The sequence below is a fragment of the Roseovarius sp. MBR-79 genome (assembly GCF_053628555.1).
In genome coordinates this window covers 1-57534 of the sequence record NZ_JBRJGP010000014.1, presented here as the reverse complement: position 1 = coordinate 57534, position 57534 = coordinate 1, and the positions used below count along the sequence as shown (strand labels likewise).

The window sequence follows — 57534 nt, the reverse complement described above, 5'->3', positions numbered from 1 at the left end:
CGCTATTCCTGCGCAGATCGCCGCGCGCGGCATCCGGCGCTACGGCTTTCACGGCATCTCCTTCGCCGCGCTCACCGAGGCGCTGCCGCGCCTTTCGGGTGCGCCGTTGCCCGCCCGCCTTCTGGCGCTGCATCTGGGTAACGGCTGCTCGCTCTGCGCCATCCGCGACGGGCAGTCGGTCGCCACCACCATGGGCTATTCGCCGCTCAGCGGGCTGACCATGGGCACCCGCGCGGGCGAGATCGACGGCAACGCGGTGCTGCGGCTGGCCGAGGAGGACGGCATCGACGCCACCCGCCACCTGCTCAACCACGAGAGCGGGTTGCGCGGCCTCTCGGGCGGGCCATCGGATATGCGCGCCCTCATCGAGGCGAACACCGCCGAGAGCCGCTTTGCCATCGACCATTTCTGCTACTGGGCCACGCGCCACGCCGGATCGCTCATCGCCGCCATGGGCGGCGTCGATGCGATAGCCTTCACCGGCGGCATCGGCGAGAACGCGGCCCCTATACGCGCGCGTATCGCCAACGGCCTGGCCTGGCTTGGCGCGCGGCTCGACGAGGCCGCGAACGCCGCAGGCGCGCCGCGCCTTCACGCGGCGGGCTCCCTGCCCATCTGGATCGTCCCCGCCGCCGAGGAGGCCCGCATCGCCGCAGATGCGCTGGCCCTGCTGGAGGCCCCGAAGTAGAACATGACACCTGCCATTTTCGAATTTTAAAAACATATGTTCGGGAATGGGGAATTTAGCGGAATACGGGTCGCAAGCCCCGCGATCCTGTCCTAATCTCCCGCCCAAGGAGGCGCGCACGCATGACACACCAACCCCGGCTCGATACTTCGCCCCATGTCTCGGACGAGGTGCGCCGCACGACATGCTACATGTGCGCCTGCCGCTGCGGCATCAACGTGCACATGAAGGGCGGACAGGTCGCCTATATCGAGGGCAACCGCGACCACCCGGTGAACCGCGGCGTGCTCTGCGCCAAGGGCTCGGCGGGGATCATGCAGCACAACGCGCCGTCGCGGCTGCGCGCGCCCTTGAAGCGTGTGGGCCCGCGCGGTTCGGGCGAGTTCGAGGAAATCTCCTGGGACGAGGCATTGCAGATAGCCTGCGACTGGCTGGAACCCATTCGCCGCGACGACCCGTCGAAACTCGCCTTCTTCACCGGGCGCGACCAGTCTCAGAGCTTCACCAGCTATTGGGCACAGAATTTCGGCACGCCCAACTATGCCGCGCATGGCGGTTTCTGCTCGGTCAACATGGCGGCGGCTGGCATATACACGATGGGCGGCGCGTTCTGGGAGTTCGGGCAGCCCGATTGGGACCACACCAAGCTATTCATCCTCTTCGGCGTGGCCGAGGATCACGATTCGAACCCGATCAAGATGGGGATTGGCCGCATCAAGGCGCGCGGCGCAAAGGTGATCGGCGTCAACCCCATTCGCACCGGCTACAACGCCGTGGCCGATGACTGGGTGGCCATCACGCCGGGCACCGATGGCCTGTTCATCCTCTCGCTCATCCACGAGCTGATGGCGGCGGGCAAGATCGACCTCGATTACCTCGCCCGCTACACCAACGCGCCGGTGCTCATCAACGGCGATCCCGCCTCGCCCGAGCACGGGCTTTTCCTGCGCGACGAGGGCGGCAAGCCGCTGGTCATCGACCGCAGCACCGGCAAACCCACCGCGTTCGACAAACCGGGCGTGCGCCCCGATCTCAGCGCCACCCATGAGGCAGATGGCATCACCCACCGTCCGGTCATGCACCTGATGGCCGAACGCTATCTCGATCCGCAATACGCCCCCGAGGCGGTGGCCGCGCGTTGCGGCATCAGCCCCGACAAGATCCGCCGCATCGCCGCCGAGATCGCCCGCGTGGCCTTTGACGAGGAAATCACCCTCGATCACGCATGGACCGATTTTCGCGGCGAGACGCATCAGACGATGGTGGGTCGCCCGGTGAGTTTTCACGCCATGCGCGGCATCTCGGCCCATTCCAACGGCTTTCAGACCGCCCGCGCGCTGCATGTGCTGCAAATCCTGCTGGGCACGGTCGAGGTGCCCGGCGGTTTCCGGTTCAAGCCGCCCTATCCCAGACCGGTCAGCGCCCACCCCACGCCGCATTGCAAAACCACGCCCGGCCAGCCGCTCGATGGCCCGCATCTGGGCTATCCGCGCGGCCCCGAAGATCTCGCCCTCAAGGAAGACGGCAGCGCCGCGCGCATCGACAAGGCGTTCACCTGGGAAAACCCGATGTCGGCGCATGGGCTGATGCATATGGTCATCTCCAATGCCCATGCGGGCGATCCCTACAGGATCGACACGCTCTTCATGTATATGGCCAACATGGCGTGGAATTCCTCGATGAACACGGCCCGAGTGATGGAGATGCTCACCGACCGGGATGCAAACGGCGATTATGTCATTCCCCATATCATCTACTCGGACGCCTACAGTTCCGAAATGGTCGCCTATGCCGACCTGATCCTGCCCGATACCACCTATCTGGAGCGGCACGACTGCATTTCCCTGCTCGACCGCCCGATTTGCGAGGCGGACGCGGCGGCGGATGCGATCCGCTGGCCGGTGGTCACGCCCGACCGCGACGTGCGCGGCTTCCAGACGGTGCTTGTGCAGCTTGCCAACAAGCTGAAACTGCCCGGTTTCACCACCGAGGACGGCACCGCGCGCTACACCGATTACGCCGATTACATGGTCAACCACGAACGCAAGCCGGGCATCGGCCCGCTCATTGGCTTTCGCGGCGACGGGTCTGATACGGGGCGCGGCGCGCCCAACCCCGCGCAGATCGACCGTTATATCGAGAACGGCGGCTTTTTCGTCAGCCACATTCCCGAGGCGGCGCAGTATTACAAACCCTGGAACAGGGCCTATCAGGACTGGGCCGTGGGCATCGGCATTTTCGACAAACCCCAGCCCTACATCTTCGACCTCTACGCCGAGCCGATGCGCAGGTTCCAACTGGCCGCCGAGGGGCATGGCGAGCGTCAGCCCCCGGATCACCTGCGCGACCGCATCAAATCCACGATGGACCCGCTGCCGATCTGGTATCCGCCCTTCGAGGATACGGCCATCGATACCGACGAATTCCCCATCCACGCGCTCACGCAACGCCCGATGGCGATGTATCATTCCTGGGGCACGCAAAACGCCTGGCTGCGGCAGATCCACGGGCACAACCCGCTCTACCTGCCGACAAAGCTGTGGCAGAAGCACGGCTTTGCGACGGGCGATTGGGCGCGCGTCACCTCGCCCCATGGCGAGATCACCGTGCCCGTGGCCCATATGGCGGCGCTGAATGAGAACACCGTCTGGACATGGAACGCCATCGGCAAGCGCAAGGGGGCCTGGGCGCTCTCCGAGGACGCGCCGGAGGCGACACGCGGCTTCCTGCTCAACCACCTCATCCACGAGCTTTTGCCGCCCAAGGGCGACGGCCTCAGATGGTCCAACTCCGATCCGATCACCGGGCAGGCGGCATGGTTCGACCTGCGTGTGAAGATCGAGAAGACACAAGCCCCGTCAGAGGCGCAACCCGGCTTCGCGCCGATCAAATCGCCGGTCGGGCAAGGCCCCGATCACCTCGCATGGACGGTGGGAAAATGACCCGGTTTCTTCTGGCCCGAAATATCCCGGGGTCTGGGGCAGCGCCCCAGTCCACCCCCAACCACCAGAGCGAGGGCTGACCATGACCACGCTTCCCGAAGCCACCACCCGCAAACTCGGCCTCGTGATCGACCTTGACACCTGCGTCGGCTGTCATGCCTGTGTTATCGCCTGCAAAGGCTGGAACACCGAGAATTACGGCGCGCCCCTCAGCGATCAGGACCCCTACGGTGCCGCCCCCTCCGGCACTTTCCTCAACCGCATCCACAGCTACGAGGTGCAGCCCGCGACCGGCACCGCGCAACTCGTGCATTTCCCCAAATCCTGCCTGCATTGCGAGGATGCGCCTTGCGTCACCGTCTGCCCCACGGGCGCGAGCTACAAGCGCGTGGAGGACGGGATCGTTCTGGTCAACGAGAGCGATTGCATCGGCTGCGGCCTCTGTGCCTGGGCCTGCCCCTACGGCGCACGCGAGATGGATCAGGCCGAGGGCGTGATGAAGAAATGCACGCTCTGCGTGGACCGCATCTATAACGAGAACCTGCCGGAGGTGGACCGGGTGCCCGCCTGCGTGCGCACCTGCCCTGCGGGTGCGCGCCATTTCGGCGATCTGGGCGACCCCGAGAGCGATGTCTCGAAGCTTGTGGCGACACGCGGCGGCATGGACCTCATGCCCGAACAGGGCACGAAGCCCGTGAACAAATACCTGCCGCCGCGCCCGCGCGACCGGCTGGACGAGGTGGACGTGCTCGCCCCCTTGCTGGCCCCCGTGGCGGCAGAGCCCACGGGCTTTCTCGGCTGGCTCGACCGCGCGCTGGAAAGGCTCTGACATGCACCCGGCCCCGTCCGTCATCGCCTTTACCACTCTCTCCGGCGCGGGCTTCGGCCTGCTCTTCTGGCTGGGTCTCGGCCTGCCTGCCGTCACCGGCTGGGTGGCCTTCGTCTTTTTCGCCATCGCCTTCGCGCTCGCGGCGGGCGGTCTCATGGCCTCGACCTTCCATCTCGGCCACCCCGAACGCGCGTGGAAGGCGTTCAGCCAGTGGCGGTCAAGCTGGCTCAGCCGCGAAGGCGTCTGCGCGGTGGCGGCCCTTCTGAGCATGGGGGCCTATGGCGCGGGGCTGGTGTTTTTCGGCACGCGGCTGGCACCGCTTGGGTGGCTTGGGGCGGCCCTCAGCCTCGGCACCGTCTTCACCACCTCGATGATCTATGCGCAGTTGCGCACGATGCCGCGCTGGCAAAGCCCGCTCACCCCGGCCCTCTTCATCACCATCGCGCTCGGCGGCGGGGCGCTGCTGGCGGGACAGGTCACGGCAGCGATGGCGCTATTGGCGCTCGCGGGGCTGGTGCAACTCATCTGGTGGCGGCGGGGCGACCGGGCCCTGGCCGAGAGCGCGACCGACATGGCAAGCGCCACGGGGCTGGGGCGCATCGGCACCGTGCGCAGCTTTGCGCCGCCCCATACCGGCACGAACTACCTTCTGCGCGAGATGGTCCACGAGGTCGGGCGCAAACATGCCGCACGCCTGCGTGTGATCGCGCTGGCGCTTGGGTATGCGGTGCCGGTGGTGTTGCTCGCCCTGCCTTTCGGCCATGCGCTTGCTGCCCTTGCCGTGGTCAGTCATCTTGCGGGCATCGCCGCCTCACGCTGGCTGTTCTTCGCCGAGGCCGAGCATGTGGTCGGCCTCTATTACGGCAAGAGGTAGCGCCCGGATCCCTGCCCCGGTCCTGCATCATAGAAGGCCGGGGCAAGCCGGTCAGGCATTGGCCCCCGTCAGCTTGGGGTCCTTCGGATCAAGGCGGGCCGCGGCCGCGTCGCCCACATTGTCGATGCCACGCTCTTCCAGCAGCGTGGTCAGCCAGTTGGGGTCCATCTCGGGCACCGAACTCAGCAGAAGGTCGGTATAGGGATGGTGCGGCGGCGTGAACATGTCGTCCTTGGGCCCCTGCTCCACCACCTTGCCATGCTGCATCACCACCACCTCGTCGGCGATGGAACGCACGGTCGCAAGATCGTGCGTGATGAACATGTAAGCGAGGTTCAGGTCCCGTTGCAGCCGGTCGAGCAGGCGCAAAATGCCCTCGGCGACAAGCTGATCGAGCGCCGATGTCACCTCGTCGCAGACGATGAAGCTGGGCTCGGCGGCGAGCGCGCGGGCGATGCCGATGCGCTGTTTCTGCCCGCCCGAAAGCTCGGTCGGATAGCGGTTGTAATATTGCGACGGCTCAAGCTCGATCATGTCAAGAAGGGCATCCACCCGGTTCTTGAGAGCGACACCCTTCAGCCCGCCATAGAACTGCGCCGGCCGCCCGATAAGTTCCGAGATCCTGAGCTTCGGATTGAGCGCGGTATCGGCCATCTGATAGATCATCTGGCACTGGCGCAACTGGTCCTTGGTGCGGTTGCGATAATCCGGCGGGAACGGCGTGCCCTTGAACAGCACCTCGCCCTTCATCGGTGGCAACAGCCCGGTGATCACACGCGCGGTGGTGGATTTGCCCGAGCCGGATTCGCCCACCACGGCCACGGTCATGCCCTCGTAAATGTCGAAACTCACATCATCGAGGATCTTCTCGCCCTTGGTATAGGCCGCATCGACATGGCGCACGGAAATGAGCGGCACGCCGTCCTTGGGGCGATGTTTCTGCGGGCTTTCAAAGCTGCGGACCGCCCAGAGGGATTTGGTATATTCCTCCTGCGGGTTGTCGAGCATCTCCTTGGTCGGGGCCTCCTCGACCTCTTCGCCCTTGAGCAGCACCTTGATCGTGTCGGCCATCTGCGCCACGACCGCCAGATCGTGGGTGATGTAGATCGCCGCTGTGTTGAACTCGTCGACGATATCGCGGATCGCGGCCAGAACCTCGATCTGCGTGGTCACGTCCAGCGCGGTCGTCGGCTCGTCGAAGATGATGAGATCGGGGCGGCACGACATCGCCATCGCGGTCATCGCGCGCTGCAACTGCCCGCCCGAGACCTGATGCGGATAGCGAAAGCCGATTTCCTGCGGATTGGGCAGGCGCAGCTTTTCATAAAGCTCCATCGCGTCTTCCTGCGCCTCCAGCCGTTTCTTGAGCCGGTATTGCAGCGGCGCCTCGGTGTGCTGGTCGATGATCTTGTGCGCCGGGTTGAACGAGGCTGCCGCCGATTGCGCGACATAGGCGATGCGCGAACCGCGCAGCATCCGCCGGTCGGCCTCGGTTGCGGTGGTCAACTCCATCCCGTCGAACTCGATCGACCCGTTCGAGATGCGCGTACCGTCACGGGCATAGCCCATGCAGGCCGCCCCGATGGTGGACTTGCCCGCCCCCGACTCGCCGATGAGGCCCATCACCTCGCCCCGGTGGAGCGTCAGATCCACCCCCTTGATGATCGGCACCCAGGTCTCGTCCGAATAGCCCTCGATCTTCAGGTCACGGATTTTGAGAAGAACGTCTTTTTTCTTGATCATGGGTTCACACCTTCAGGCCGGAGGAGCGGTAGAGCATCCAGTCCACCACGAAGTTGACCGCCACCGTCAAAAGCGCGATGGCCGCGGCCGGGATGAGCGGGGTCAGTTCGCCGAACGAAATCAGCGTCGCATTCTCGCGCACCATCGAGCCCCAATCCGCCGTTGGCGGCTGAATCCCGAGGCCGAGGAACGAAAGCCCCGCGATGAGCAGGAACACGAAGCAGAATTCAAGGCCGAATTCCGCCACCAGCGGCGCGGCCGAGTTGGGCAGGATCTCGCGGCGGATCAGATACCAGCGCCGCTCGCCCCGCAGCTTGGCCGCCTCGATATAATCCATCACCACCACGTTGCCCGCGACCGCCCGCGTCAGTCGGAACACGCGCGGGCTGTAGATCACCGCCACGACCAGCACGAGGATGATCTCGGAGGGGTTGAAGATGACCAACATCCCCCCGGCAAAGGCCACCGCCACCCCGACCATGATCGCAAGCCCGATGACCCAGGACAGGATATTGCCCTCCGCCACCGCCGTGACGAACAAGAGCCCCACCAGCACCGCGAACCCGGTCAGGAGCCAGAAGCTCGTGGTGTCGTTGGCCAATTCGCCGCCAAAGATCGACAGCATCAAGAGCGCGAAGATCAAGGACGGGATCGACATGATCACGTCGGACATGCGCCCGAGGAACTGATCGAAATAACCCCCCGTGGTCGCCGCCAGAAGCCCCGCCATCGCCCCCAGCGTGAAGGCCAGAACCGTCCCCGCCAGCGCCAGTGCCACCGTGTTGCGCGCGCCATAGATGATGCGGCTGAACATGTCGCGGCCAAGCTGATCGGCCCCCAGCAGCATGTTCTCATCCGCCGGAGCGAAGGCCGAGGAAATCACCTGCGCCTCGCCGAAGGGCGCGATCCAGGGGGCGAAGATGCCCGCGATGGCATAGGTGAAGATCACGAACATGCCAAAGGCTGCCGTCAGCGGCGCGGTGCGCAACTCCTTGGCCATGTTGTGCGAGGCGATGGCAATCAGGAACTCGCGGAAGGCATAGGACACCATCGCCGCCAGCGCCAGCAAGCCCGCCGCAATGGCCACGCCGCGCAGCGCGCCCACCCCGCCCACGATCCCCAGCACGAAGGAGACCAGCGTGAGCGAGAAGATCAGCAAAAACGCCGACCGCTTGTTGAAATAGGCCGCAAGGCAGGACGCGCCGAGAAGCAGAGTATAGTAGATGATGACGAAAACGCTCATGTCTCTGCCCCCCTTATTTCGGATGCCGCAGGCGCGGATTGGTGAGGATTGCCCCAACATCCGCCGCGAGGTTGAGCAGGATGAACGTCGCCGCAAAGATCAGGCAACACGCCTGAACCACCGGGAAATCGCGCTTGCTGACCGCATCGACCAGCGCCTGACCGATGCCCGGATAGACGAACACCACCTCCACCAGCACCACGCCGGTGATGAGATACGCGAGGTTGAGCGCCACCACGTTGATGATCGGCGCCCAGGCATTGGGCAGCGCGTGTTTCACGATCACCTTCCAGGGCGGTGTGCCCTTGAGGCGCGCCATCTCGATATAGGGGCTTGCCAGAAGGTTGATGATCGCCGCCCGCGTCATGCGCATCATATGCGCCGTCACCACCAGCACCAGCGTCAGCGCCGGCAGGAAGGTGCGGTAAAGCAGATCCCAGAAATCCATCCCCTCCCGCAGGCTTGCGATGGCCGGGAACATGCCCGTCTTGACCGCGAGATAGAGGATGAGGATGTAACCGAGGAAAAACTCGGGGGAGGAGATCGAGGTCAGCGTCGCCACGTTCGCCACCCGGTCGAAGATCGAGTTGCGCGCCAGCGCCACCAGCACCCCGAGGATGATCGAGATCGGCACCGCGATGGCCGCCGCGTAGGTGGCGAGGAACAGCGTGTTGGCGAACCGCTCGCCGATGGTCTCCGAGACGCTCGCGCCGGTGACGATGGAATTGCCGAAATCGAGCATCACCGCGCCCGAAAGCCAGTCCAGATACCGCACGATGGCCGGCTGATCGAGCCCCATCTCCTTGCGCAGCGCGGCCAGGTTTTCGGGTGTCGCCCCCTGCCCCAGCACGGCCTGCGCGATATCGCCGGGCAAAAGCTCGACCATGAAGAAGATGATCACGGAAATGATCAGCAAAATGACCAGTCCCAGACCAAGCCGCTTGGCGACCAGCCCAAGGATATCCCCCATCTTTCCCTCCTGTTGTTATTCTTTTTCTTGGCCCGCGACGTCGCGCAGACTCATGCGACCAGCGTAGCGGCTTTTTTCGTGGGCGGTGCCGTTTTTTTCCCGGCTTCCCGCCAAAATGGGCGTCCGGCCCCCGCTTCAGGGGGCCGAACCCGTCTCAATGGGCCGCGATCAGGCCGAGAACCACCAGCGGCTCGCAGCGCGTGCGCCGTCGCACTCCCAGCTTGCCGCGATGTTCTCGGCACGCTCGACGCCCTTGCCGCGCGCATAGACCCAGTTGTTGAAGAAGGGCAGCAACGTGCCCCCATCATCGCGCATGAGCAGGCACATCTCGCGATACATCTCGCCGCGCAGGGTGTCGTCAAGCTCTGCCTTGGCCTTGAGCAGCAGCTCGTTGAACCGCTCGTTCTGCCAGCGGCTTTCGTTCCAGGCGGCATCGTCCTTGTAGGCCAGCGTGAACATCACGTCCGGCGTCGGGCGCGCGCCCCAGGATACGGCCGAGAACGGCTTTTTCAGCCACACATCGGAGTAGTAGCCATCATTCGGCTCGCGCACGACGTTGATGTTGATGCCCGCCGCCTTGGCCTGTTCGGCATAGAGCACGCACATGTCCACCGCGCCGGTATAGACGGTCTCGGCCACCGACATGTTGACCGAAAGCCCGTCGTGACCAGCCTCTTTCAGCAGCGATTTCGCCTGGTCCGGGTCATACGCGCGCTGCGGGATGTCGTCGGGCCAATAGGGCTGGACCGGCGAGAGGTGGAAATCGTTGCCCTTGGTGGCCGCGCCGAACGCGATCTTCTCGATGATCTCGTCGCGGTCCATCGCCAGCTTGAGCGCGGTGCGCACGCGCACATCGCTGAAGGGTGCCGTGTCGCAGAACATCGGCATGGTGATCGCCCCGCCTGAGGGGACGTTTTCCACGTTGATGTCGGGGTTGCGCTGCAACAGCGCCATGGTCTTGAGCTCGATGAGCGAGACCGCGTCCACATCGCCCGTCACAAGAGCGGTCTGGCGCGCGTTGGGGTCGTTGAGCACGATCATGTTGACCCTGTCGAAATAAGCCCCCTCGCCGTGCCAGCCATCGTGGCGCGAGAGTTCCCACTGAATACCGAAATTGCCGGTCTCGATCTTGTAGGGTCCGGTGCCGTCACCCGACTGCCAGTTGATCGACCCGTCGTCATTGGCCGGACAAATGGCAAAGTGATAGTCGGTCATCAGCCAGGGCAGGTCGGCATTGCCGCGCGACAGCGTGAAGACAACCTTGTAATCGCCATCGGCGCGAATGTCGGTCACATCGCTCAGAAGCGCCTTGGCCGCCGAGGTGCTGTCATCGCCGCGGTGATGATTGAAGCTCGCCACCACGTCGGCAGACGTGCATTTCCGGCCACTGTGGAAAGTGGCGTTCTCATTGAGCGAGAAGGTCCATTCCGCGGCGTCGGGGCTTGCCTCCCAGCCGGTGGCGAGATCCGGGCCGAGCGCGTTTTCCGGCGTGATCATCGTCAGGTAGCTGCGATAGGTATGGGCCAGATAGATCATCTGCCGGGTCACATAGGTGCCCGGGTCATGTGTGTCCGAGGTGTTGCCGTCATGCACGCCCCAGCGGAATGTGCCGCCGCGCTGCGGTGCCGCGGCGGCGGATTTGGTCCAAAGCCCGGTCGCGGCAGAGGTGGTCACCCCCGCCACGGCGGCATAGTGCATGAACGAGCGGCGCGAGATGCTGCCCGAACGGGCCGCCATCGCCAGCTTGTCCATCAACATCTGGTCGGTTTTCCTGGTCATGTGTTTTCCCTGTTTTTTGGTTGATCTGTCGTTGCAAGACGCGCAGGCGCGGCCTTGGACTTCAGCTTCCTAGCCAGGGGGTCTGTCTGGATGCTCAAAAACGACATGACTGTATCAAAACACGAAATTTCCGGGGTTGCCACCCTTGAGGCGAAGGTTTTTGTCTTAAAGGGGCATGTCAGAAAACGACATCGCCCGACAAATCCGACGAAAAGATCACCCCTTCCGCGCGCGCAGCCTGGCGAAATAATCGAGTCGTTTCTTCAATTCGCGCTCGAAACCGCGCTCGGGCGGGGTGTAGAGGACAGGCCGCTTCATCCCTTCGGGAAAGTAATTCTGCCCCGAGAACCCGTCTTCCTCATCGTGGTCATAGGCATAGCCCGCGCCATAGCCCTGCTCTTTCATCAACCGGGTGGGCGCGTTCAAGATGTGCTTGGGCGGCGGCGCGCTGCCCGTGCGTTTTGCCTCACGCAGCGCCGCCTTGAACGCCGCATAGCCCGCGTTCGACTTGGGCGCGAGCGCAAGGTAGATCACCGCCTGACCAAGCGCCAGGTCGCCCTCGGGGCTGCCCAGCCGTTCATAGACCTCCCAGGCGTGCAGACAAATGCTCTGCGCCTGCGGATCAGCCAGCCCGATATCCTCGATCGCCATGCGCGTGATCCGCCGCGCCAGATAACGCGGGTCCTCGCCCCCCGCCAGCATCCGCGCCAGCCAGTAAAGCGCCGCATCCGGGTCCGAGCCGCGCACCGATTTGTGCAGCGCCGAAATCAGGTTGTAATGCGCGTCGCCTGACTTGTCATACTGCGCCGCGCGCTTCATCAGCCGCGCGGCCAACGCGGCACTGTCCAGCCGGCCCTCGACCTTCCACGCCGCCACCTGCTCGATCAGGTTCAGAAGCGCGCGCCCGTCGCCATCGGCCATCTCCAGCAGCGCCTCGCGCGCCGGGCCATCCAGCGGCAGCGCGCGGCCCAGCTCCTTTTCCGCCCGCTGCGCCAACCGCTCCAGATCCGCCAGCGACAGCCGCTCCAGCACCAGCACCTGCGCCCGGCTCAAAAGCGCCGCGTTCAACTCGAAGGACGGGTTTTCCGTCGTCGCCCCCACCAGAAGGATCGTGCCATCCTCCATATGCGGCAGGAACCCGTCCTGCTGCGCCTTGTTGAAGCGGTGGATCTCATCGACGAAGAGAAGCGTGCCCTGATCGTTGCCGCGCCGGTGCCGCGCCTCGTCGAACACGCGCCGCAATTCCGGCACGCCGGTGAAAATCGCGCTGATCTGCACGAAATGCAGGTCCGTCTCGGCGGCCAGAAGCCGCGCGATGGTGGTCTTGCCCACCCCCGGCGGCCCCCAGAGGATGAGCGAGCCGAGACTGCCCGAGGCCAGCATCACGCCAAGCGGGGCCTCCGGTCCCAGCACCTGATCCTGCCCGATCACCTCTGTGAGCGTGCGCGGGCGCAACCGGTCCGCAAGCGGGCGCGGCGGGGCGGCGCGGGGCGCGGGGGTGTCGCCGTCGAAAAGGTCCGCCACCGCCTAGCGCCTCAGCCGCAGCGCGATCCGCCGCCCGACACGCTCCACATCGAGGATCAGACCGCGCCCCGCCGCCTCCAGCGCCCGCGCCGCCCCGGCGCTGTCGCGCGTCCCGGCCCCATTCACGCCGCGCAGGATGTCCCCTGCCCGCAAGCCTGCCCGCGCCCCGTAGGGCCCCGGTGCCTCGACCAGAACCCCCTCCGCCGAGAGCGGCAGGCGAAAGGCGTCAATCACCGCCGGGTTGATGGTGACAAGCGTGACCTCCGGCAATGCCGCGCGCGGCCCCGTGACGATACGGTTGCGCGGCGGATCATCCGGCGCGGCGATCAGACCCACCGTGATCTCTTCCTCCTCGCCCTCGCGCAGCCGGGTGATCCTGGCCTCTGCCCCGATCCCGGCCAGCGACAGGCGGTAAACCATCTCGGCAGGGCTGTTGACGGGCGCGCCATCCACCGCCGCCACCACATCGCCGGGGCGCAACACCCCGGCAAAGCCGCTCTGCGGATGAACCTGCGAGATCACGATGCCATCGGGCCGCGCAAGCCCCAGCCCCTCGGCCACATCGGGCGTCACCGGCTGACCGCCCAGGCCCGCCCAGGGCCGCGCAAACTCCGCCTTGCCCGCCCGCGCCTGCGCCACGAACTGCGCCACAAGGCCCGAGGGAATGGCAAAGCCGATCCCGTTCGAGCCGCCCGAACGTGACAGGATCGCCGTGTTGATGCCGATGAGCCGTCCATTGATATCGACCAGCGCGCCGCCGGAATTGCCCGGATTGATCGGCGCATCGGTCTGGATGAAATAGCCGCGCGCATTGCCCATGGCCGTGCCTGAGCGCGCCAGCCCCGACACGATCCCGCTACTCACGGTCTGGCCCACGCCGAACGGGTTGCCGATGGCCAGCACCAACTCGCCCACTTCGACCGTATCGCTGTCGCGCAACTCGAGCGCGGGCAACACCGGCGCACCCTCGACCTGAAGCACCGCCAGATCCGCCTCCTCATCGCCCAGAAGCACCCTTGCCGCATATTCGCGCCGGTCATTGAGCACCACGCGGATTTCCGTGGCCTCGCCCACAACGTGATAGTTCGAGACAACGATGCCGTCCGACGACAGGATCACGCCCGAGCCAAGCGAGTTCTGCACCCGTGGGCGCGTCGCGCCAAAATCCTGAAAGAACCGCTCGAAGAACGGATCGCCCCGGAACGGGCTGGCGCGCGCGGCGACCACGCGGCTGGCGTAGATATTGACCACTGCCGGGGCGGCCTCGCGCACCACCGGGGCAAAGCTGAGCGACATTTCTGCGCGGCTCTGGGGCACTTGCGCCAGGGCCGGGGCGAAAAGCGCGGTCCAGAGCACCGCGCAAAGCGTGAGGATCCGTGTCATGCCCGCAGGATATGCGCGCGCCCCCCCGCATTTGCAAGCGCGCGCTGCGGCAATCGGCCTCTGGACATGATCGGGCGGCGCGCCACTTCCACGACTGAAAGGAAGCTCAACCATGACCACCGCCCCCCATACCCGCGCGCTCTTCAACGGCGATTGCCCGGTCTGCAAATCCGAGATGGCCGTCTATGAGGGCTATGCCGCGCGCGCGGCCCTGCCAATTGCGTTTGACGATCTCAACCGCACCGATCTTGACCGTTGGGGCGTGACCGAAGACGAGGCCGCGCGCCTGTTGCATGTGCTGCACGAGGGGCGGCTCCATGTGGGTTTCGACGCCTTTCTGGTGCTCTGGGACCAGATGCCGCGCTATCGCTGGCTGGCGCGGATCGGGCGGGTGCCGGGGGTCTGTCACCTGTGCCGCTGGGGCTATACCCATATCGTGGCGCGGATCATCTATGCGCGCCACAAGCGGCGGCAGGCCCGCGCGAGAGGTTGCGACGCCTGATCCGGCGACCGGGCGGTTGGCGACTGGGCGGTTGCCGACTGGGCGGTTGCCGACCGTCCCGGCTTTGCCTACCAAGGCAGGGATCACCGACCGGAGACCACGCCATGACCTTTGCCGCCTCCCCCGCCGACCTGCCCGGCCGCGACGCGATCCTCACGCGCACGGGGCTGAATTTCATCGAAGACATGATCGCGGGCCGCCTGCCACAGCCGCCCATCGGGCGCACGCTCGGCTTTGCGCCAACCGAGGCCGCGCGCGGGCGGGTGGCGTTCGAGGGGGCCGCCACCTTCGACGCGATGAACCCGATGGGGGGCGTGCATGGCGGCTGGTATGGGGCCATTCTCGACAGTTGCATGGGCTGCGCGGTGATGACCGAACTGGAACGCGGAGAGCTTTATACCACGCTGGAATTCAAGGTGAACATCGCCCGCGCCCTGCCGCTTGATCTGCCCGTGCGCGCCACCGGCCTCATCCAGCACAAGGGCCGCTCTACCGCCGTCGCCATGGGGGAATTGCGCGGGATCGAGGACGGCCGGCTCTACGCCACCGGCTCCACCACCTGCCTTGTCATGCGTCCCGGGTAACGCCCGGCGCCGGGACATCCGCCGTCTCGCTGAGCCGCCCGGTGAGGCGCGGACCGCGCCAGCCGCGCCGCAAGGGGCCGGTCACACTCTCGTGGAGGCGCTCGGACATGTCGCGCCCCACCACGCGCGGGCCGCGCAGCAGCAGGATCTTGCTCCAGCCCAACCATGTGCCGACCGAGGGCGCATCCACATCAGTCGGAAACCGCGCGCGCCAGTCCCCGGGCAGCGGCAAGGCACAGCCCTCCATCCGCTCCAGCATCCACACCAGCGGGATATTCGCCAGCGGACGCGCGGCATGAACACCGCATAACTGCCCGCCCACATCCGAATGGCAGCCGCGAAACCAGACCTGCTCCACATGCCCGTCGAAACCGGGAGGGCACTCCCACAGCACCGGCGTATAGGCGCGCCGCGTCTCATCGAGCGCCAGCGCGTGAAACCCGTGACGCGTGGTGTGGCCGAGGTGATGATTGTGAAACCCGTGACGGTCCGCGCGGAACCGCCACAGGATCGGCACGCGCAGGCCGAGCGCCTTGACCGTATCCCAGACGCCGATCATTTCGACATGGGTATCGGCATGGCAATTGGCCTGCGCAAAGGCGCGCGCCGCCGCCCCATCGGGATGGCATTGATAGTGACGGTAGGCCGCCTGCACGTTCCGCTCCGTCGCCACCTCCGATCGCAACAGGCCGATCCGGTCGATCACCCCCGCCAGCGAGCGCACCGCATAGGCCCCGCGCGAATAGCCCAGCAGGAAAATCCGGTCGCCGGGGCGATACCGGCTCGACAGATAGCCATAGGCGCGGCGGATCTGCCGGTTGATGCCGCGCCCCAGCACGATATCGCCGGTCGCACGCCAGTCGCGCCATTGAATCCCCGCCTCGTAGAACAGCGACAGGTCCGGCCCCGCCACCTCGCGCAGCAATTTGAAGGTGAGGCCCGCATTCGTCTCATAGCCCTTGGCCAGCGTCGACATGGTGCCGTCGAGGATGAGCACGTGATTGACCGGCCCGCGCCGATGGGCAAAGGCCGTATGCTCTCCGGTCGGGCCGGGGCGCAGCCAGTCATAGATCGCCTTTGTCCAGTCACGCCAGGGCATGGCTCACCTGCTTTTGGTCAGGCGCGCGTGTCGCGCTCTCTTTTCAATGTATGCAGGATTACGCCGAAAAAGCGACATGTCGCGGATATTTGTAGTCGCGCGAGGGCGTCATGCAGGGCATTTGACCGCGAACGGCGGCCCTCGCGGCCCGACGCGCGCCCCTTGCCCCCGCCGAAGCCCGATGCGGGCGTCGATGCGGGCGTCAGGGCCTCATCTCAGCCGGAGATTGGCGAATCCCATGCCCGACAGCCGCGCCGCGCCGCGTTGCGCCTCTGCCTGTGACGCAAAGGGACCGGCGAGCACCAGCGTGAGGTCGCGCCCGTTCCGTGTCAACGTCCCCTGGCGTGCCGGCAGGCCCGCCCCGGCGATCCGTCCGGCGGCCGCGCGCGCCTGTGCCGGGTCGGCATAGAGCCCGGCCTGCACATAGCGCGGCCGCGCGGCGTCCGGCGCGGAGCGGGTCGAGACCGTGGCGCTCGGTGCCGCCGGGGCCTGTGCCACTGCCTGCGGGGCCGGGGATTGCGCCGCGCGCGCAACTGCGGTGGCGCGCGGCGCGCCCGTCCCGCTTCTGCGCACGGTCACCGGATCGGGCACATAGACCCCGCGCGTGGCAACGCGCACACCGGCGGCGCGCTGCTCCTCGAAACTGGTGAACGGGGGCTGGAGGCCGGGGAAATTGTGGATCACATCCGCCCCGGTGCGCCGGTCGATCAGACGCTGCGGCACCGTGTTTGTCCACATCACCTGCATCTGCTCCCTGCCCTCGAACGTCTGGTGGGCGCGCTGCGGGTTGAGGCGGTCATCGTCCCAGACGGGTTTCATCCCCGGTGGCACCGCGATCCCGGCAAGGCTCGTGACCTGCTCCTGATAGACTTGGCGCGGCGCGATGCGGGTTTGCGGCGGCACGGTGGCGGGCGTGGCGCGGGTGCCGGGGCGGGGTGCGGCAGAAACCACGGTCCCACGCGTTCCGCTGCCGCGTGCATAGGTGACATAAGGTGCCGCCTGCGGGCCGCAACGCACGGGCGAGCCGTTGTGCTGCACCATATAGGCCGCAGAAACACCGGAGGCCCCGGCGCAGGCTGTCCGGCCCGGATCGGGCGGGGTCAGGACGCGCGCGGTGCCGGTCGGGCGCGGGGGCACGGTCGTGGTCTCGACCCGGACCACCTGCGGTGCCGGCGCGGCGGCGCGCACGGGCGCAGGCGCAGGCGCAGCGACACGGACAGTCTGTTGCGGGGCCGCCTGCTGGCGCGGTGCCGGAGCAGTGGCCACCGCGCGCGGTGGCTGCTGCTGCGCGCTCGGGGCCGGGGCCGCTGCGGTGCGGGTTTGCGGTGCGGGTGCGGCGGTGCGGGCCTGTGCGCGGGCCTGTGGTTGCGGTGCCCGCTGAGCGCGGGGGGCCGGGGCGGTGGCCGTCCGGGTCTGCGGCGCGGCCTGCGGTTGCGGGGCGGGCGCGGCACGGGCAAGGGACGGCTCGAATCCGCACATCTGCTGGCGCGCGCCGGTCAGGCGCGGGACCCAATTGGTGTTCGCCCCGACACCGGCGCGGATGAAGACACAGCCCTTGCTGTCAACATACTGATTTCCGGCGAAACTCGATGGCGGAAACTCTGCCGGCGTGGACAGGTTGCGCAGCGATTGTGCGGATGCGGCAGATGCACCGGAAATGGCCGCGACAGCGGCAAGGATCGCAAGTCTGGAAACCGTCATGTCGTCCCCCCGAACAAAACATGGCAAGATTGCCTTATTTTGCGCAGTGAGTAAACAGTGAATAGCTTATTTGGTGCCGAACATGCGGTCGCCCGCATCCCCTAGTCCCGGCAGGATATAGCCCTTGTCATTGAGCCGCTCGTCGAGGGCGGCGGTGACGACCGGCACATCGGGATGCACCTCGCGCATCCGCGCCACACCTTCGGGCGCGGCCAGAAGGCACAGAAAGCGCAGATCGCGCGCGCCCGCCTCCTTGAGCATGGAAATCGCCGCAACCGATGAATTGCCCGTGGCGAGCATCGGATCGACCACGATGGTCAGGCGCTGATCCAGCAGGTCGGGCACCTTGAAATAGTATTTCACCGGCTGCAACGTCTCCTCGTCGCGGTATAGCCCGACAAAGCCCACACGCGCCGACGGGATCAGCTCCAGCATCCCGTCCAGAAGTCCGTTGCCCGCGCGCAGGATGGAAATGAGCGCGAGCTTTCGCCCGGCGAGCACCGGCGCGTCCATCTCGGTCAGCGGGGTCTCGATCGGGCGCGTGGACATCGGCAGGCTGCGCGTGACCTCATAGGCCAAAAGCTGGCTTATCTCGCGCAGCAACTGGCGGAACACGGCGGTCGAGGTCTCCTTTTGCCGCATAAGGGTCAGCTTGTGCTGCACAAGCGGGTGCTCGACGATGGTCAGATGCTGGGTCATGGCGGGCCTCTTGCGGTCGGGTTGGCGTGTCATTCCAGAAAATGCCGCTTGAGGCAACGCCGGGATTGCGGGACGGCGCGGCAGGGTGCAAGCTGCGCTTGTATTGCGGCGCGGGGCTGCTTATGACGACGCCGGGAGATGGTTTAACGCTAAACCAGTTATCGGCAGGGAGGATGGACATGACGGACAGCCACGGGGATTCGCTGCGGCAGGCGGCGCTCGATTACCACGAGTTTCCGAAGCCCGGCAAACTGGAAATCCGCGCCACCAAGCCGATGGCGAACGGGCGCGACCTTGCGCGCGCCTACAGCCCCGGCGTCGCCGAGGCCTGTCTCGAAATCAAGGCCGATCCGCAAAGTGCGCGCCGTTTCACCGCGCGCGGCAATCTGGTTGCGGTGGTGACCAACGGCACCGCCGTTCTGGGTCTTGGAAACATTGGCGCGCTGGCCTCCAAGCCGGTGATGGAGGGCAAGGCCGTGCTCTTCAAGAAATTCGCCCATATCGACTGTTTCGACATCGAGGTGAACGAACCCGACCCCGAAAAGCTCGCCGAGATCGTCTGCGCGCTGGAGCCGACCTTTGGCGCGATCAACCTCGAAGACATCAAGGCACCCGATTGTTTCATCGTTGAACGGATTTGCCGTGCGCGCATGAACATCCCCGTATTCCACGACGATCAGCACGGCACAGCCATTGTTGTCGGGGCGGCGGCGGTCAATGCGCTGCATGTGGCGGGCAAGCGGTTCGAGGATATCAAGGTGGTCTCGACCGGCGGCGGTGCTGCGGGCATCGCCTGCCTCAACATGCTGCTGAAGCTGGGCGTGAAGCGCGGGAATGTATGGCTGTGCGACATTCACGGGCTGGTTCACGAGGGCCGCGAGGTGGATATGAACCCCGAGAAGGCGGCATTTGCACAGGTGAGCGACCTGCGCACGCTTGGCGAGGTGATCGGCGGCGCGGATCTCTTCCTCGGCCTTTCGGGACCGGATATCCTGAAGCCCGAGATGGTGACGCAGATGGCCGCGCGGCCCATCGTCTTTGCGCTCGCCAATCCCAATCCCGAAATCATGCCAGATCTGGCCCGTGCCGCTGTGCCCGACGCGATCATCGCCACGGGCCGCTCGGATTTTCCCAATCAGGTCAACAACGTGCTGTGCTTCCCGTTCATCTTCCGGGGGGCGCTCGACGTGGGCGCGACCGAGATCAACGACGCCATGCAGGTGGCCTGCGTGCAAGGTATCGCAGAGCTGGCCCGCGCCACGACAAGCGCCGAGGCGGCGGCGGCCTATCGCGGCGAAGAGATGACATTCGGTGCCGATTACCTGATCCCGAAGCCGTTTGATCCGCGCCTTGCCGGCGTCGTCTCGACCGCCGTGGCGCGCGCGGCCATGGAGACGGGCGTGGCCACGCGCCCCATCGAGGACCTTGCCCAATACAAGGCCGATCTTGACGCGAGCCAGTTCAAATCCGCGCTGCTCATGCGCCCGGTCTTCGAGGCCGCGCGCAGCGCCTCGCGCCGCATCGTCTTTGCCGAAGGCGAGGACGAGCGCGTGTTGCGCGCCGCGCAGGCGATCCTAGAGGAGACCACGGAACAGCCGATCCTGATCGGGCGCCCCGAGGTCATCGCGCGGCGATGCGAACGCGCGGGCCTCACCATCCGGCCCGAGCGCGACCTGACCATCGTCAACCCCGAAAACGACCCGCGCTACCGCGACTATTGGGAAACCTACCATTCGATCATGGCGCGGCGCGGCGTGACGCCCGATATCGCACGGGCAGTCATGCGCACCAACACCACCGCCATCGGGGCCGTGATGGTGCAGCGCGGAGAGGCCGACTGCCTCATTTGCGGCACCTTCGGGGAATTCCGCTGGCATCTCAATTATGTCACGCAGCTTCTTCAGGACGAGACGCACCACCCGCATGGCGCGCTCAGCATGATGATCCTCGAGGACGGGCCGCTGTTCATCGCCGATACCCATGTCTATTCACGCCCCACGCCCGAAAACCTTGCCGAAATCGCCATTGGCGCCGCGCGCCATGTGCGCCGCTTCGGCCTGACCCCCAAGGTGGCGTTCTGCTCGCAATCGCAATTCGGCAACCAGGCCGAGGGGTCCGGGCAGCGGCTGCGCGCCGCAATTGCCCTTCTCGACCGCGCGCCGCGCGATTTCGCCTATGAAGGCGAAATGAACATCGACGCCGCGCTCGACCCGGAATTGCGCGAGCGGCTGCTGCCCGGCAACCGGCTGGAGGGCGCGGCCAACGTGCTTGTTTTCGGCCATGCCGACGCGGCCTCGGGCGTGCGCAACATCCTCAAGATGAAGGCCGGCGGGCTCGAGGTGGGGCCGATCCTGATGGGCATGGGCAACCGCGCGCATGTGGTGACACCGGGGATCACGGCGCGCGGCCTTCTCAACATGGCGGCCATCGCAGGCACGCCGGTGGCGCATTACGGATAGAATCGCCGCTTCGCAGGTGATGCAGCATGAATTTGCAAAATCTGGTTCAGAACCGGCCCTGAAGGCATATTCAGAGGGTGTTTGCATAAGTTTGCAACCACATCTCTCCGATTTCTGCAAATTTTTCGCGGCCTTCTGCCACGCCCCCGCCCATGAGGCTTGCCGCAAGGGCAGTGGCCTCGTAACAGAAATGCAATGGATCGGAGGAGGATACCATGGGATACAAGGATATCTATGCGCGGTCGCTGGCGGACCCCGAAGGCTTCTGGATGGAAGAGGCCGACAAGATCGACTGGGTGCAAAAGCCCTCGAAGGCGCTTTTTGACGACAATGCCCCGCTCTATGAATGGTTCTCCGACGGGCTGGTGAATACCTGCTGGAACGCGGTGGATCGCCATGTCGAGGCCGGGCGCGGCGCGCAGGCGGCCATCATCCATGACAGCCCCGTGACCGGCACCAAGCACAAGATCAGCTATGCGCAACTGCGCAGTCGCGTGGCCCGTCTGGCGGGGGCGCTGCGTGCGAAGGGCGTGGAGAAGGGCGACCGCGTCATCATCTACATGCCGATGGTGCCCGAGGCGCTGGAGGCGATGCTGGCCTGCGCGCGCATCGGCGCGGTGCACTCAGTCGTGTTCGGCGGCTTTGCCGCGCATGAGCTGGCGGTCCGGATCGACGATTGCGCACCCAAATGCATCATCGCCGCCTCCTGCGGGATCGAACCGGGCCGCGTGGTGCATTACAAGCCGCTCTTGGACGGGGCCATCGAGCAGGCCGCGCACAAGCCCGAATTCTGCGTGATCTTCCAGCGCGAGGAAGAGGTGGCCAAGCTCATCGAGGGCCGCGATTTCGACTGGCACGCCTTCCAATACGGGGTCGAGCCCGCCGAATGTGTCCCGGTCGAGGGCAACCACCCGGCCTATATCCTCTATACCTCCGGCACCACCGGCGCGCCCAAGGGCGTGGTGCGCCCCACCGGGGGGCACCTGGTGGCGCTCAACTGGACGATGAAGAACATCTACAATGTCGATCCGGGCGAGGTGTTCTGGGCCGCGTCCGATGTCGGCTGGGTCGTGGGCCACAGCTATATCTGCTACGGGCCGCTCATCCACGGCAACACCACCATCGTGTTCGAGGGCAAGCCGGTGGGCACCCCCGATGCGGGCACGTTCTGGCGCGTGATCTCCGAGCACAAGGTGCGCAGCTTTTTCACCGCCCCCACGGCCCTGCGCGCGATCAAGCGCGACGATCCCGAGGCAAAGGAACTGGCGAAATACGACATCTCGCACCTGCGCGCGCTCTATCTCGCGGGCGAGCGGGCAGACCCGGATACGATCAACTGGGCCGCCGACAAGATGGGCGTGCCGGTCTATGACCATTGGTGGCAGACCGAGACCGGCTGGACCATCGCGGGCAATCCCGTGGGGCTTGAGGCGCTGCCGGTCAAGGTCGGCTCTCCGACCGTGGCGATGCCCGGCTATGATGTGCGCATCCTCGACGAGGGCGGGCACGAGGTGCCCCCCGGCACGCTGGGCGCGATTGCGGTCAAGCTGCCCTTGCCACCGGGCACGCTGCCGACGCTGTGGAATGCCGATGCGCGCTATCGCAAATCCTATCTCAACACCTTCCCCGGCTATTACGAGACAGGCGATGCGGGCATGAAGGACGAGGATGGCTATCTCTGGATCATGGCGCGCACCGATGACGTGATCAACGTGGCCGGTCACCGCCTGAGCACCGGCGCGATGGAGGAGGTTCTGGCCAGCCACCCGGACGTGGCCGAATGTGCCGTGATCGGCGCGGCGGATGAATTGAAGGGCCAGACGCCGGTGGGATTTGTCTGCCTGACCAAGGGCGTCAACCGCCCCCATGCCGAAATCACCGCCGAATGCGTCAAACTGATCCGCGATCAGATCGGCCCGGTGGCGGCGTTCAAGCTGGCGGTGGTGGTGGACCGGCTGCCCAAGACCCGCTCGGGCAAGATCCTGCGCGCGATCATGGTCAAGATCGCCGACGCGCAGGACTACAAGATGCCCGCCACGATCGACGACCCGGCAATCCTTGACGAGATCAAGGACGCGCTTCGGGGAATCGGGCTGGCAAAAGGCTGAAGCGGGGGCCGGAAACGGCCCTCGGCATCACGTCACCGCAGATGCGCGATGGATCGCGCCCCACCTCCGGGTGGCGCGGATCCGCGTCCATCCGACGATACAACTGGTCCGAAATTTCGCGACCACCTCTCCAAATCCATGCCCGCGATTTTGACGTGCCCATTGTAGGAAAAGGTGGCTTCGTAACAGTAACCGGGGACTGCGGGCGACCCCCCGCCCGCAGGGAAACCCGGTGGATCAGGCCGTCACCGGATAGGCGACCGGCGGGACCGTCTTGATCAGGTCGAGCGCATCGTGGCGAACGTGGTTCTGGCGCATCTCCTCGCGCAGCATCTCCTCCGAGATGACGCCTTTTTCCACTGCCTCGCGCACGAGACCGAAAAAGAACGCCTCCTGCTTGGGGTCGGGGTGACGCTTGTAATGCCCCGCCATACCGTAATCGCCGAAGAGCGCACGGCGCGCACGGCGGAACCAGTGGCGCGGCGGGAAGATGCGGAACGAATCGGCGGCGCGGTAATCGACCGGCAGGCCGGTCTTCCACGGCTGCGTCTTGCGTTGGGTGTTGTGGATGGCCTTGGTGTTCTCGTCGAGATGGTCGAAATCGTTCCACTCGTTCTCGAAGAGGGCAACCGTGTCGATATCCTCGTATTTCAGCGAGATCCACGGCATGTAATCGCGCGAGCCGTCGAACATGGCGGCGAACTGCTCGTCGAATTTCCAGTGGGTGAGCTTGGCGTTGTCGAGCAGCATCACCGAGGTGGCGAGCGCCCCGCGCTTGCCCTTGGACCCCGATTTCGGACGGCACATCACGGCGGCCCCCTGCATGTCGCGCGAGAAGAGATCCCAGATATCGGCGATCACGAACACGTCGGGGTCGATCACGATGGCGCGGCCCTTGAACCCCATGAGCTGCGGCGGGGCAAAGCGCGTCGGCGTAAAGGATTGCAGATCGTTGCGGACCCATTCGCGCCATTCCCCGTCGCGCAGGAATTTCTTGCCCTCATGCGCCTTGAACACGGGGAAATCATCGTAATGCATGATGCGGATATCGAACTTGTCGTTGTGTTTCGAATTCCGCCGGATCGCGTATTCGGCGATGAGCGCGCCGATATACTGCTTGTGGTTGGCCTGAATGAAAACGCAGTAATCCTTGGCGTTCTCTTTGGCGGTGTCTTGGGGGGTGGTCTGTGTCATCGTCTTTTCCAATCCTCGATCCCGTCACCCGCTTTCCGGTGGCTCCCGCCCGTGCGCGGTGGCGGACCTGTCAAGCGAAGTCATCGGACTGTCCACGCGTCGCGGTGGCTATATCCGGGGGGGGCCGTCAAGGTCAACCGCGCGCATCACCGCAGCGGGCGGCGGGCGGGCAGGATCGTCCCGGTTTCGCTCACGCCGCCGAAACACTGTGACGGCCCGGGCGGCGGTTGAGCGGGCGGGCGCGGGCCGCCGGGGTGGACTTCCCGCCCCGGATGCGGCAAAGGGCTGGCCTTGACCGCGCCCCGGTGCATCCCTGCCCCATCTTTGGACCGATCCCATGAGCCTTATTCCCTCCCTGCGCAATCTCGGCCGCGACAATATCCGCAAGGCCGCCATCATCGGCAGCACCGCCGTGTTGCCTGCCCGCCTGCGCATCTCTGCCCGCAAGGCGCGGCTCGGCGCGCTCGAGGTGGATATCGCGCGGCGCTCCTCGCTCATCATCATCGCCCATCCCAAGAGCGGCAACACCTGGCTCAAGGTCATGCTGACGCGGCTTTACGCCCAGCGCCACGGCATCCCGGAAAGCGATTTCGCCCGTTATCCCGCGCTGGCCGATGCCAACCCCGCGATCCCCGGCTTTGCCGCCACGAATGGCTGGTATAGTTATGAACGCGCGGTCGGCGACCTCTTGCAACCGGGCCGTCAGGACCGGGATCTGGCCGCGAAACCGGTGGTTCTGCTGGCGCGCAATCCGCTCGACATCGCCGTGTCATGGTTCTTTCAGTTCACCAAGCGGCAGTCCGATCACAAGCAGGAACTGATCAATGCGGGCCTCTCGAACCCCGTGGACCGGCGCAATATCGGCATGTGGGAGTTTGTCCGCGAAAGCGAGATCGGCCTGCCTTCGCTCATCGCGTTTCTGAATTACTGGGATGCGGCGCTTGGCGCGCTGCCGCACACGCTGCTCACCTCCTACGAGGAGTTGCGCGCCGATCCGGCCGGCGTGTTGCGCAAGATCACGACGCTGATGGGCGACAGCTTTGACGAGGCCGAGATCGCCGACGCGGTCGAATTCGCCTCCTTCGACAACCTGCGCAAGATGGAGAGCGAGGGGTTTTTCCGTTCCGGTGGCCTGACCCTGCGCAACGCCAATGATCCCGAAAGCTTCAAGGTGCGCCGCGCCAAGGTGGGCGGCTACCGCGATTACTTCGACGAGGCTCAGGTGGCGGAGCTTGAGGCGCTGGTCGAGCGTGATCTTGCGCCGCGCCTGAAAACCCTCTTCGGGATCGGCGCGGCCGCGACGCAGGCGCTGTGAGGCGCCCATGAGCGCGGGGGCAACGGGGCCGCGCATCTGGCGGGTGCTTGGCGACAAGCGCGGCGATAACGGTCAGGTGGAGATGATCGCCAACGCGCTTTTGCGCGAACGCGGCTGGACCTCGGACTTGCGCCATCTCGAAATGCAGCCCCAATGGGTGCTGGGCAAGCCGCCCGTCGCCGCGTCGCTCTCGCATCTCGACATGGCCCGCTCGGACGCGCTCGCGCCGCCCTGGCCCGACCTCATCCTGACCAGCGGCCGCCGCCCCGCCAACGCGGCCCTCTGGATCAAGGCGCAATCGGGCGGGCGCGCGCGCATCGTTCTGGTGGGCAAGCCCTCAGGGATGATGGACCATTTCGACCTCATCATCACCAGCGCCGAGACCCTGGTCGCGCCCTTTCCCAATGTCGTCAACATCGGCCTGCCGCTGATGCGCGTCGACCCCGCGCGGCTCGACACGGGGCGCGCGGAGTGGCAGGCGCGGCTTGGCCCCCTGCCCCGCCCGCTGGTGGCCTTTCTCATCGGCGGCCCGACCAATCCCTTTGTCTATGATGCCCGCGTAGCCGAGCGTCTGCGCGCGCGCATCGCGGCCGTGCTGGCCGAGGGCGGCACGCCCTATATCATCGGCTCGCGCCGCACGCCCGAGGGGTTTGTGGCGGCGTTGGCCGAGGGGATGGCGGGCGCGCACAGCTTTGATTGGCACGCGCCCGAGGGCGAGAACCCCTATGCAGGGTTGCTGGCACTTGGCGAGCGGTTCATCGTCACCGGCGACAGCATTTCGATGCAGGTCGAGGTGGCGCGCATTGGCAAACCGCTGGAAATCCTGCCCCTGCCCACAGGTGGGCTTGGCTGGCTCGATCACGTGCGCAGGCAGGCGGCCAGCCGGCTCTTCCAGCCGCCGCAGCACGGCAGCGCCCTTGAGGCTGCGCGCATAGCACTTGCCCGGGCCCTTTTCCGGTTGCGGCTCATGCCGCAGACCCGGCATTTCCCGCGCTTTCACCAGACCCTGATCGACCGGGGCCTTGCCACCTGGATCGGTGACGACGGCACGGCCACACGCGCCGACACCGCCACCGCCACCGAGACCGATGCCGATATGGCCTGCATCCTGGCGCGCATCGACGCCCTTTTGCCGCGAGAGGCCCGATGATCCGCGTTTGCGTCCTGTCCAACGCCGTGAGCGGCAACAACCGCAAGGGGCTTGAGGCTGTCACCGACCGCCTTGCCGCCTACCGCGCGGTGACCCACCATGTCACCCGTTCGCCCGAGGAGGCGCGCGCGCTGATGCCCGCCCTGCGAACCGAGGCCCCCGAGGTGGTGGTGATCAACGGTGGCGACGGCACGATTGCCGCCACGCTCGGGCTGATGCTGGAGCAGTGGCGCGCCGAGGACCTGCCGCTCATCATGCTGCTGCCGGGGGGCACCGCCAACATGACGGCGGGCGATATCGGTCTGGCCTCCGGCCCGCGCCGCGCGCTCGACCGGCTTTGCGACTGGCTTGACGCGGGCGCGCCACTGGTGGGCGCGGACATCCGCAGCCGCCATATCATGCGGGTCGAGGGGGGCGCCGATGGCACGGTGCGCCACGGCATGTTCCTGGGCACCGGCGCGATCATGCAGGCCACGCGCTTTGCCCATGACAATGTCCATTCGCGGGGTCTGGGCGGGGAATTGAGCCTCGGGCTTATCCTCATCCGCGCGCTCTGGGGGTTGATCCGGCAGGATCCGCGGTTCTACCAGCCCACCCATGTGGGTCTTGCGCTGCATGGCGCGGGCGGCCCCGTCACACGTGACGCGGCCCCCATGCTGATCCTCGTGGCCAGCACGCTCGACCGGCTCTTTCTGGGGATGCGCCCGTTCTGGGCGCGGGAAAGCGGGCGCATCGGTCTGACGGCCATTCAGGGCGGCGCGGGGCAGTTCGGGCGCACGATCCTGTCGGTGTTGCGCGGGCGGCCCAGTCGCCACGCCACGCCCGAGAATGGCTATGAAAGCTTTCGGGGCGACCGCATCGAGATGCATCTCGACGGCGAGTTGAACCTTGATGGAGAGCTTTTCGTGACCAGCGCCAGCGAAAATCCGCTTATCGTGAGCGCGCAAGGTCCGATCCGGTTCCTGCGCCCGCCACGATGAGGCCCGCATGACCTATCCCGCCGCCCCCGGCCCCACGCTCGACGACACGCCCGCGCTCGGCGTGCTTCATGCCGCTCTGGTCGCGCGGTTCGGCGCGGGGCTTCAGGCGGTGATCCTTTACGGGTCGTGCCTGCGCGGCGGCGATCTGCTCGACGGGCTGGTGGATCTTTATGTGCTGGTCGATCCCACGCCGCGCGCCGAGCCGCGCGCGGCGCTGCGGCTGGCGGGCCGGATGCTGCCGCCCAATGTCTATTACCTCGAGGCGCCGCTGGGGCAGGCCACCGTGCGCTGCAAATATGCCGTGCTCAGCCTGCGCCAATTCGAGCGCGGCACCGGACCGGGCCGGTTCGAATCCTACCTCTGGGGGCGCTTCGCACAGCCGGTCCGGGTGATCTGGGCGGACAGCCCCGCGACCAGGGCGCGCCTCCACGCGGCCTTTCTCACCGCTGGCGAAACGCTTTTGCGCCGTGCCCTGCCCGCCCTGCCGCCCGAGGGTTCCGTCGAGGCGCTCTGGCAGGGCGCGCTCGCGCTCAGCTATGCCAGCGAGTTGCGCGCCGAGCGCAAGACCCGCGCCGCCGAACTGGCGGGCCACGGGCGCGATTTCTACGCCGCGATGACGCGCGCGCTCTTGCCGCGCCTGGGCGACCGGCTGGCGCTGCATGACGCGGGCGGCACGCTGTGCTACGCCTCGCAAATCGCCCCGACCGCGCGCCGCGCGGCCCCCCTTCTGTGGGGCCTGCGCCGGATGCAGGGCAAGGTGCTCTCGATGGCGCGGCTCATCAAGGGGCTCTTCACCTTCGAGGGGGGCCTGGATTATCTGGCGTGGAAGCTCTCGCGCCATTCCGGGCAGGAGGTCGTGATCCCCGACAAGGTGCGCCGCCGCCCGCTGATCCATATCTGGGGCCTTTTCTGGCAACTTTACCGGCGCGGCGTGTTTCATTGATCGTGAACGCAGCGGTCATGGAACCCCGCGCCGCCTTCATGTAAGATCGACAACGACAGAAAACAGACAAGGGACGGACCTCGCCCATGAAATACGGTGTCTTCATCCAGACCAACCACAAGCAGATCGTCGGCGCGATCGTGGCCGAGCATGCCCTGCGGCGCTATTCGTCGCATAACGACAAGTTCGACATTCATATCGTCGACAGCCGCGACTACCCGTTCTTCGCCGAGCACGAGGGCCGCGAATACCTGCGCGACGGGGTCAAGCGCGTGTGGCTCAATGACGACCTGCAATCCTTTACGCCCACCCGGATGATGCCGCCCGAGTTGATGGGCTACGAGGGGCGCGCGGTGGTGATCGACCCTGATGTGTTCGCCTGCGCGGATATCTGGGATCTGCTCAGCCGCGATATGCACGGCAAGGCGATCATGGCGCGGATGCGCTCGGGCCCCAAGGGGCTTATTGATGGCAATGTCGCCTCTTCGGTCATGCTGCTTGACTGCTCCAAACTGACCCACTGGAAGGTGGAGGAGCAGTTTCGCGCCATGTTCGCGGGCACGCTCGATTATCAGGACTGGATCGGCCTGCGCAAGGAACCGCGCGAGACGATCGAGTTCATCGAGAAAGAGTGGAACGATTTCGACAAGTTCACCACCGAGACCAAGATGCTGCACACCACGCGCCGCAAGACGCAGCCGTGGAAAACCGGTCTCAAGGTCGATTGGCGGCCCGCCGAGCGGTTCCGCGCCTTCCCCCCCGCCGGATGGGTGCTGCGCCTGCGCCGCCAGCTCTTTGGTGAATACGGTCTGATGGGCAATTACAAGGCGCATCCGGACAAGAACCAGGAACGGTTCTTCATGGGCCTGCTCAAGGAATGCGTGAACGAGGGCAAGATCTCGGAGGAGTTTCTGCGCAGCGAGATGGCGCAGAACCACGTCCGCCATGACGCCTTCGAAATCCTCGAACGGACCCCCGATCTGCCCCCTGCCCCGGCGCATCCGCTGAGCGCGGGCAATCTGGCGATGGCGGCCTAAGCGGCGTCAAAAAGAGCATGGATGCGCGCCGCCGCGCGGCGCGCGCCGCTCAGCGGATCAACCTCAGCCGCTGAAAACCACCCCTCCCCCGCCGCGATCAGGCCGGGGGCCTCCTCCAGCCAGCGCGCCTGGCCTTGGGCCACAAGCACCGCCTGTATCCGCCCCACATCACGCCGCATCCGCAGCGGTGCCAGCCGCATCGCAAGCCGGTGGCTGAGCGGTTTCACACCGTACTGATGCGCGCGGCACCACCATGCTCCAGGCTCGGCGGGATCGAAGACATAGAGCGGGCGGGCCATGGCGGCGGCCTCGGCCAGCATCGACATGCTCTCGCCGGTGACGACAAAGCGCTCCGCCAGCCCGAGAAACCCGCGATAGGGGTTCTCGGGCCAGGCGTCTTTCGCGTCGAACCAATAACAGGCCGCAGGCACATCGAGCGCCGCCTGAAAGGCCGCTCGCGCGGGCGCGGGCGTGCGCGCGCTGTCGCTCACCAGAACGCTGCCGCCCGTCGCCGCCACCAGACGGCCCACCCCCTCCGCCAGCCGCCGCCCCGTCTCGGGCGTGAACACGAACGCCCCGCTGTCCCCGCCGATCAGCACCGTCACCCAGGGGCGCGGCAGGTGCGCCAGACGCGGGGCGAGCCGTGCCGCATCCCCGGCCACGCTCTCGCGGTTCAGACCGTGCAAGGGCAACGGATTGACCAGCACATTGCCCCCCTCGGGCAGGAAATATTGCGGCGTCGTGACGATGAGGTCGTATGTTTCGGGTGGTGCCCAGGGCCGACCCACATGCACCAACCTGACCCGCCCCCCGGCCTGCGCCCTGATCCAGCGCGCCACCGGCTCGTTGCGCCGTCCCGCGCTGATCACCAGATCGGGCCAGGGCGTTGCCAACGCCGACGAGGCCGCCCGGTCGATGCCCAGAAGCGTCTCGCCCAACACAAGATGCGGCAGCAATTCCCAGGCCCGCGCGCGGATATGCTTGGCCTCGACCGGCCAGCCGAGCATCGCCGCCAACGTCTCCACCTGCGTGTTGTCGCCCGCCTTGCGGCCCAGCAATGTCCAGACTTTCGCTTGCATCATCCCGCCGCTTGCGTTCAAAGGGGCGCGGTCCGGCCCCAGCCTCCTATGCACCGGATCGCCCCGCGACTTAAAGCCCCGACCGCCCGAAAGACGCCTCACGATGTTCAACACCACACCCCGGGAAATCCGCGCCACGGCCAGCCGCCACCTGATCCTCGGCGCGCTCTTCTTCCTGCCCAAAACCCGCAAGCTCGGGCTGGAACGGCGCCTGCGCGGCCGCGAGGAATACCGCAAATTGCAGGAAACCGACTGGGTGCTGATGTCCTGGGGCAAGAGCGGGCGCACCTGGTTTCGCGTCATGCTCTCGCGCTTTTACCAGCTTCATTTCGCCCTGCCGACCGAGAACATGCTGGAGTTTGACAATTTCCACCGCCTGAACCCGGCCGCGCCCAAGGTGCTGTTCAGCCATAACAACTACATGCGCGACTATCTCCGCGAATGGGAGAGCCTTGCGCATTTCAAGGGCAAGAAGGTGGTTCTCTTGGTGCGCGATCCGCGCGACGTGGCGGTATCGCAGTATTTCCAATGGAAATACCGGATGCTGCCCGGCAAGAAGGAACTGAATTTCTATCCCCCCCACGGGGCCGAGGTGGAGATTTTCGACTTTGTGGCGAACCCCGACTGCGGCATCCCGCGCATTGTCGATTATTTCAATGGCTGGGCGCGGGCCATGCCGATGATGGGCGACGACCTTCTGATGATCCGCTACGAGGACATGCGCGCCGACCCCGCAACCGCGCTGCAAGCCGCCGTGACCCATACCGGCACGCCGGGTGATCCTGCGCATATCGAGGCCGCGCGCGACTATGCCGCCTATGAGAACATGAAAAAGCGCGAGGCGAAAAACGAGGGGATGCGCGCCAGCGGCCAGCGCGTCAAACCCGGCGACGAGAGCAATCCCGACAGCTTCAAGGTGCGGCGCGGCAAGGTCGGCGGCTACCGCGACTACTTCACACCCGAAGAGCTGGCGCAGGTCGATGCGATGGTCGAGGGGCGGCTTGATCCAGTCTTCGGCTATGACGGCGCTGGCGGCTAGAGCATGTTGCTCAAAAGTGGGAACCGGTTTTGAGCTTCTCGAACACGCGAAATCAATAAGTTAGAGCGTATCGTGTGAATTCGAATGAACGCGACACGCTTGTCTTATGCTGATCCCGGCTCTTGTGCGAAGAGAGAGCCAGCGCGCGCCACGCCATTTATGGCGCGCGCTGGCGGTGGCTGGATCGTCACAGGCTTGGTCGTGAAGGACCGTTTTAGAGTGTGATCAGCCATCGTCTTCGCCTGAGGCCTGAACGGATACAGAGCGGCGCAAGGCCCTCTACGACAAGCATAGGACACGCGAGGACAATGAAAGATACCATCGGAATCGACATCTCGAAAGACACTCTCGACGCGCATCGTCTGATCAATAACGAAGCGCGGCAATTCGCGAACTCCCCGGCCGGCCTGCGCGCGCTGCGGCGCTGGATCGGCGCCGCAATGCCGGATCTGGTGGTCTATGAGGGCGCGAAGGAGAAACAAACGATCCGGGGGATCGTTTGTCCTGAGCGCGGTGCTTATCATGCCGCCATTGAACGCAGCTTCGCAGGCGTTCTGCCGCTTGCAAAGGTGAACCCGTTGCAGGCGCGCCGCTTTGCCCAGGCGCGCGGGACACGGGCTAAGACCGACGCCGTCGATGCCCGTATTCTGGCCGTGATGGGGGCCGCGCTTGACCTTGAACCGGACGCAGTCGCGGACAAAAACCAACCTGCCCTCAAGGAGTTGCAGGTCGCGCGCACAGCGTTGATCAAGGATCGAACCCGCCTGATGAACCGCCTGAAGACCCAGACCCTGACCTTGACAAAACGCCAGACCAAAGCCCGGATCGAGCAGATCAAACGCCAGCTCGCCGAGCTGGAGGCCGCGCTGCTCCAGCTCCTGCGCGAATGCCCGAAACGCGCCCGCGCCTTCGACATTCTGTGCTCGATACCGGGGCTGGGGCGGGTCACGGCCGCCACGATCCTGATCGAGTGCCCGGAAATCGGCACCCTGAGCCGCAAACAGATCGCCAGCCTCGCGGGCCTCGCGCCGATGACCCGACAGTCAGGCCAATGGAGGGGCAAAGCATTCATTCAGGGCGGGCGTAAATTCCTGCGCGACGCGCTCTACATGCCCGCCCTCGTCGCCGCCCGCTACAACACGGATCTTAAGCAGAAATACCAGAGCATGATCGAGGCCGGAAAACCCGCCAAAGTCGCCCTGACAGCGCTCATGCGAAAGATGATCGAACTGGCAAACGCACTCGTCCAGCAAAACCGCAAATGGACACCGAAAACAGCTTGATCAAGACGGATACTCTAGACCGGCTTGGCCTCGGGCTGCGGGACCAGCACGCCAAGGGGCCGCTTGACCTTTTCGCGCAGACCCGGTCCGCTCGGGGCCTGCACGCGCTTGGTCGCCTCCACCATCAGCACCCCGCCCGCGGCCACCATGGAAAACCGCATGCCCATCCGCTCCCACATGCCCGCCGTGCGCCGCCAGAACGGGCGGTCCGAGGGCGGTTGATAAAGCGCGGTGGCGTGCCGCTCAGGCAGGAAGTTATGCGATTTCAACTGGTTTTCCAGTTGCGTCTGGCTGTAGGGCCGCCCGAATCCGAACGGCGTGCGATCCGTGCGCGACCAGATCCCGGCCCGGTTCGGCACCACGAAAAGCGCCGAGCCGCCGGGGCCAAGCACGCGCCAGCATTCCTCCAGCAGATCGCCGGGCCGCTCCGATGTCTCCAGCCCGTGCACGACCAGAAGCTTGTCCACATGGCCGGTTTCCAGCGGCCAGAGCGTTTCCTCGCAGAGCACCGAGACATTGGGCATCCCCTGCGGCCAGCCGATCACGCCTTGCGGCGCGGGCATGAGACCAACCACGCGGCGCGCATCCGCGAGATAAGGCCGCAGAAACGGCACGGCAAACCCGAACCCCGCCACAGTCTGCCCCTGCGCCTCGGGCCAGAACGTGGCAAGCTGCGCGCGCAACGTCTTTTGCACCGCGCGCCCCAGTGGGTTGCGGTAATAGAAGTTTCGCAAGTCCTGCACGTCGAGATGCATTGAAGTGCCGCCCCTGATGCGTCACTCTGAGCCTAACAGCAGAAACGACACGGGGGAACAGAGCATGGCCTTGCAGATCGTCACGATTCCCTGCCTTTCGGATAATTACGCCTATCTGGCCCATGATCCGGCAACCGGCGCGACGGCGGCGGTCGATGTGCCGGAGGCAGCACCGATCCTTGCCGCGCTGCGCGCGCAGGGCTGGACACTTTCGGATGTGCTGCTGACCCATCACCACGCCGATCACGTTCAGGGGCTTTCGGCACTTCTCTCGGAGGCCCCGGCGCGCGTCATCGGGGCGGCGGCGGACGCGCATCGCCTGCCGCCGCTCGACCGGGCCGTGGCCGAGGGTGACACGGTTCGGATCGGCTCCGAGACCGGCCATGTCATCGACGTCTCCGGGCACACGGTCGGTCATGTCGCGTTTCATTTTCCCCAAAGCGGCGCTATCTTCACCGCCGACAGCCTGATGGCGCTCGGCTGCGGGCGGGTGTTCGAGGGCACGATGGCGCAGATGCATGGCAGCCTTGCCAAGCTGGCCGCTCTGCCGTCCGAGACGCTGGTTTACTCGGGCCATGAATACACCGCCGCCAATGCCCGCTTTGCCGTCACCATCGACCCGGACAACGCGCACCTTGCCGCGCGGGTGCGCGAAATCGAGGTGGCGCGCGGCGCAAATCGCCCTACCGTCCCCTCGCGGCTGGAAGAGGAACTGGCCACCAACCCGTTTTTGCGCGCCCATGACCCGGCGATCCGCGCGCGGCTCGGGATGGACGGGGCGGGCGACGCCGACGTTTTCGCCGAAATCCGCAGCAGAAAGGACCGGTTCTGATGCAATGTTACGACACACGCCCGAAAGGCTGATGAAATGTGAGGCGGATTTACAAAATAAACCTTGAAGCCGGGCCGTCATCGACCAAACTTTAACACTATGAGGCCATGGTTGTCCGGCATACTGCCTGACGGCCAAGATCAGAAGGAGCACGACCGTGCCTTCATTCTCGACAACACTCGAACAGGCAATCCACGCCGCGCTCGCGCTTGCCAATGCGCGACGGCACGAATTCGCAACGCTTGAACACCTGCTGCTCGCACTGGTGGACGAGCCCGACGCCGCCCGCGTGATGAAGGCGTGCAGCGTCGATACCGAGGATCTTCGCACCACGCTGGTGGAGTTCATCGACGAGGATCTTGCCAATCTCATCACCGACATCGACGGATCCGAGGCGGTGCCGACGGCCGCTTTCCAGCGGGTGATCCAGCGTGCGGCGATCCATGTGCAAAGCTCGGGGCGCACCGAGGTGACGGGTGCCAACGTGCTGGTGGCGATCTTTGCCGAACGCGAATCGAACGCGGCCTATTTCCTCCAGGAACAGGACATGACGCGCTATGACGCAGTGAATTTCATTGCCCATGGCGTCGCCAAGAACCCCGCCTATGGCGAATCCCGGCCCGTGACGGGCGCCGCCGAGATGGAGGATGAGGCCAGCGGTGCCAAGCTCGAACCCGAGGCGGTCGAGGCGGGCGATTCCGCGCTGGCGAAATACTGCGTCGATCTCAACGAAAAGGCGCGGCGCGGCGACATCGACCCGCTCATCGGGCGGGATCACGAGGTGGAGCGCTGCATCCAGGTGCTGTGCCGTCGGCGCAAGAACAACCCGCTTCTGGTGGGCGATCCCGGCGTGGGCAAGACCGCCATCGCAGAGGGGCTCGCGCACAAGATCGTCAAGGGAGACACGCCTGCCGTGCTCTCGCGCACCACGATCTATTCGCTCGACATGGGCGCGCTTCTGGCGGGCACCCGCTATCGCGGCGACTTCGAGGAACGGCTCAAGGCGGTCGTGACCGAGCTTGAGAAACACCCCGACGCGGTGCTCTTCATCGACGAGATCCATACCGTGATCGGCGCGGGGGCCACCTCGGGCGGCGCGATGGACGCCTCCAACCTGCTCAAGCCCGCGCTTCAGGGGGGCAAGCTGCGCTGCATGGGTTCCACCACCTACAAGGAGTTCCGCCAGCATTTCGAGAAGGACCGTGCGCTCGCCCGCCGCTTCCAGAAGATCGACGTGAGCGAGCCGACGGTGGAGGACGCGATCAAGATCCTCTTCGGCCTCAAGCCCTATTTCGAGGATCACCATTCGGTCAAATACACCAATGACGCGATCCGCACGGCGGTTGACCTCTCGGCGCGCTACATCAACGACCGCAAGCTGCCCGACAAGGCCATCGACGTGATCGACGAGGCGGGCGCGGCGCAGCATCTGGTGGCCGCCTCCAAGCGGCGCAAGTCGATCGGCGTCAAGGAAATCGAGGATGTGGTCGCCAAGATCGCCCGCATCCCGCCCAAGAACGTCTCCAAGAACGACGCCGAGGTGCTGCGCGATCTGGAAGGCGCGCTCAAGCGCGTGGTCTTCGGTCAGGACACCGCCATCGAGGCGCTGTCCTCGGCGATCAAGCTGGCGCGCGCGGGTCTGCGCGAGCCGGAAAAGCCCATCGGCAACTACCTCTTCGCCGGGCCCACGGGCGTGGGCAAGACCGAGGTGGCCAAGCAGCTTGCCGAAACCCTCGGCGTGGAACTGCTTCGGTTCGATATGTCGGAATACATGGAGAAACACGCGGTTTCCCGCCTCATCGGCGCGCCGCCGGGCTATGTCGGGTTCGATCAGGGGGGCTTGCTGACCGACGGGGTCGATCAGCACCCGCATTGCGTATTGCTGCTCGACGAGATCGAGAAGGCGCACCCGGATGTGTTCAACATCCTCCTGCAGGTGATGGACCACGGCACGCTCACCGATCACAACGGGCGCAAGGTCGATTTCCGCAATGTCGTGCTGATCATGACCTCGAATGCAGGGGCTGCCGAACAGGCGAAATCGGCCATCGGCTTTGGCCGTGACCGGCGCGAGGGCGAAGATACCGCCGCCATCGAGCGCACCTTCACGCCCGAGTTCCGCAACCGGCTCGATGCGGTGATCTCCTTCGGGGCGCTGCCGCGCGAGGTGATCGTCAAGGTGGTCGAGAAATTCGTGCTTCAGCTCGAAGCGCAGTTGCTTGACCGTGACGTGACCATCGAGTTGACCGAGGAGGCCGCGCTCTGGCTGGCCGAAAAGGGCTATGATGACCGGATGGGCGCACGCCCGCTTGGCCGCGTCATTCAGGAAAGCATCAAGAAGCCGCTGGCCGAAGAGTTGCTCTTCGGCAAGCTCGCCAAGGGCGGTGTGGTCAAGGTGGGCCTGCGCGACGGCAAGATAGCACTTGATGTCGAGGGTCCGGCCACGCGCCGCCTGACCGGCAAGAAAAAGCCGCCGCTGCTCACCGCCGAATGAGGGCGGCGGCGCTCGCGCTTCTGCTGGCGGCGGCCCCGGCCGCCGCCGAACCGCCGCGCCTGTCGCTGCCGCTTGACTGCGTTTACGGGCGAAGCTGCGTGATCGAGGATTACGTCGATGCCGATCCGGGTCCCGGCCAGCGTGATTATACCTGCGGCCTCAAGAGCCGCGACGATCATCGCGGCGTCGACTTCATGCTCCCCGATTTCGCGGCGCTTGAGGACGGTGTCGCGGTGCTTGCCGCAGCCCCCGGCGTGGTCGCCGCCAACCGCGACGGGATGGAGGACACGCCCGTCACCCCCGGGAACCGCGCGCAGATCGCGGGGCGCGAATGCGGCAACGCGGTGCGCGTCGACCATGGGCAGGGCTGGCAGACGCTTTATTGCCACATGAAACGCGGCTCGATCGCCGTGCGGCAGGGCGACAGGGTCGAGACGGGCGACGTGCTGGGCAAGGTCGGTCTCAGCGGCCTCACCAACGCGCCGCACCTGCATCTGGGCGTTCTGCACGAGGGCCGGATCGTCGACCCCTTCAACCCGGAAAACCGTGAGAGCTGCGGCACGGGCGGCCCGACGCTCTGGGAGATCGACCTGCCCTATCACAAGACGGGGCTTTTTACCGCCGGATTCTCCGGGCGCGTGCCCGACTTCGCCGATGTTCAGTCCGGCGCGGCGCGGCAAGACAGCGTCGGACCCGGCTCTGCGCTGGTGCTCTACGGCCACGTGTTCCATGCAGAGGCCGGAGACCAACTCACCTTCGAGGCAACCGGGCCCAAGGGCGAGATCTTTGCAAAAGCCATCACGCTCGAGCACCCGAAAGCGCAGCTTTTCCGGGCCTTCGGGCGCAAGGCCCCACCGGACGGTTGGCCCGAGGGACCCTATCGCGGCTATGTCCGGCTTTGGCGCGGTGAGGTGCTTATCGCCACGCGCCATGCCGATATAGAGGTAAGGCGCTGAGCGTCAGCGCGTTGTCAGCTTCAACTCGATCCGCCGGTTCTGCGCGCGCGCCTCGGGCGTGTCGGCGGGATTGACGGGCTGGAACTCACCATAGCCATTGGCCGAAAGGCGGTCCGGCGGAAACCCGAGAAACTCAACCAGATACCGCACCACCGAAAGCGCCCGCGCCTGGCTCAGCGCCCAGTTGTCGGCAAAGCGCGCACCGGGGGCGAGCGGCAGGTCATCGGTATGGCCATCGACCTGCAACACCCAGTCAATGCCTTCGGGGATTTCGCCGATGACACCAAGAAGGATGTCCGCCACGCCTGCGATCTCGCGCGCGCCCGCCTCCGAAAGGTCCGCCGACCCAAGGGAAAACAGCACCTCGGACGAGAACACGAAGCGGTCGCCGACGATGCGCACGCCCTGTTGCTGCCCGAGAATGTCGCGCATCCGTCCGAAGAAATCCGAGCGGTATTTCTCCAGATCCTCCTTTTCGGCGGCCAGCCGTTCGGCCTCGGCCTGCAAGAGCGCGGCGCGCTCCTCCTCGGCCTGACGGCGGCGGCGTTCCTCGGCGGCAACGCGGGCCAGTGCGGTGTTGAGCTCGTTGCCGAGCGATTGCAGCTGCACCTCCGCCTCGGACTCGCGGTCGCGCGCATCGTCAAGCAGGCTCTGCAACTCCGAAAGCTGCGTGCGCAGCGCCGCCACCTGGCTGTTGAGCAATGCCTGTTCGCGCTGCGCGGCCTCGGTCGCGGCCTCCTGCGTCGAAAGCTGCGCGCGCGCCTGCGCGAGAAGCGCCGCGCGCTCCTCTGCGGCACTCAGCCGTGCCTCGGCCTCGGCCTCCGCTGCGCGCCGCGCCGCCAATGCGGCCACCAGCCGGTCGCGCACCTGTGCTGCATCAAGCGCCTCGGCCTCGCGCGCCGCCAACGCCTCGGCAAGTTGCGCCTCCAGCCGCGCGATGCGTGCCTCGGCCCCGGCCAGCGCGGCGCGGGTCTCGTCAAGCGTGCCGCCGGTCCGCCCGAGTGCCGCCTCGGCCTCGGACAGCGCCGCCTCAAGGCGCGCCGTCTCTGCCGCGCGCGCCGCCTCGGTCGTCTCAAGCGACAACAGCGCCTGCGCCAACTGGCTGTCGAGATCCGCCTGCGCGGTCTCGGCGGCGGCCAGAAGCGTCAGCGTCTCCTCGGCGCGGCGGCGCTCCTCTTCCAGTACCAGTGTCATCGCGGTAAGTTCCGTTTGCGCCCCTTCCAGCCGCGCGCGCAGCGCCTCCGCCGCTGCCGCTTCGGTCAGCCGCGCGGCCTCTTCCTCGCTCAGTTGCGCTTCAAGTGTGGCCACGTCCTCGGCAAGCGCAGCCTGCGCCGCGCCCGCTTCGGCCTCGCGCGCACGCAGATCGGCGACAAGGGCCTCAAGCGCCTCGCGCCGCGCCGCTGCCAGCCGCGCGGCTTCGGTCTGGGCGTCCACCTCATCGCGCAAGCCCGCAAGTGCGAGGTCGAGCGCGGCCCGCTCGTCGCGCAGCGCCGCACGCTCCCCTTCGAGATCCGCCACCTGCCCTAGGGCGCGGTCGCGTTCGGCCAGAAGGCTGGCGACCTGCTCCTCGAACGAGGCAATGCGCCCCTCGGCGGCCTCCAGCGCGGCGGCCTGCTCAGTGCCTCTGCTGCGCAGTTGCGCGATGAGCGCCGCCTGTTCCTCGGCCCGCGCGCGCGCGTCGCCCAATGTGGCGGTCAGCGTGCCGACCCGCGCCGACAGGTCGGCGTTGCGATCCTCGGCAAGGCCCAGTGCGCGCGACAGCGCCGCCACCTCGGCCGAGAGCGTATCAAGGCGCGAGGCCTGACCGGTGATCTCCTCGCGCAGCACGAATTGCACCACCATGAAAATGGTGAGCACGAACATCAGCACCAAGAGAAGGCCAGTCATCGCATCGACGAAACCCGGCCAGATCGCGCTCTGGAACCGTGCCCCCGTGCGCCGCGAGAGCGCCATCTCAGCCCTCCTCGCCGCGCGGCACAACCGGGCGCACGGGGCGTGGTGCCCCCGCCCGCGCCTGTCCCAGAAGGCGGGTGAGCGCGGCCAGATCGGTGCGCAATTCGGTCATGGTTTCCTGCCGTCCGGCGCTGATCTCTTCGAGGATGCGCAGCATCTGCACGTCGATCGAGCGCAGGCGCATCCGGCTCTCGGCATCGAGCCCCTCGGAGGTCTCACGCGCCTCGATCGCCTCGGCCAGGCGCTCCTGCCCCTCGGCCACGCGCAAGAGCGCCAGTTGAACCGGGTTCTGCTCGCTCATCCGGTGGGTCAGCCGTTCGAGGGAGTCGGCCAGCACGCCAAGCTTTTCGTCGACCACCGCGCGGCTCATCTCGGCCTGCGAAAACATCGCCTGAAGCGCGTCCATCTGCTCGCCCATCTGCTCGGCCATCGCGTCGAGCACATGGGCCACACCGCTGCCCTCGCCCTCTCCCTCGGCGAAACCCAGACGGGTAATGGTCGAGATCCATTCCTCAAGCTCGCGGTAAAAGCGGTTCTGGCCGTGACCTGCGAAGAGTTCGAGTAGCCCCACTACCAGGGAGCCCGACAGCCCCAGAAGCGACGAGGCAAAAGCCACGCCCATGCCGCCCAGTTGCGCCTCGAGCCCGGTCATGAGGCGATTGAAGATATCCACCCCTTCCTCTCCGGGTTGCGGCGCGAGGCTGCGGATCGTGTCCACCACCGCCGGAATGGTGGTGGCGAGGCCATAGAACGTGCCCAGAAGGCCGAGGAAAATCAGCAGGCTGACGATGTAGCGGGTGATCTCGCGCGCCTCGTCGATGCGCTGCGCCACCGAATCGAGGATCGAGCGCGCGGAGGTCGAGGCGATCTGCATCCGCCGCCCGCGCCCGCGCAGCATCGTGGCCAGCGGTGCCAGCATGGCGGGCGGGCGCGTCATCTCGTGGCCCGGCACCTCGCCGGCAAAGCCCTCGATCCAGCGCGCCGAGCCGATCAGTTGCACGACCTGCCAGAAGGTGGCGATCACGCCCAGAACGAAAACGAAGAAGATGAACCCGTTGAGCCAGGGGTTGGCCTCGAAGACCGGCAGCACACGCGGGGCCGCGACGAAAGCACCAAGCCCGGTCAGCCCCAGAACCACGAGCATGAGCACGATCTGGCGGTAGGGATAGGAAAACTGCGGCTCGACCTCGCGGTCCGGCTGGTCCATGTGGACGCTCCCGACACGGTGTTTATCGCGCGCAGCCTACGCGGCTTGGGCGGTCAAGCCAAGGCTTATCCACAGATATGGCGCACCCGGCGCACCAGCCAGTCCAGCTCTGAGTCGTGCAGGCCAAGCTCTTGAAGATGGGCGGTCGTGTTGAAGAGATATTCGGTATTCGGCCCCCGCCCGCCATGGGCGCGGGCGATGATCTGCGCCTGTTCCTCGAGATCGAGCCCGCCGCAATACTGATCGTGGTCGGGGTCGACCACATAGGTCACCGCCTCGACGCGGCGGCCGTCGGCGAGCGAGAGGTCGAGTTGCCGTTCCAGATAGGCCGAGGAGATCAGTTCGCGCTCGCGCAGGTAGGCCAGCACCTCCTCGGCGCGGTCGGGATGGGCGCGCAGCGCCACCCCCTCGCACGCGCCGCCCGGCACCCGGTCGAGCGCCAGCACCAGCCCCGGTGCCTCGACCGTGCCGCGATGGTGGATCGAGCGCATGCAGAAGCTGCGCCGATAGTCCGGCAGTCGCGCGATCACGCGCTCGACCGTGTCAAAGCCCGGATTCCACACCAGCGACCCATAGCCGAACACCCACATGCCGTTTCCCCTGTTCCTCGCGCACACGCCCTTATAAACACGGCTCGAACCGGGCATGAAAGGGGCTTTTGTCATGCGCAGCTTGCTTGCCATCCTCATTCTGGGCGCCTCGCTCTGGGGCGGTTACTGGTTCGTGGGCAGTCGCGGGATCGAGGCGGCGTTCTCGCAGTGGTTCGATGCGCGCCGCGCCGAGGGCTGGGTGGCCGAAACCGGCGCGCTCGGCGTGCAGGGATTTCCCAACCGGTTCGACACGGTGTTCGAGGATCTGGTGTTGGCCGATCCGCAAAGCGGGCTTGCGTGGGAGGTGCCGCGCTTTCAGATCAACGCGCTGAGCTACAGGCCCAACCATGTCATCGCGGTCTGGCCCGACCGGCAGCTTGTCGCCACCCCGCAGGAGAAATTCGTGGTCGAGAGCCGCGACATGCGGGCCTCGCTGGTCATCGCGCCGGATACCGCGCTGGCCCCCCGGCGGATGACGCTCACGGCCGAGTTTCTGCGCGTGACACCGCAGGCGCGGGTTGATGAGACCACCGCGCTCTCGGCGCTCACACTGGCCGCCGAGCGGATGGAGGGGGCGACCTATCGCCTTGGGCTGCGCGCCGAGGGGCTGACCCTCGCCGCACCCTGGCGCGCGATGCTCGATCCCGAGAACCGCCTGCCGCAAATGATCAGCGGGGCCAGCGCCGATCTGACCGTGACCTTTGACAAGCCCTGGGACCGAAGCGCCATCGAGCGCGCCCGCCCGCAGCCCACGCAAATCAAGGTCGCGCTTGCCGATGGCCGCTGGGGCGAGTTGCAGCTTCAGGCGGCGGGCACGGTGAAGGTGGATGCGCAAGGCCTTCCCGAGGGCGAGATCACGCTCAAGGCGCGCAACTGGCGCGAGATCGTGACCTTGATGCGCGTGGCGGGCGTCCTGCCCGAGAGCCTTGCGGGCAGCGTCGAGTCGGGGCTGGGCATGATGGCGCGCATGGCGGGCAACCCCGAGACGCTCGACATTCCGCTGGGATTGCGGGGCGGGCGCATCTGGCTGGGGCCGGTGCCCATCGGCCCCGCACCGGTGCTGCGGCTGCGCTGAGGGCTATTTGCGCCGGATGCCGATGCGGCTGCCCACGCCTTCGGGGCGCGGCAGGTCGGCATGGGCGCGGGCCATGTCGGCCACGCGCGCCGCGATATCCTCGGGCATTGCCACGACGCGCGGACCCGACAGATCGACATGCAGCGTCAACCCCTCGCCGGTCGCGGCAAGCCAGCCATCCTCGTGGTAAAGCTCCTGGAACGCATGAAACCGCTTTTCGTCATGATCGAGCAGATAGAACGTGCTGAAAAGCCGGTCGCCCAGCTTGACCTCGCGCAGGTAGCGGATGTGGAATTCCGCCGTGTAGGTGGTCAGCCCGCGCGCCGCCACGTAATCGGGGCCAAAGCCCATCTCGGCAAACGCCTCGTCGCCACAACGATCCAGAAGGACGGTATAATAACCCATGTTCATATGGCCGTTGTAGTCGATCCAGCCTTCCTCGACGCGGTGGATGCCAGAGCGGAACGGGGCGGCTTGGGTCATTTGCGGGGCCTTTCAAAGGGGCAGGTTTGCCCGATCCTAACGCGGTTTCGCGCCCGTGGGCTAGGGTCTTGCGATGGATAACGCGCGCAGCCCGTGCCCCGGTTTCGTCACACTGTTACGAAACGGAAACCATTCGTGACGCAAATCGCAGGATATCGCCTATGTTTTCCGGTGTCCCCCGGGGCCATCGGGCAGCACGCTTGACATAAAACGACAGGTTGTATCTATCCAAGCTGTCACCCACCAGACGTGGCGAGCAGAATGGCCCGATGCCCGACGGATTGGCAGAACGAGGCCCCGAGGACAAAGGACAACCCGATGCAAGCGACCGGCAGTTCGCATGATCTGGCCTTGCGAAAGGCTGATTTCCCCACTCTGTGCGAGGCGCTCGATTACGCCGCGCAAGGGAAAACCGGGGTCAATTTCTACAATGCGCGCGGCGAGATCTATGCCTCGTCCACCTATGCCGAGTTGCGCATTGAGGCGATGGAACTCGCCCGCCGTCTCATGAGCCTCGGGATCGAGCCTGGCGGGCGCGTGGCGCTGGTGGCCGAGACCTCGCCGCATTTCGTGCGCTTCTTCTGGGCCTGTCAGTATGCGGGCCTCGTGCCGGTGCCAATGCCTGCCACGATCCAGATCGGCGGACACGCGGCCTATGTGGCGCAACTGGCGCAGCTGATCCGCAATTGCGGGGCGTCGGCGGCGATGGCGACAGCGGACTGGGCCGATTTTCTCGCTGAGGCGGTGGCCGATATGGACCTTGCCTGCGCGGGCACGCCCGAGACGTTTGACGCGCTGCCCGAGGCCACGGGCGTTCTGCCCGGCGTGACCCCCGAAAGCACCGCCTATATCCAGTATACCTCCGGCAGCACGCGCTTTCCGCGCGGCGTGGTGATCGACCAGAAAACCGTGCTGGCCAATATCCGCGACATGTCCGCGAACGGGCTCAAGCTGCACGAGGACGACCGGTTCAGCTCGTGGCTGCCCTTCTATCACGACATGGGGCTGGTGGCCTTCATCATCATGCCGATGGCGACGCAGCGGTCGGTGGATTTCCTTGGCACCCATGATTTCGCCATGCGCCCGCGCAAATGGCTCGAGATGATGTCCGCGAACCGTGCCACGATCACCTCCGCGCCGCCCTTTGCCTATGAACTGGCGGTGATGCGTATTCGCGCGCGCGATGCCGAAGGGCTCGACCTCAGCGCGCTGCGCGTGGCCTGCGTGGGGGCCGAGATGATCACCCCCGAACCGCTCGAGCGCTTTGCCGAGGTGCTGGCCCCCGCCGGGTTCCGCAAGACCGCCTTCCTGCCCTGCTACGGCATGGCGGAATGTTCGCTCGGGATCAGCTTTCTCGGCCTCGATGAAGAAGTGCGGATCGACCATATCGATTCCGAGGACATGCAGCATGACGGCATCGCCCGCCCGCTCGACCCCGCCGAGGCCGAGGGCAGCGAACGCCGCGTTGCGCGCTATGTCGATTGCGGCGCATTGCTGCCGACCTTTGACATCGAAATCCGTGACGAAAACGGCCAGCCCCTGCCCGAGCGGCACGCGGGCGTGATCCATCTGCGTGGCCCGAGCGTGATGAGCGGCTATTTCCAGGACCCCGAGATGACGCGCGAGGCGCTGAGCGCCGATGGCTGGCTCAATACCGGCGATATCGGCTATCTCGCGGGCGGGCGGCTGTTCCTGACGGGCCGCAAGAAGGACATGATCATCATTCACGGCCGCAACATCTGGCCGCAGGACCTCGAACATCTGGCGAAAAGCCAGCCGGGCGTGAGCTATAACGACGTTGCGGCCTTCTCGGTGCCGTCCGAGGACGGCAAGACGGAAAAGGCGGTGATCGTGGTGCAATGCCGCGAGCGCGACGAGATCAAGCGCGCGCGTCTGGTCAAGACCATCACCGGCATGGTGCGCAGCGAATTCGGCATTGATTGCCGGGTGGAACTGGTGCCAACCCGGACTCTGCCGCGCACCTCCTCGGGCAAGCTGGCCCGCGCGCGCGCGCGGCTGGACCATATGGCGCGGCAACTGGCGGCAGCCTCGGTGCCCGTGCAGCCTGCCCCTGCGCAACCCGAGGCCGTGGACGAGGCACCGATCCGTTACATTGCATGAGCCGACAGGTCGCGGTCACGGGGGCTGCGGGGTTTGTCGGGCAAGCCCTGGTCGCGCGGCTTCTGGCCGAGGGCTACGGCGTGCGCGCACTGGTTCACCGCACGCCGCTCGGCCTCTCGCATCCCGCGCTTGAGAGCGTGACGGGCGACCTTGCCGACGAGGCGGCGCTCGGGCGGCTGATGGCGGGGGTGGGCACCGTGATTCATGTGGCAGGCGTGGTGCGCGGGCGCGACGCGCGCGATTTTCGCCCCGTCAATGCGACAGGCGTGGCGCGCGTGGCGGGCATCGCCTTAGCACAGCCCACACCGCCGCGCATGATCCTGATTTCCTCGCTCGCCGCGCGCGAACCGCAGCTTTCGCATTACGCGGCAAGCAAGCGCGAGGGTGAGGCGCTTCTGGCCGCCTCGGGCCTTGATCACACCATCCTGCGGCCGCCCGCGATCTACGGACCCGGCGACCGCGAGCTTGTGCCGCTCTTCGAGACCATGGCGCGCGGCATCGTGCCGTTGCCGGGGGCGAAGGGCGCGCGCGCCTCGCTTCTGCATGTCGACGATCTGGCGCGCGCCATTCTCGCGCTCATGGCGCACCCCGCCCCCGGCACGTTCGAGCTCGATGACGGGCGCGCGGGCGGCTATGGCTGGGAGGAGATCGCGGCCATCGTCGAGCGCGTCGCGGGGCGCGGGCGCGGCTGGCGCATCCCCCTTCCCGGCGCGCTCATGCACATGATCGCCACGACCAATCTTTTCGCCGCGCGGCTTTTCGGTTATCAGCCGATGCTGAGCCCCGGCAAGCTGCGCGAGTTGCGCCACCCCGACTGGGTGGCCGACAACACCGCGCTCTGCGCCGCCACCGGCTGGCAACCGCTCATCCCGCTGGCCGAGGGGCTTCGCGGGCTCTGGCAGGCACCACAGCCGCAACCCGAGAGAGGCAAGAGCCATGTCAACTGAGACACAGGACGAGATCATCGAGACGCTTTACGGCTTTCTGGAGCGGTTCCCCAAGGCCGCCGGCAATCTTGGCCCCGACACGAAGCTGGCCGACGATCTGAGCCTCGATTCGGTCAATCTGATGGAATTGCTGGTCGAGATCGAGGATCACTATGATATCGGCCTGCCGCTCAACATGATGGCCGATATCACCACGATCCGCGAACTGGCCGATAAAATCTCTCAACTCATCGAGGACAGGGCATGAGCATCACCACACGGTTCAATGAGATGGCGCAGGTCCGCGACGGGCTGCGCGGGCTGAAGGCCGACCCGAGCCGCATCGTGATGGAGCGGTTTCTCTCGTCCACCGAGGCGGTGATCGCGGGACGCCCGACGATCCTTGCCGGCACCAACAACTACATGGGCCTGACGTTCGATCCCGAAATCATCGAGGCCGCCTGCAAGGCGATGCACGAAGAGGGGAGCGGCACCACCGGCTCGCGCATGGCCAATGGCAGTTTTTCCAGCCATGCCGCCCTTGAAGAGGAATTCGCGCGCTTTTACGGCGTGCCCTCGGCGATGCTCTTTTCCACCGGGTATCAGACCAATCTCGGCCTCCTGATGGCGCTGTTGCAACCCGGCGACAAGGTCGTGCTGGACAGCCACAGCCATGCCTGCATCTATGACGGCTGCCGGATCAGCGGCGCGGATTTCTTTGCGTTCAAGCACAATGACGCGGAGGACCTGCGCAAGCGGCTGCGCCGTCTGGGCGGCGCGGCGGAGGGTTCGCTCGTCATCGCCGAGGGGCTTTACAGCATGTGGGGCGATACCGCGCCCCTAGCCGATCTCTGCGCGGTGGCCAAGGAATTCGGCGCCTGGTTCATGGTGGACGAGGCGCATTCCTTCGGCGTCTATGGCGAGACCGGGCGCGGATTGTGCGAGGAGGAGGGCATCCTCGATCAGGTGGATTTCATCACCGGGACGTTTTCAAAAAGCCTCGCCTCGCTGGGCGGATTCTGCGTCAGCCGCCACCCCGAATTGCAGCTTCTGCGCTATGGCAGCCGCCCCTATATCTTCACCGCCTCGTCCAGCCCCGCCAGCATCGCAGCGGCGCATACCGCCCTCAAGGCCGTGCGCGGGCGGCCCGAGTTGAAGCAAAGCCTCTGGGCCAATGCGCGCAGGCTGCATGAAGGGTTGACGGCCCTTGGCTATCGCCTCGCCTCGGGGCCAGGCCCGGTCATTGCGGTGCAGGTGCCCTCGCATGACGAGGCGGCGCGGATGTGGAACGCGCTGCTGGATCAGGGGGTCTATGTCAACCTCGTGGTGCCGCCTGCCGCGCCTGAGGGCGCATCGCTGCTGCGGTGCAGTCTGAGCGCCGGGCACAGCTTCGATCAGATCGACCGCATCCTGGCGGCCTTCGAGACTGTGCGCGCCGGGGCTGCCACGGCGGTGGCCGAGTAACGGCAGGAGGCGGCAGGCGGTGCAGGCAACCCCCGAGCGCGGCGTGATGCTGGCGCATCTGTCGGATGTGCATTTGCCGCTGCCCGCGCGCGTGGACTGGCGCGACGTGCTCAACAAGCGCGCGCTGAGCCTGCTGTCCTGGCGGCGCAAGCGGCACAAGGTGCACCGGCCCGAGGTTCTGGCGCGGCTGGTGGCCGATATGCAAGCGGCCACGCCTGATCTGATCGCGGTGACGGGGGACCTCACCAATCTGGGCCTGCCGGTGGAATATGACGGCGCACGCAAATGGCTCGACGCACTGGGCGATGCGTCCCGCGTCATGCTCATTCCCGGCAATCACGAGGCGCTGGTGCGCGGCTCGTGGGAGGCGGGCGCGCCTGCGTGGCGGCCCTACTGGCAGGGCGATGACGGGGGTGGTTTTCCCTGGCTGCGGCAGCGCGGGGGACTGGCGCTGATCGGCGTGTCGAGTGCCGTCGCCTCTGCCCCCGGCCGTGCCGTGGGCGCGGTGGGGGCGGCGCAGCTTGACCGGCTGGCGGGGGTGCTGGCACAGGCGCGCGCCGAGGGCCTCTGCCGCGTGGTCATGGTGCATCACCCGCCGCTCGACGGCACGGTGACGGCGCGCAAGCGGCTGCTGGACGCGCCCGCGCTACGCGCGGTGCTGGCGCGCGAGGGAGCGGAACTGGTGCTCCACGGCCACAGCCACCGCAGCCACCACCAGCAGATGGACACCGCCAGCGGCGTGGCCCCGGTGATCGGCGTGCCTTCCGCCTCGGCCACCCATCCCGAAGCGGCCGCCTACCACCTCTACCATATCGCCCCGGTCGCGGGGGGCTGGCAGGTCGCTCTGACGGCCCGTCGCCACACGACCGACGGCATGGAGACAAGCCATGCCGCCACCCATCACCTCGCGCGCGCCCATGCCGCGCCGTAACGCGCCCGGGGCCGGTGGACATTCCCGCGCCCCGAGGCGATAGAGCGCACACTCAACCGGAAAGCCACGCCATGCGCCTGATGATCCACCTCTTCCGCGCCTATCCGATGCCGAGTTTCCTCATGGTGCTGGCGCTCTTTCTGTCAGGGCTTGCCGAGGGCCTGGGCCTCTCGGCGATGCTGCCGATGCTCAAGATCGCGCTGTCCTCGGGCGAGGGTGCCGAAAATGCCAGCCCGCCGGGGGAGTTGGAACAGGTGGTGCTTGACGTGCTGGCCTGGCTCGGGGTGCCACCGACGCTTGGTGCGCTGTTGCTGCTCATCGTGGCCATGGCGACTCTCAAGGCGATCCTGCTGCTCGTGGCGCAGCGGCAGGTCGGCTATACGGCGGCGCGGGTGGCGACGGACATGCGCCTTGAAGTGTTGCGCAACATGATGCGCAGCCGCTGGAGCTTTTTCCTGCATCAACCGGCGGGCAAGCTGACCAATGCGCTTGCCACCGAGGCACAGCGGGGGGCGGACGCCTACATGTTCGGCGCGACCGCCCTCACCTTCTTCATTCAGGCGATTGTCTATGGCTCGGTCGCGCTTGCCGTGTCGTGGAAGGCAACGGTGCTTGGCCTCATGGCCGGGGCGGTGGTGATCTGGGTGTCGCATTTCCTGGTGCGGATGACGCGGCGGGCGGGCAAGCGGCAGACCGAGCTGATGATCTCGCTCATGTCGCACCTCACCGACATGCTGCAATCGGTCAAGCCGCTCAAGGCGATGGCGCGCGAGAACCAGACCGACGACATGCTGCGCGGTGAGACCAACCGCCTCAACAAGGCGCTGCGCAAGCAGGTGCTGGCAGGGGCGGCGCTCGATGCGGGCCAGGACCTGATGTTCGTCATGCTGATCGCCTTCGGCGTCTATCTGGCGATTGGCGTGCTCTCGATGGAATTCGCCACCGTGCTCATCCTCGCGGTGGCGCTCGGGCGGACGTTCGCCTTTCTCGGCAAGGTGCAGAAGCAATATCAGAAGCTCGCGCAGGCCGAGAGCGCCTATTGGTCGCTCAAGGAAACCAGCGCGCGTGCCCTGGCCGAACAGGAGCATCTGGGCGGCCATGTCACGCCGACATTGGAGCGCGGGATCACCCTAAAGGATGTGCGCTTTGCCTATGAGGGGCATGCGGTCCTTGGCGGGCTTGACCTTGACATCCCCGCGCACCGGATCACCACGCTGGTGGGGCCGTCCGGTTCGGGCAAGACCACGATCGTCGATCTGGTGATCGGCCTTCTGCGCCCCGAACGTGGCGAGATCAGTATTGATGGCGTGCCGTTCGAGACGGTCGATCTTCGCGTCTGGCGGCGGATGGTGGGCTATGTGCCGCAGGAGACGGTGCTTCTGCACGACACGGTGTTGCACAATGTCACGCTTGGCGACCCGGCGATTTCCCAGGCACAGGCGCGCGCCGCGCTGGAAAAGGCCGGGGCCTGGGAGTTTGTGCGCGCCCTGCCCGAGGGGCTGGAGACGGTGGTGGGCGAGCGTGGCGGCAGGCTCTCGGGTGGCCAACGCCAGCGCATCGCCATTGCCCGCGCGCTGATCAACGCGCCCTGCCTGCTCATCCTCGACGAGGCGACAAGCGCGCTCGATCCCGAAAGCGAGGCCGATATCATCGCCACGCTTCAGGCGCTCAAGACCGATCTGACGATCCTCGCCATCACCCATAACGAGAGCCTTGCGCAGGCCGCAGACGTGGTGCACCGGCTCGAGGTGGGCGGCACGCTCAGCCGCGCGGGATAAGCGCACGAATGGCGTCGCGGGCGCGGGCCATGTCGTCAGGCTCTTGCCCGCCGCGTGAGGGCGGCGGCGCGTCCCCCAGCCAGACCATCCGCCCCGAGCGCACAAGCCGCAGGTGCAACCGGCTGATATCGCGGCTCAGATAGGACCAGCCATAGCGCATCAGCGCGCGATAGGCGCGCGCGCCGGGGGCATGGTCGGCACGGTCGGGATCAGCCTTGGCCCATGCGCGGGCCGCGTCCCCCTCGCCCGCAGCACAGAGCATGTCATGACGCATCGAACCCAGCCCCGCGCCGGTATCGAACATATGCACAGGGCGGCCCGTGGCATGGGCCTCGGCCAGCATGGAAATGCTGTCGGCGGTCACGATCACCTCATCGGCGAGCGCCAGAAAGCCCAGATAGGGGTTGTCCGGATCGTCGCGCCGCCAGCGATAGAGCTGCATCGGCACCTCGCGCTGTGCGGCAAAGGCGTCGAGCGCAACGGCCGGTGTGCGCGCACTGGAACTGACCAGAAGCGAGCCACCCCGCGCACGCGCCAGCGCCAGCGTATCGCGCACGAGGCGCGCGGCCGCATGAGGACCAAAGGCATAGGGCCCGCTCGTGCCGCCGATATTCACCGTGAGCCAGGGGCGCGGCAGATGCGCCAGGCGCGATGCCCAGAGGGCGGCAGCCGCATCGAGCCGCGCCCGCGTGACCCCGTGCAACGGCAGCGCGTTGCGCAAGACGTTGGGCCGGTCGGGCACCGGATATTGCGGCGTGGTGATGATCAGGTCGAAATGGCGCGGATCGGCCCATTGCCGCCCGAGGAACACAAGCTTCGTGCGCCCGCCCGAGCGGTCGCGGACCCAGCGCGCCACCGGCTCGTTGCGCATCCCGATGGAAAGCACCAGATCGGGCCAGGGGGGGCCAAGCGGATCGGACCCCGCCGGATCGACGCCCTTCAGATCGTTGCGCAGGAAAAGCGCGCTTGCCAGCCCGAACCGGCGATAGGAGAGCCGCTTGACCTCGAAAGGCCAGCCAAGCGCCGTCGCCAGCGCGCTGAGTTGCGTGCGCTCGCCCGCGCGGTAGGCGTCGAGCACCCAGACGCGCGGCTCAGACATCGGCGGCCCGTGGCGGGCGGGGCTTGGGCCAGCGCCGCTTCATGCACAGCCATTGGCCCGGATCCTCGCGGATCCAGTCCTCGAACACGGCATTGAGCCGCGCGGTCAACTCCAGCACCTGATCCTTGCGCGGGGCATCCGTGTCGGCGGGGGCGAACGGGGCCATCACCTCGATCCGGTAGCGCGCGCCGGGCAGGCGCACTGCCCGGATCGGGATGAGCGGATAACCGCGCAGCGCCAGCATGGCGGGCAGCGTGTTGGTCATCGCGGGCACGCCGAAAAACGGCACCGCCTCGCCCTCGTCGATGCGTGTGTCAAACGCCGCCCCGACCGAACGTCCGGCGGCCAGTTCGCGCAGCGTGTCGCGCGCACCACCCGCGCTTGGCACCAGCGGCCCGCCGAAATGCCGCCTGCGCGCAAGGAAGAAACGGTCCATCCATGGGTTGCTGTCAGGCGCATAGAGCACGGCGATGGACAGGTCATGCTTGCGCCCGATGAGATTGGTCAACTGCCACGCGCCGGTATGGGCGGTGGCAAAGACGATGGGGGCCTTGCGGCGGATCAGGGCCTCCGCCTCGGGGTGGACCGAGAATTCCAGATAGCGGTCGCGCCCGCGCCAGATCCGGTCGAGCAGGAACAACTCCACCGCAGCCAACCCGGTGGAGCGGAAGATCTCGCGCATCACCCGGTCGCGCGTGGCCTCGTCGGCCTCTGGCATCACCACCGCGAGATTGCGCCGGACCGGGCGCTGTTTGTTGGGGTTATACTTTCCCAGCGTGCCCAGAAGCCAGCCAAAGACCCGCCCCGCCGCACCCACCGGCATGAGCCGCGCCAGCCCGTAAAGCAGGTGAAACACCCCCGCCTCCAGCAGCCAGACCGGGGTTTGCAGGCCCGGCAGGCGGTCCATCAGGGATTTGGGCAGCAGGTAGTATTTCGCCATGGCTCGATCCCGGCGCCGCGCGCCTCAGCGGCGGGCGGCGCGGTCCGATTTCTCGGGATAAGTGCCGAACACCCGGTCCCAGAACGGCGAGGATACCCCGTAGCGCCCATGCTCGCCCGAAAAATGGTGGCGCATGTGGTAATGCTTGAGGAATTGCAGCGCCGGATGCTTCATCGGGAAGTGATGCGTGGCGTAGTGAATATAGTCGTAGACCAGATAACCGATGATGAAGAAACCGGTGAACGGCTCGGCCCAGGGGTAGGGCAGGACCAGCCAGAACATGAGATAGAGCACGGCGATGATCGGCAGCGCCCCGGCGGGCGGCATCAGAAGGCGCGTCTTGTCCTGCGGCGTGTCATGGTGGACGCCGTGAAAGAGATAGATGAAGCGGCGGCCCAGATCGGTTTTCGGCTCGAAGTGGAACAGGTAGCGGTGCAGCAGGTATTCCGCCAGCGTCCATGTCACCAGCCCCGCAACCCCGATCAGCGCCAGACCGCCCAGGCCCAGGCCATGCGTGGCCACAGCCCGCCAGATCAGCCAGCCCGCGACCGGCGACCAGACCAGAAGCGGCACGATCGGATGCACATGGCTGAGTTTTTCCAGCAGCGGATTCTTGAACAGGCGGACAGAGTCGTCCACGCGGTGACGGCGGCTGGGTTGAAGATCGGACATCGGGTGGCCTCTTGGCTGCATGCGCGGCATCATACCGGCTTATATATGTCGGTTCTCGCCCGAAGAACAGCGCCGCGCCAGATTTTGCTGGTGCAAAGCCATTCGCCCGGCCGCGCGGTGATCCATTCCTCGAACCGCTCGTGGATCTGGCGGGTGAGGTCGAGCGCCTGCGCGTCCGTGTCGGCCTCGGGGTTGCGCAGGACAAGCGGCGCGTGAAAGCGCACGGTAAAGCGCGCGCCCGCGTGCCGCTCGACCTGCACCGGCACAAGCGGCGCGCCAAAGCGCAGCGCAAGGCCCGCAGGCAGGGTGGAGCTGTCCTTGTCCGCGCCGAAAAACGGGATCGGCTTGCCCCCTTCAACGCGGCGGTCGATGATCATCGCCGGGGCCTCGCCCTTCTTGAGCGCCTGCATGAAAACCCGCACCCCGGCGTCGCGCGACACCGTTTCGCAGCCAAGCCGCGCGCGATAGCGCAGCATGATCTTGTCCAGCCACGGATTGGCCAGCGGCGCATAAAGCGCATAGGAGCGGATCCCCATCTGCGTCATCGCGGCGCAGGCCACCTCCCAGTTGCCGAGATGGGCGGCGACGAAGACCACGGGCGTGCCGGGGCGGCAATAGGCCGGGTCATTCTCGACCGTCTCGATGCGCAGAAGGCCGCGCTTTGGGTCGGTATACTTGGCAAGATGCGGATATTCGGCGAAGACCGCGCCCGCATTCCCCAAGACCTCTTCGGCCAGACGGTCGATCTCGGCGGGCGATTTGCCCGGCAGCGCGAGCGTCAGGTTGGCGCGCACATGGCGGGTGCGGTTCTTGAAGATGCGGCCCAGAAACCGGCCAAACCCCGCCCCCGTGGCCGAGGCCCACGGCAGCGGCAGAATCCGGAAAAACCCCGCCATGGTGCCGACAAAGGCCAGATCGACGAACCACAACGCATTGCTGACGGCCCGGCTTTCAAGCGCCTTGTGGCGGAGATGGCTTCCGAGGATGAACTTGGCCAAGACGGCCCCCTGAGCGGTGAACGGTTGTCCCCGGTTCATCGGGGTTTGACCTCTGATCTGCAAGCCTTTTGTGGCATGGGCCCGCCGCCCGTGGCGCACGGATCTGTAACAATCTTACCGGTTTCGGATCCCCGGCAGGCAGGGGGGCTTGCCCTTCATGGCCCCGATGCGGCAAGGCTTGAGCGTCTGCAGACGGACCGCCAAGGCATCCGCCCCCGGCATAACGAAAGGCACCAGATGGCAATCCCCGCGCCCGCAAGCGCCCCGATCGACGTCCGTCCGGCGGAAAGTGGCCGCGCGGCGCGCGATTTCCTGCGCCTGCCTGAGCGGATTTATGCCGGTGACGCGGCCTTTGTGCCGCCGCTCCTCTTCGAGCAGAAACAGCGCGTCTATCAGAACAAGCCGCTGTTCGCGCATTGCGAGGTGGCCCGCTGGGTGGCGTATCGCGGGGCCGAGGCCGTGGGCCGCATCACCGCGCAGATGGACCGCCTCCAGCCCGAGGTGGAGGGCGGCAAGCTCGGCTATTTCGGGATGCTCGAGGCGGTCGATGACGCGGAAGTGTTCGCGGCCCTTTTCGAGACGGCCGGGGCGTGGCTGCGCGCGCGCGGCGCGGCACATGTGCGCGGCCCCTACAACCTGACGATCAACGAGGAAATCGGCCTTCTGGTCGAGAATTTCGACAGCCCCCCCTACATCATGATGGGCCATGCGCCGCGCTACTATGGCCCGCGCATCGAGCAACAGGGCTTTGCGGGCGTCAAGGACCTGCTGACCTACATGGTGCAGCCCGATTTCGTGGCACCGCCCGTCATGACCAAGCTGGCGGAGCGCGCCAGCCGCAAGGTCAGGATCCGCCCCTTCAACCGCAAGGACAAGGCCGCCGACATTGCGGCGATGCGCGACATCTTCAACGATGCCTGGTCGGATAACTGGGGGTTCGTGCCCTTTACGCCCGAGGAATTCGACGAGACCGCCAAGGCGCTCCTGATGCTTTTGCCCGACGACTATATCCAGTTTGCCGAGATCGACGGCAAGCCGGTGGCCTTCATCACCGCGTTCCCGAACCTCAACGAGATGATCCACGACCTTCGCGGGCGGCTGTTCCCGTTCGGCTGGGCGAAGCTTTTGTGGCGGCTGAAGGTGCGCGGCGCCAAAAGCACGCGCGTCGCGCTGATGGGCGTGCGCAAGGAGCACCAGTATTCGCGCCTCGGGCCGACGGTGGCCTTTCTGGTGATCGACGCGGTGCGCAAGCAGATGATCCGTCGCGGCGTGAGCCGGGTCGAGATGGGCTGGATTCTGGAGGATAACGCCGGTATGCGCCACATCATCGAGGAGGTCGGCAGCACCATCCACAAACGCTACCGCCTCTATCAAAAGCCGCTCTGAGGCCCCCCATGACCGAACCCGAGACCCAGACGCCCGATTTCGCCGCCGTCATCCTTGCCGGTGAGCGCGACGCGCAGGACGATTTGCGCGATCACGCGGGCGTTGCCAGCAAGGCGCTGATCGAGATCGCGGGAAAGCCCATGATCGCGCGGGTCATCGCGGCGCTCGAGGGGGCCGCGCGGGTCGCCTCGGTGCATCTGAGCGGCCCGGCGGAGGCGGTCGTGACCGGCTCGGACGTGCTCTCGGGGCTGATCGAGGCGGGGCGCGTGGATTGGACCGCGCCGGGACCCAGCCCCTCGACCAGCGCCTATGCGATGCTCACCGGTTTTCCCGAGGGCCAAAAGGTGATGATCACCACCGCCGATCATCCGCTGCTCACGAGCGAGATCGTCGATCATTTCTGCCGCGACGCGGCGCGCTCTGGCTGTGACGTGGTGGTGGGGCTCGCGCCCTACGATCTGGTGCGTGGGGCCTATCCCGACCTCAAGAAAACCGTGCTGCGCTTTGCCGACGGGCAATATTGCGGCTGCAACCTCTTTGCCTTCCTCACCGCCGATGGCCGCCGCATGGCCGATTTCTGGCGAAGGATCGAGCGCGAGCGCAAGAAGCCGCTGGTGGTGATCCGCATGCTGGGCGTGCTTGCGGTGCTGCGCTACCGGATGGGCTGGCTCACGCTCGACCGCGCGCTGGCGCTTTTGTCGCGCAAGGCGGGGCTGCGCATCGGCGTGGTCGTGCTGCCCTATGCGCACGCCTCGGTGGACGTCGACTCGGTCGATGATTATGTTGTGCTTCAGCGTTATGCCAAGGCGGCCCCCGCGCCGCAGCCTGCCCCGACCTGAGGGCCCGCCCCTGCCCGCCCCCTGTTCCTTCATCGAAAGAAAGATGCAGACATGACCACCACAGCAACCAAACTCCTGAATTTCGATGCCGTCGACAAGGCCCCGCTCACCACCGAACCGTTCAGCTTCATGGTCGCCAAGGACGTGATCCCGGCGGACATGCTGGAGCGGGTGAACGCGGATTACCCGCATATCGACCGGCCCGCCAACTTCAAGCCCGAGAGCCTGACCTACGGCCCGCTCTTCGCGCAGATCCTCGAGGATCTCGACTGCCCCGAATTCGAGCGGATGATCTCGCGCAAGTTCGACATCGACCTGAGCCAGACCACCAAGACCATCACCGTGCGCAAGCTGTCGGAGCCGAGCGACGGCAATATCCACACCGATCACTGGTCCAAGATCATGACCGTGCTGCTCTACTTCAACCCCGAATGGCATCAGGAGGGCGGCAAGCTGCGGATGCTGCGCAGCAAGCATGACATCGAGGATTACGTGGCCGAGGTGACGCCGATCGGCGGCACGCTTCTGGGGTTCAAGCGGTCGAACAACAGCTATCACGGCTACAAGCGCTTTGACGGCGAGCGGCGCATGGTGCAGGTGAACTGGGTGCGCTCGGACCCGCTCGCGCTTCAGGCGCAGCGTATTTCGCGCCTTGGCACCCATACCGGCAAGAAACTGCTGCGTCTGGCCAAGGGGCTTGGCGGGCGCGGCTGAGCCGCCGGGCGGGACGTGCAGGCGGGCGTGTTCGGCACCTGGTAGAAAAGGTGCCCGGTGCTGTGCGGGGGGGCGGCTGTTGGCCTATTTTGTTGAAAAACTCGTGCTTGATCGAAGCGTAAGTTGCTGATTCACTTCTTCTGACCAGCGGGAGAATTGAGCAATGTTGGGACC

48 protein-coding genes (1 of these 48 only partly in view) are annotated in these 57534 nt (G+C 66.3%); 28 read left to right on the top strand and 20 right to left on the bottom strand.

Annotated features, from left to right (window positions below; translation table 11 throughout):
- From ACSSV8_RS14525 to ACSSV8_RS14510, 4 genes are all read left to right on the top strand, one after another.
- Window positions 1-688, top strand: the 3' portion of a protein-coding gene (locus ACSSV8_RS14525; protein WP_454282924.1) for an acetate/propionate family kinase. It extends 446 nt beyond the left edge of the window; the window shows 688 of its 1134 coding nt (coding positions 447-1134); its start codon lies beyond the left edge, outside the window; it ends in the stop codon at window positions 686-688.
- Window positions 689-810: 122 nt separating this feature from the next.
- A complete protein-coding gene (locus ACSSV8_RS14520) occupies window positions 811-3630 on the top strand; it encodes a molybdopterin oxidoreductase family protein (RefSeq protein WP_454282923.1) in 2820 nt (939 codons plus the stop codon).
- 82 nt (window positions 3631-3712) lie between these two features.
- Window positions 3713-4459 carry a 4Fe-4S dicluster domain-containing protein gene (locus ACSSV8_RS14515; protein WP_354539355.1) on the top strand — a complete coding sequence of 249 codons (747 nt, stop codon included), beginning with the start codon at window positions 3713-3715 and terminating at the stop codon, window positions 4457-4459.
- Window position 4460: 1 nt separating this feature from the next.
- On the top strand, window positions 4461-5333 hold the full coding sequence (locus ACSSV8_RS14510; protein ID WP_454282922.1) for a dimethyl sulfoxide reductase anchor subunit family protein: 873 nt from the start codon (window positions 4461-4463) through the stop codon (window positions 5331-5333).
- Window positions 5334-5384: 51 nt separating this feature from the next.
- Here ACSSV8_RS14510 and ACSSV8_RS14505 read toward each other — a convergent pair whose 3' ends face one another.
- The 6 genes from ACSSV8_RS14505 to ACSSV8_RS14480 form a co-directional block, all read right to left on the bottom strand.
- Window positions 5385-7076 (bottom strand): ABC transporter ATP-binding protein, encoded by a 1692-nt coding sequence (locus ACSSV8_RS14505; protein ID WP_454282921.1) that lies wholly within the window; start codon window positions 7074-7076, stop codon window positions 5385-5387.
- Between the two features lie 4 nt (window positions 7077-7080).
- Complete coding sequence (locus tag ACSSV8_RS14500) at window positions 7081-8319, bottom strand: ABC transporter permease (RefSeq protein ID WP_354539358.1); 1239 nt, start codon at window positions 8317-8319, stop codon at window positions 7081-7083.
- A gap of 13 nt (window positions 8320-8332) precedes the next feature.
- Window positions 8333-9289, bottom strand: coding sequence for an ABC transporter permease (locus ACSSV8_RS14495; protein ID WP_354539359.1), 957 nt, complete (start codon window positions 9287-9289; stop codon window positions 8333-8335).
- A gap of 168 nt (window positions 9290-9457) precedes the next feature.
- On the bottom strand, window positions 9458-11068 hold the full coding sequence (locus tag ACSSV8_RS14490) for an ABC transporter substrate-binding protein (protein WP_354539360.1): 1611 nt from the start codon (window positions 11066-11068) through the stop codon (window positions 9458-9460).
- 216 nt (window positions 11069-11284) lie between these two features.
- Window positions 11285-12592 (bottom strand): replication-associated recombination protein A, encoded by a 1308-nt coding sequence (locus tag ACSSV8_RS14485; protein ID WP_454282920.1) that lies wholly within the window; start codon window positions 12590-12592, stop codon window positions 11285-11287.
- Window positions 12593-12595: 3 nt separating this feature from the next.
- Window positions 12596-13975 (bottom strand): trypsin-like peptidase domain-containing protein, encoded by a 1380-nt coding sequence (locus tag ACSSV8_RS14480; RefSeq protein WP_454282919.1) that lies wholly within the window; start codon window positions 13973-13975, stop codon window positions 12596-12598.
- 112 nt (window positions 13976-14087) lie between these two features.
- Here ACSSV8_RS14480 and ACSSV8_RS14475 point away from each other — a divergent pair, with 112 nt between their 5' ends.
- Window positions 14088-14477, top strand: coding sequence for a thiol-disulfide oxidoreductase DCC family protein (locus ACSSV8_RS14475; RefSeq protein WP_454282918.1), 390 nt, complete (start codon window positions 14088-14090; stop codon window positions 14475-14477).
- Window positions 14478-14581: 104 nt separating this feature from the next.
- Window positions 14582-15061: a PaaI family thioesterase gene (locus tag ACSSV8_RS14470; protein ID WP_354539364.1), complete on the top strand. Its 480-nt coding sequence runs from the start codon at window positions 14582-14584 to the stop codon at window positions 15059-15061.
- On the opposite strand, the gene ACSSV8_RS14465 is transcribed toward ACSSV8_RS14470, so the two are convergent.
- The 3 genes from ACSSV8_RS14465 to upp all read right to left on the bottom strand — a co-directional run bounded on the left by ACSSV8_RS14465 (window position 15045) and on the right by upp (window position 18560).
- Complete coding sequence (locus tag ACSSV8_RS14465) at window positions 15045-16160, bottom strand: DUF2235 domain-containing protein (protein ID WP_454282917.1); 1116 nt, start codon at window positions 16158-16160, stop codon at window positions 15045-15047. The two genes, ACSSV8_RS14470 and ACSSV8_RS14465, sit on opposite strands and share 17 nt — an antisense overlap.
- A gap of 210 nt (window positions 16161-16370) precedes the next feature.
- Entirely contained in the window at window positions 16371-17861 is a 1491-nt protein-coding gene (locus ACSSV8_RS14460) for an SPOR domain-containing protein (RefSeq protein ID WP_354539366.1), read from the bottom strand.
- A gap of 66 nt (window positions 17862-17927) precedes the next feature.
- Entirely contained in the window at window positions 17928-18560 is a 633-nt protein-coding gene (gene upp / locus ACSSV8_RS14455) for a uracil phosphoribosyltransferase (protein WP_354539367.1), read from the bottom strand.
- A gap of 122 nt (window positions 18561-18682) precedes the next feature.
- Between upp and ACSSV8_RS14450 the strand changes: the two genes are divergently transcribed.
- Both ACSSV8_RS14450 and prpE read left to right on the top strand, forming a co-directional pair.
- Window positions 18683-21019 (top strand): NADP-dependent malic enzyme, encoded by a 2337-nt coding sequence (locus tag ACSSV8_RS14450; RefSeq protein ID WP_454282916.1) that lies wholly within the window; start codon window positions 18683-18685, stop codon window positions 21017-21019.
- Between the two features lie 215 nt (window positions 21020-21234).
- Window positions 21235-23127, top strand: a complete 1893-nt coding sequence (prpE, locus tag ACSSV8_RS14445; protein ID WP_454282915.1) for a propionate-CoA ligase PrpE — start codon at window positions 21235-21237, stop codon at window positions 23125-23127.
- A 237-nt stretch (window positions 23128-23364) separates the two neighbouring features.
- Here prpE and ACSSV8_RS14440 read toward each other — a convergent pair whose 3' ends face one another.
- A complete protein-coding gene (locus tag ACSSV8_RS14440; protein ID WP_354539370.1) occupies window positions 23365-24321 on the bottom strand; it encodes a hypothetical protein in 957 nt (318 codons plus the stop codon).
- Window positions 24322-24658: 337 nt separating this feature from the next.
- On the opposite strand from ACSSV8_RS14440, the gene ACSSV8_RS14435 reads away from it, so the two are divergent.
- The 5 genes from ACSSV8_RS14435 (at window position 24659) to ACSSV8_RS14415 (ending at window position 29746) form a co-directional block, all read left to right on the top strand.
- Entirely contained in the window at window positions 24659-25636 is a 978-nt protein-coding gene (locus tag ACSSV8_RS14435; RefSeq protein ID WP_354539371.1) for a sulfotransferase domain-containing protein, read from the top strand.
- 7 nt (window positions 25637-25643) lie between these two features.
- Window positions 25644-26786 (top strand): mitochondrial fission ELM1 family protein, encoded by a 1143-nt coding sequence (locus ACSSV8_RS14430; protein WP_454282914.1) that lies wholly within the window; start codon window positions 25644-25646, stop codon window positions 26784-26786.
- A complete protein-coding gene (locus ACSSV8_RS14425) occupies window positions 26783-27766 on the top strand; it encodes a diacylglycerol/lipid kinase family protein (protein ID WP_454282913.1) in 984 nt (327 codons plus the stop codon). Before ACSSV8_RS14430 ends, ACSSV8_RS14425 begins: the two co-directional genes overlap by 4 nt.
- 7 nt (window positions 27767-27773) lie before the next feature.
- Entirely contained in the window at window positions 27774-28709 is a 936-nt protein-coding gene (locus ACSSV8_RS14420; protein ID WP_454282912.1) for a hypothetical protein, read from the top strand.
- A gap of 86 nt (window positions 28710-28795) precedes the next feature.
- Entirely contained in the window at window positions 28796-29746 is a 951-nt protein-coding gene (locus tag ACSSV8_RS14415; RefSeq protein WP_454282911.1) for a hypothetical protein, read from the top strand.
- Here ACSSV8_RS14415 and ACSSV8_RS14410 read toward each other — a convergent pair.
- On the bottom strand, window positions 29743-30828 hold the full coding sequence (locus ACSSV8_RS14410; RefSeq protein ID WP_454282910.1) for a mitochondrial fission ELM1 family protein: 1086 nt from the start codon (window positions 30826-30828) through the stop codon (window positions 29743-29745). The genes ACSSV8_RS14415 and ACSSV8_RS14410 overlap by 4 nt on opposite strands.
- Before the next feature lie 100 nt (window positions 30829-30928).
- On the opposite strand from ACSSV8_RS14410, the gene ACSSV8_RS14405 reads away from it, so the two are divergent.
- Together ACSSV8_RS14405 and ACSSV8_RS14400 are read left to right on the top strand one after the other, a co-directional pair.
- Window positions 30929-31864, top strand: a complete 936-nt coding sequence (locus tag ACSSV8_RS14405) for a sulfotransferase domain-containing protein (protein ID WP_454282909.1) — start codon at window positions 30929-30931, stop codon at window positions 31862-31864.
- Window positions 31865-32172: 308 nt separating this feature from the next.
- Window positions 32173-33147: an IS110 family transposase gene (locus ACSSV8_RS14400; RefSeq protein WP_454282908.1), complete on the top strand. Its 975-nt coding sequence runs from the start codon at window positions 32173-32175 to the stop codon at window positions 33145-33147.
- Window positions 33148-33161: 14 nt separating this feature from the next.
- Here the strand turns inward: ACSSV8_RS14400 and ACSSV8_RS14395 are convergent, their stop codons facing one another.
- Entirely contained in the window at window positions 33162-33902 is a 741-nt protein-coding gene (locus ACSSV8_RS14395; protein ID WP_354539378.1) for a methyltransferase domain-containing protein, read from the bottom strand.
- A 64-nt stretch (window positions 33903-33966) separates the two neighbouring features.
- Here ACSSV8_RS14395 and gloB point away from each other — a divergent pair, with 64 nt between their 5' ends.
- The 3 genes from gloB to ACSSV8_RS14380 all read left to right on the top strand — a co-directional run bounded on the left by gloB (window position 33967) and on the right by ACSSV8_RS14380 (window position 38184).
- Window positions 33967-34734 carry a hydroxyacylglutathione hydrolase gene (gene gloB, locus ACSSV8_RS14390; protein ID WP_454282907.1) on the top strand — a complete coding sequence of 256 codons (768 nt, stop codon included), beginning with the start codon at window positions 33967-33969 and terminating at the stop codon, window positions 34732-34734.
- Between the two features lie 157 nt (window positions 34735-34891).
- Window positions 34892-37228, top strand: a complete 2337-nt coding sequence (clpA, locus tag ACSSV8_RS14385) for an ATP-dependent Clp protease ATP-binding subunit ClpA (protein WP_454282906.1) — start codon at window positions 34892-34894, stop codon at window positions 37226-37228.
- Window positions 37225-38184 (top strand): M23 family metallopeptidase, encoded by a 960-nt coding sequence (locus tag ACSSV8_RS14380; protein WP_454282905.1) that lies wholly within the window; start codon window positions 37225-37227, stop codon window positions 38182-38184. Before clpA ends, ACSSV8_RS14380 begins: the two co-directional genes overlap by 4 nt.
- 3 nt (window positions 38185-38187) lie before the next feature.
- On the opposite strand, the gene ACSSV8_RS14375 is transcribed toward ACSSV8_RS14380, so the two are convergent.
- The 3 genes from ACSSV8_RS14375 to ACSSV8_RS14365 form a co-directional block, all read right to left on the bottom strand.
- Window positions 38188-40137, bottom strand: coding sequence for a peptidoglycan -binding protein (locus ACSSV8_RS14375; protein WP_354539382.1), 1950 nt, complete (start codon window positions 40135-40137; stop codon window positions 38188-38190).
- A gap of 1 nt (window position 40138) precedes the next feature.
- Window positions 40139-41344 carry a biopolymer transporter ExbB gene (locus ACSSV8_RS14370; protein WP_454282904.1) on the bottom strand — a complete coding sequence of 402 codons (1206 nt, stop codon included), beginning with the start codon at window positions 41342-41344 and terminating at the stop codon, window positions 40139-40141.
- Between the two features lie 65 nt (window positions 41345-41409).
- Window positions 41410-41934, bottom strand: a complete 525-nt coding sequence (locus tag ACSSV8_RS14365; RefSeq protein ID WP_454282903.1) for a gamma-glutamylcyclotransferase — start codon at window positions 41932-41934, stop codon at window positions 41410-41412.
- Window positions 41935-42007: 73 nt separating this feature from the next.
- Here ACSSV8_RS14365 and ACSSV8_RS14360 point away from each other — a divergent pair, with 73 nt between their 5' ends.
- Window positions 42008-43009, top strand: coding sequence for a DUF2125 domain-containing protein (locus ACSSV8_RS14360; protein WP_454282902.1), 1002 nt, complete (start codon window positions 42008-42010; stop codon window positions 43007-43009).
- Between the two features lie 3 nt (window positions 43010-43012).
- Here the strand turns inward: ACSSV8_RS14360 and ACSSV8_RS14355 are convergent, their stop codons facing one another.
- Window positions 43013-43492, bottom strand: coding sequence for a thioesterase family protein (locus tag ACSSV8_RS14355; RefSeq protein WP_454282901.1), 480 nt, complete (start codon window positions 43490-43492; stop codon window positions 43013-43015).
- A gap of 318 nt (window positions 43493-43810) precedes the next feature.
- Between ACSSV8_RS14355 and ACSSV8_RS14350 the strand changes: the two genes are divergently transcribed.
- The 6 genes from ACSSV8_RS14350 (at window position 43811) to ACSSV8_RS14325 (ending at window position 50712) form a co-directional block, all read left to right on the top strand.
- Window positions 43811-45613 (top strand): fatty acyl-AMP ligase, encoded by a 1803-nt coding sequence (locus tag ACSSV8_RS14350; protein ID WP_454282900.1) that lies wholly within the window; start codon window positions 43811-43813, stop codon window positions 45611-45613.
- Window positions 45610-46560: an NAD-dependent epimerase/dehydratase family protein gene (locus tag ACSSV8_RS14345; protein ID WP_454282899.1), complete on the top strand. Its 951-nt coding sequence runs from the start codon at window positions 45610-45612 to the stop codon at window positions 46558-46560. The genes ACSSV8_RS14350 and ACSSV8_RS14345 overlap by 4 nt, the downstream gene beginning before the upstream one ends.
- Complete coding sequence (locus ACSSV8_RS14340; RefSeq protein ID WP_454282898.1) at window positions 46550-46807, top strand: acyl carrier protein; 258 nt, start codon at window positions 46550-46552, stop codon at window positions 46805-46807. The genes ACSSV8_RS14345 and ACSSV8_RS14340 overlap by 11 nt, the downstream gene beginning before the upstream one ends.
- Window positions 46804-48003, top strand: a complete 1200-nt coding sequence (gene spt / locus ACSSV8_RS14335) for a serine palmitoyltransferase (RefSeq protein WP_454282897.1) — start codon at window positions 46804-46806, stop codon at window positions 48001-48003. Before ACSSV8_RS14340 ends, spt begins: the two co-directional genes overlap by 4 nt.
- Window positions 48004-48022: 19 nt before the next feature.
- On the top strand, window positions 48023-48934 hold the full coding sequence (locus tag ACSSV8_RS14330) for a metallophosphoesterase family protein (protein WP_354539391.1): 912 nt from the start codon (window positions 48023-48025) through the stop codon (window positions 48932-48934).
- A 71-nt stretch (window positions 48935-49005) separates the two neighbouring features.
- Complete coding sequence (locus ACSSV8_RS14325) at window positions 49006-50712, top strand: ABC transporter ATP-binding protein (protein ID WP_354539392.1); 1707 nt, start codon at window positions 49006-49008, stop codon at window positions 50710-50712.
- Here ACSSV8_RS14325 and ACSSV8_RS14320 read toward each other — a convergent pair.
- From ACSSV8_RS14320 to ACSSV8_RS14305, 4 genes are read right to left on the bottom strand one after another with little or no spacing between them, the layout of a single operon-like run.
- The gene (locus ACSSV8_RS14320; protein WP_354539393.1) at window positions 50696-51811 is read right to left on the bottom strand and encodes a mitochondrial fission ELM1 family protein; all 1116 of its coding nucleotides are present in this window, start codon (window positions 51809-51811) and stop codon (window positions 50696-50698) included. The two genes, ACSSV8_RS14325 and ACSSV8_RS14320, sit on opposite strands and share 17 nt — an antisense overlap.
- Window positions 51804-52751 (bottom strand): lysophospholipid acyltransferase family protein, encoded by a 948-nt coding sequence (locus tag ACSSV8_RS14315; protein ID WP_454282896.1) that lies wholly within the window; start codon window positions 52749-52751, stop codon window positions 51804-51806. The genes ACSSV8_RS14320 and ACSSV8_RS14315 overlap by 8 nt, the downstream gene beginning before the upstream one ends.
- 24 nt (window positions 52752-52775) lie before the next feature.
- Window positions 52776-53423, bottom strand: coding sequence for a sterol desaturase family protein (locus ACSSV8_RS14310; protein WP_454282895.1), 648 nt, complete (start codon window positions 53421-53423; stop codon window positions 52776-52778).
- A gap of 29 nt (window positions 53424-53452) precedes the next feature.
- Window positions 53453-54421, bottom strand: a complete 969-nt coding sequence (locus ACSSV8_RS14305) for a lysophospholipid acyltransferase family protein (protein ID WP_454282894.1) — start codon at window positions 54419-54421, stop codon at window positions 53453-53455.
- 237 nt (window positions 54422-54658) lie between these two features.
- Between ACSSV8_RS14305 and ACSSV8_RS14300 the strand changes: the two genes are divergently transcribed.
- Genes ACSSV8_RS14300 through ACSSV8_RS14290 form a run of 3 tightly spaced genes read left to right on the top strand, consistent with a single transcriptional unit; the run spans window position 54659 to window position 57360 of the window.
- On the top strand, window positions 54659-55807 hold the full coding sequence (locus tag ACSSV8_RS14300; protein ID WP_454282893.1) for an N-acetyltransferase: 1149 nt from the start codon (window positions 54659-54661) through the stop codon (window positions 55805-55807).
- 8 nt (window positions 55808-55815) lie between these two features.
- Window positions 55816-56646, top strand: coding sequence for a nucleotidyltransferase family protein (locus tag ACSSV8_RS14295; protein WP_454282892.1), 831 nt, complete (start codon window positions 55816-55818; stop codon window positions 56644-56646).
- Between the two features lie 51 nt (window positions 56647-56697).
- Window positions 56698-57360 carry a 2OG-Fe(II) oxygenase gene (locus tag ACSSV8_RS14290; protein WP_454282891.1) on the top strand — a complete coding sequence of 221 codons (663 nt, stop codon included), beginning with the start codon at window positions 56698-56700 and terminating at the stop codon, window positions 57358-57360.
- The last annotated feature ends 174 nt before the right edge of the window (window positions 57361-57534 follow it).

Coding starts and splice junctions, on each gene's coding strand:
- ACSSV8_RS14520 (WP_454282923.1), top strand. CDS start 811: ATGACACACCAACCCCGGCTCGATACTTCGCCCCATGTCTCGGACGAG.
- ACSSV8_RS14515 (WP_354539355.1), top strand. CDS start 3,713: ATGACCACGCTTCCCGAAGCCACCACCCGCAAACTCGGCCTCGTGATC.
- ACSSV8_RS14510 (WP_454282922.1), top strand. CDS start 4,461: ATGCACCCGGCCCCGTCCGTCATCGCCTTTACCACTCTCTCCGGCGCG.
- ACSSV8_RS14505 (WP_454282921.1), bottom strand. CDS start 7,076: ATGATCAAGAAAAAAGACGTTCTTCTCAAAATCCGTGACCTGAAGATC.
- ACSSV8_RS14500 (WP_354539358.1), bottom strand. CDS start 8,319: ATGAGCGTTTTCGTCATCATCTACTATACTCTGCTTCTCGGCGCGTCC.
- ACSSV8_RS14495 (WP_354539359.1), bottom strand. CDS start 9,289: ATGGGGGATATCCTTGGGCTGGTCGCCAAGCGGCTTGGTCTGGGACTG.
- ACSSV8_RS14490 (WP_354539360.1), bottom strand. CDS start 11,068: ATGACCAGGAAAACCGACCAGATGTTGATGGACAAGCTGGCGATGGCG.
- ACSSV8_RS14480 (WP_454282919.1), bottom strand. CDS start 13,975: ATGACACGGATCCTCACGCTTTGCGCGGTGCTCTGGACCGCGCTTTTC.
- ACSSV8_RS14475 (WP_454282918.1), top strand. CDS start 14,088: ATGACCACCGCCCCCCATACCCGCGCGCTCTTCAACGGCGATTGCCCG.
- ACSSV8_RS14470 (WP_354539364.1), top strand. CDS start 14,582: ATGACCTTTGCCGCCTCCCCCGCCGACCTGCCCGGCCGCGACGCGATC.
- ACSSV8_RS14465 (WP_454282917.1), bottom strand. CDS start 16,160: ATGCCCTGGCGTGACTGGACAAAGGCGATCTATGACTGGCTGCGCCCC.
- ACSSV8_RS14460 (WP_354539366.1), bottom strand. CDS start 17,861: ATGACGGTTTCCAGACTTGCGATCCTTGCCGCTGTCGCGGCCATTTCC.
- upp (WP_354539367.1), bottom strand. CDS start 18,560: ATGACCCAGCATCTGACCATCGTCGAGCACCCGCTTGTGCAGCACAAG.
- ACSSV8_RS14450 (WP_454282916.1), top strand. CDS start 18,683: ATGACGACGCCGGGAGATGGTTTAACGCTAAACCAGTTATCGGCAGGG.
- prpE (WP_454282915.1), top strand. CDS start 21,235: ATGGGATACAAGGATATCTATGCGCGGTCGCTGGCGGACCCCGAAGGC.
- ACSSV8_RS14440 (WP_354539370.1), bottom strand. CDS start 24,321: ATGACACAGACCACCCCCCAAGACACCGCCAAAGAGAACGCCAAGGAT.
- ACSSV8_RS14435 (WP_354539371.1), top strand. CDS start 24,659: ATGAGCCTTATTCCCTCCCTGCGCAATCTCGGCCGCGACAATATCCGC.
- ACSSV8_RS14430 (WP_454282914.1), top strand. CDS start 25,644: ATGAGCGCGGGGGCAACGGGGCCGCGCATCTGGCGGGTGCTTGGCGAC.
- ACSSV8_RS14425 (WP_454282913.1), top strand. CDS start 26,783: ATGATCCGCGTTTGCGTCCTGTCCAACGCCGTGAGCGGCAACAACCGC.
- ACSSV8_RS14420 (WP_454282912.1), top strand. CDS start 27,774: ATGACCTATCCCGCCGCCCCCGGCCCCACGCTCGACGACACGCCCGCG.
- ACSSV8_RS14415 (WP_454282911.1), top strand. CDS start 28,796: ATGAAATACGGTGTCTTCATCCAGACCAACCACAAGCAGATCGTCGGC.
- ACSSV8_RS14410 (WP_454282910.1), bottom strand. CDS start 30,828: ATGATGCAAGCGAAAGTCTGGACATTGCTGGGCCGCAAGGCGGGCGAC.
- ACSSV8_RS14405 (WP_454282909.1), top strand. CDS start 30,929: ATGTTCAACACCACACCCCGGGAAATCCGCGCCACGGCCAGCCGCCAC.
- ACSSV8_RS14400 (WP_454282908.1), top strand. CDS start 32,173: ATGAAAGATACCATCGGAATCGACATCTCGAAAGACACTCTCGACGCG.
- ACSSV8_RS14395 (WP_354539378.1), bottom strand. CDS start 33,902: ATGCATCTCGACGTGCAGGACTTGCGAAACTTCTATTACCGCAACCCA.
- gloB (WP_454282907.1), top strand. CDS start 33,967: ATGGCCTTGCAGATCGTCACGATTCCCTGCCTTTCGGATAATTACGCC.
- ACSSV8_RS14380 (WP_454282905.1), top strand. CDS start 37,225: ATGAGGGCGGCGGCGCTCGCGCTTCTGCTGGCGGCGGCCCCGGCCGCC.
- ACSSV8_RS14375 (WP_354539382.1), bottom strand. CDS start 40,137: ATGGCGCTCTCGCGGCGCACGGGGGCACGGTTCCAGAGCGCGATCTGG.
- ACSSV8_RS14370 (WP_454282904.1), bottom strand. CDS start 41,344: ATGGACCAGCCGGACCGCGAGGTCGAGCCGCAGTTTTCCTATCCCTAC.
- ACSSV8_RS14365 (WP_454282903.1), bottom strand. CDS start 41,934: ATGTGGGTGTTCGGCTATGGGTCGCTGGTGTGGAATCCGGGCTTTGAC.
- ACSSV8_RS14360 (WP_454282902.1), top strand. CDS start 42,008: ATGCGCAGCTTGCTTGCCATCCTCATTCTGGGCGCCTCGCTCTGGGGC.
- ACSSV8_RS14355 (WP_454282901.1), bottom strand. CDS start 43,492: ATGACCCAAGCCGCCCCGTTCCGCTCTGGCATCCACCGCGTCGAGGAA.
- ACSSV8_RS14350 (WP_454282900.1), top strand. CDS start 43,811: ATGCAAGCGACCGGCAGTTCGCATGATCTGGCCTTGCGAAAGGCTGAT.
- ACSSV8_RS14345 (WP_454282899.1), top strand. CDS start 45,610: ATGAGCCGACAGGTCGCGGTCACGGGGGCTGCGGGGTTTGTCGGGCAA.
- ACSSV8_RS14340 (WP_454282898.1), top strand. CDS start 46,550: ATGTCAACTGAGACACAGGACGAGATCATCGAGACGCTTTACGGCTTT.
- spt (WP_454282897.1), top strand. CDS start 46,804: ATGAGCATCACCACACGGTTCAATGAGATGGCGCAGGTCCGCGACGGG.
- ACSSV8_RS14325 (WP_354539392.1), top strand. CDS start 49,006: ATGCGCCTGATGATCCACCTCTTCCGCGCCTATCCGATGCCGAGTTTC.
- ACSSV8_RS14320 (WP_354539393.1), bottom strand. CDS start 51,811: ATGTCTGAGCCGCGCGTCTGGGTGCTCGACGCCTACCGCGCGGGCGAG.
- ACSSV8_RS14315 (WP_454282896.1), bottom strand. CDS start 52,751: ATGGCGAAATACTACCTGCTGCCCAAATCCCTGATGGACCGCCTGCCG.
- ACSSV8_RS14310 (WP_454282895.1), bottom strand. CDS start 53,423: ATGTCCGATCTTCAACCCAGCCGCCGTCACCGCGTGGACGACTCTGTC.
- ACSSV8_RS14300 (WP_454282893.1), top strand. CDS start 54,659: ATGGCAATCCCCGCGCCCGCAAGCGCCCCGATCGACGTCCGTCCGGCG.
- ACSSV8_RS14295 (WP_454282892.1), top strand. CDS start 55,816: ATGACCGAACCCGAGACCCAGACGCCCGATTTCGCCGCCGTCATCCTT.
- ACSSV8_RS14290 (WP_454282891.1), top strand. CDS start 56,698: ATGACCACCACAGCAACCAAACTCCTGAATTTCGATGCCGTCGACAAG.